Origin of the sequence: Pseudoalteromonas shioyasakiensis, from assembly GCF_024518675.1 — a bacterium.
GTDB lineage: Bacteria > Pseudomonadota > Gammaproteobacteria > Enterobacterales > Alteromonadaceae > Pseudoalteromonas > Pseudoalteromonas shioyasakiensis_B.
On sequence record NZ_JANIGL010000001.1, the window covers coordinates 980415 to 1038085 of the forward strand.

The 57671-nt window shown below is 41.0% G+C and carries 48 protein-coding genes, 5 tRNA genes and 1 pseudogene (2 of these 54 cut by a window edge); 19 read left to right on the top strand and 35 right to left on the bottom strand.

Annotation, left to right across the window (positions count from 1 at the left end; genetic code table 11):
* Nucleotides 1-2752 carry the 5' portion of a bifunctional diguanylate cyclase/phosphodiesterase gene (locus NQT69_RS04235; RefSeq protein ID WP_256826451.1) on the bottom strand. The gene continues 245 nt to the left of window position 1, outside the view, so only the first 2752 of its 2997 coding nucleotides appear in the window; its start codon is at nucleotides 2750-2752; the stop codon falls past the left edge of the window.
* A gap of 365 nt (nucleotides 2753-3117) precedes the next feature.
* Here NQT69_RS04235 and NQT69_RS04240 point away from each other — a divergent pair, with 365 nt between their 5' ends.
* On the top strand, nucleotides 3118-4275 hold the full coding sequence (locus NQT69_RS04240) for a chorismate mutase (protein WP_256826452.1): 1158 nt from the start codon (nucleotides 3118-3120) through the stop codon (nucleotides 4273-4275).
* A gap of 110 nt (nucleotides 4276-4385) precedes the next feature.
* Here the strand turns inward: NQT69_RS04240 and tyrA are convergent, their stop codons facing one another.
* The 3 genes from tyrA to NQT69_RS04255 all read right to left on the bottom strand — a co-directional run bounded on the left by tyrA (nucleotide 4386) and on the right by NQT69_RS04255 (nucleotide 7392).
* A complete protein-coding gene (gene tyrA / locus NQT69_RS04245; RefSeq protein ID WP_256826453.1) occupies nucleotides 4386-5519 on the bottom strand; it encodes a bifunctional chorismate mutase/prephenate dehydrogenase in 1134 nt (377 codons plus the stop codon).
* 239 nt (nucleotides 5520-5758) lie between these two features.
* Complete coding sequence (locus tag NQT69_RS04250) at nucleotides 5759-6628, bottom strand: MYG1 family protein (protein WP_256826454.1); 870 nt, start codon at nucleotides 6626-6628, stop codon at nucleotides 5759-5761.
* 53 nt (nucleotides 6629-6681) lie between these two features.
* Nucleotides 6682-7392, bottom strand: coding sequence for a M48 family metallopeptidase (locus NQT69_RS04255; RefSeq protein ID WP_256826455.1), 711 nt, complete (start codon nucleotides 7390-7392; stop codon nucleotides 6682-6684).
* 112 nt (nucleotides 7393-7504) lie between these two features.
* Between NQT69_RS04255 and NQT69_RS04260 the strand changes: the two are divergent.
* The 3 genes and pseudogenes from NQT69_RS04260 to NQT69_RS04270 all read left to right on the top strand — a co-directional run bounded on the left by NQT69_RS04260 (nucleotide 7505) and on the right by NQT69_RS04270 (nucleotide 13055).
* Nucleotides 7505-8484 (top strand): annotated as a pseudogene (locus NQT69_RS04260) (ion channel).
* 237 nt (nucleotides 8485-8721) lie between these two features.
* The gene (locus NQT69_RS04265; protein ID WP_256826456.1) at nucleotides 8722-12066 is read left to right on the top strand and encodes an MHYT domain-containing protein; all 3345 of its coding nucleotides are present in this window, start codon (nucleotides 8722-8724) and stop codon (nucleotides 12064-12066) included.
* The gene (locus tag NQT69_RS04270; RefSeq protein WP_256826457.1) at nucleotides 12066-13055 is read left to right on the top strand and encodes a response regulator; all 990 of its coding nucleotides are present in this window, start codon (nucleotides 12066-12068) and stop codon (nucleotides 13053-13055) included. The genes NQT69_RS04265 and NQT69_RS04270 overlap by 1 nt, the downstream gene beginning before the upstream one ends.
* On the opposite strand, the gene NQT69_RS04275 is transcribed toward NQT69_RS04270, so the two are convergent.
* Together NQT69_RS04275 and NQT69_RS04280 are read right to left on the bottom strand one after the other, a co-directional pair.
* Nucleotides 13038-13448, bottom strand: coding sequence for a VOC family protein (locus NQT69_RS04275; RefSeq protein ID WP_256826458.1), 411 nt, complete (start codon nucleotides 13446-13448; stop codon nucleotides 13038-13040). The two genes, NQT69_RS04270 and NQT69_RS04275, sit on opposite strands and share 18 nt — an antisense overlap.
* A gap of 1 nt (nucleotide 13449) precedes the next feature.
* Nucleotides 13450-14109 carry an HD domain-containing protein gene (locus NQT69_RS04280; protein WP_256826459.1) on the bottom strand — a complete coding sequence of 220 codons (660 nt, stop codon included), beginning with the start codon at nucleotides 14107-14109 and terminating at the stop codon, nucleotides 13450-13452.
* A 137-nt stretch (nucleotides 14110-14246) separates the two neighbouring features.
* On the opposite strand from NQT69_RS04280, the gene NQT69_RS04285 reads away from it, so the two are divergent.
* Entirely contained in the window at nucleotides 14247-15437 is a 1191-nt protein-coding gene (locus NQT69_RS04285) for a class I SAM-dependent methyltransferase (protein ID WP_256826460.1), read from the top strand.
* Nucleotides 15438-15446: 9 nt separating this feature from the next.
* Here NQT69_RS04285 and NQT69_RS04290 read toward each other — a convergent pair whose 3' ends face one another.
* Genes NQT69_RS04290 through hrpA form a run of 3 tightly spaced genes read right to left on the bottom strand, consistent with a single transcriptional unit; the run spans nucleotide 15447 to nucleotide 20055 of the window.
* Nucleotides 15447-15743, bottom strand: coding sequence for a PilZ domain-containing protein (locus tag NQT69_RS04290; RefSeq protein WP_256826461.1), 297 nt, complete (start codon nucleotides 15741-15743; stop codon nucleotides 15447-15449).
* Nucleotides 15744-15751: 8 nt separating this feature from the next.
* Nucleotides 15752-16129: a response regulator gene (locus tag NQT69_RS04295; RefSeq protein ID WP_256826732.1), complete on the bottom strand. Its 378-nt coding sequence runs from the start codon at nucleotides 16127-16129 to the stop codon at nucleotides 15752-15754.
* A 38-nt stretch (nucleotides 16130-16167) separates the two neighbouring features.
* A complete protein-coding gene (hrpA, locus tag NQT69_RS04300; RefSeq protein WP_256826462.1) occupies nucleotides 16168-20055 on the bottom strand; it encodes an ATP-dependent RNA helicase HrpA in 3888 nt (1295 codons plus the stop codon).
* Nucleotides 20056-20202: 147 nt separating this feature from the next.
* Between hrpA and NQT69_RS04305 the strand changes: the two genes are divergently transcribed.
* Nucleotides 20203-21108, top strand: coding sequence for a DMT family transporter (locus tag NQT69_RS04305; RefSeq protein ID WP_256826463.1), 906 nt, complete (start codon nucleotides 20203-20205; stop codon nucleotides 21106-21108).
* A 52-nt stretch (nucleotides 21109-21160) separates the two neighbouring features.
* On the opposite strand, the gene NQT69_RS04310 is transcribed toward NQT69_RS04305, so the two are convergent.
* The 8 genes from NQT69_RS04310 to pspA form a co-directional block, all read right to left on the bottom strand.
* Entirely contained in the window at nucleotides 21161-21505 is a 345-nt protein-coding gene (locus NQT69_RS04310) for a 4a-hydroxytetrahydrobiopterin dehydratase (protein ID WP_087530773.1), read from the bottom strand.
* Between the two features lie 9 nt (nucleotides 21506-21514).
* Complete coding sequence (gene phhA, locus NQT69_RS04315; RefSeq protein WP_256826733.1) at nucleotides 21515-22315, bottom strand: phenylalanine 4-monooxygenase; 801 nt, start codon at nucleotides 22313-22315, stop codon at nucleotides 21515-21517.
* A gap of 210 nt (nucleotides 22316-22525) precedes the next feature.
* Nucleotides 22526-23707 (bottom strand): methionine gamma-lyase, encoded by a 1182-nt coding sequence (gene megL, locus NQT69_RS04320; protein ID WP_256826464.1) that lies wholly within the window; start codon nucleotides 23705-23707, stop codon nucleotides 22526-22528.
* 128 nt (nucleotides 23708-23835) lie between these two features.
* Entirely contained in the window at nucleotides 23836-24870 is a 1035-nt protein-coding gene (locus NQT69_RS04325) for a YcjF family protein (RefSeq protein ID WP_256826465.1), read from the bottom strand.
* Nucleotides 24867-26282: a YcjX family protein gene (locus NQT69_RS04330; RefSeq protein ID WP_256826466.1), complete on the bottom strand. Its 1416-nt coding sequence runs from the start codon at nucleotides 26280-26282 to the stop codon at nucleotides 24867-24869. The genes NQT69_RS04325 and NQT69_RS04330 overlap by 4 nt, the downstream gene beginning before the upstream one ends.
* A 58-nt stretch (nucleotides 26283-26340) precedes the next feature.
* Nucleotides 26341-26742 carry an envelope stress response membrane protein PspC gene (gene pspC / locus NQT69_RS04335; RefSeq protein WP_256826467.1) on the bottom strand — a complete coding sequence of 134 codons (402 nt, stop codon included), beginning with the start codon at nucleotides 26740-26742 and terminating at the stop codon, nucleotides 26341-26343.
* Nucleotides 26739-26972: an envelope stress response membrane protein PspB gene (gene pspB / locus NQT69_RS04340; protein WP_099296101.1), complete on the bottom strand. Its 234-nt coding sequence runs from the start codon at nucleotides 26970-26972 to the stop codon at nucleotides 26739-26741. The genes pspC and pspB overlap by 4 nt, the downstream gene beginning before the upstream one ends.
* 69 nt (nucleotides 26973-27041) lie before the next feature.
* Entirely contained in the window at nucleotides 27042-27701 is a 660-nt protein-coding gene (pspA, locus tag NQT69_RS04345; RefSeq protein ID WP_256826468.1) for a phage shock protein PspA, read from the bottom strand.
* A 187-nt stretch (nucleotides 27702-27888) separates the two neighbouring features.
* Here pspA and pspF point away from each other — a divergent pair, with 187 nt between their 5' ends.
* The 8 genes from pspF (at nucleotide 27889) to NQT69_RS04385 (ending at nucleotide 36428) form a co-directional block, all read left to right on the top strand.
* A complete protein-coding gene (gene pspF / locus NQT69_RS04350; protein WP_256826469.1) occupies nucleotides 27889-28947 on the top strand; it encodes a phage shock protein operon transcriptional activator in 1059 nt (352 codons plus the stop codon).
* A gap of 15 nt (nucleotides 28948-28962) precedes the next feature.
* Nucleotides 28963-30570 carry an ABC transporter substrate-binding protein gene (locus NQT69_RS04355; protein WP_256826470.1) on the top strand — a complete coding sequence of 536 codons (1608 nt, stop codon included), beginning with the start codon at nucleotides 28963-28965 and terminating at the stop codon, nucleotides 30568-30570.
* Nucleotides 30570-31604 (top strand): ABC transporter permease, encoded by a 1035-nt coding sequence (locus NQT69_RS04360; RefSeq protein WP_256826471.1) that lies wholly within the window; start codon nucleotides 30570-30572, stop codon nucleotides 31602-31604. Before NQT69_RS04355 ends, NQT69_RS04360 begins: the two co-directional genes overlap by 1 nt.
* On the top strand, nucleotides 31591-32484 hold the full coding sequence (locus tag NQT69_RS04365) for an ABC transporter permease subunit (RefSeq protein ID WP_087530783.1): 894 nt from the start codon (nucleotides 31591-31593) through the stop codon (nucleotides 32482-32484). The genes NQT69_RS04360 and NQT69_RS04365 overlap by 14 nt, the downstream gene beginning before the upstream one ends.
* Nucleotides 32485-33477, top strand: coding sequence for a peptide ABC transporter ATP-binding protein (locus NQT69_RS04370; protein WP_256826472.1), 993 nt, complete (start codon nucleotides 32485-32487; stop codon nucleotides 33475-33477).
* Complete coding sequence (locus NQT69_RS04375) at nucleotides 33477-34238, top strand: ATP-binding cassette domain-containing protein (protein ID WP_256826473.1); 762 nt, start codon at nucleotides 33477-33479, stop codon at nucleotides 34236-34238. Before NQT69_RS04370 ends, NQT69_RS04375 begins: the two co-directional genes overlap by 1 nt.
* A 454-nt stretch (nucleotides 34239-34692) precedes the next feature.
* Nucleotides 34693-35400: a helix-turn-helix domain-containing protein gene (locus NQT69_RS04380; protein WP_256826474.1), complete on the top strand. Its 708-nt coding sequence runs from the start codon at nucleotides 34693-34695 to the stop codon at nucleotides 35398-35400.
* Between the two features lie 134 nt (nucleotides 35401-35534).
* Complete coding sequence (locus NQT69_RS04385; RefSeq protein ID WP_256826734.1) at nucleotides 35535-36428, top strand: DMT family transporter; 894 nt, start codon at nucleotides 35535-35537, stop codon at nucleotides 36426-36428.
* A gap of 534 nt (nucleotides 36429-36962) precedes the next feature.
* On the opposite strand, the gene ppiD is transcribed toward NQT69_RS04385, so the two are convergent.
* The 11 genes from ppiD to NQT69_RS04440 all read right to left on the bottom strand — a co-directional run bounded on the left by ppiD (nucleotide 36963) and on the right by NQT69_RS04440 (nucleotide 46550).
* The gene (gene ppiD, locus NQT69_RS04390; RefSeq protein ID WP_256826475.1) at nucleotides 36963-38867 is read right to left on the bottom strand and encodes a peptidylprolyl isomerase; all 1905 of its coding nucleotides are present in this window, start codon (nucleotides 38865-38867) and stop codon (nucleotides 36963-36965) included.
* A gap of 169 nt (nucleotides 38868-39036) precedes the next feature.
* Nucleotides 39037-39339 carry an HU family DNA-binding protein gene (locus NQT69_RS04395; RefSeq protein ID WP_372822933.1) on the bottom strand — a complete coding sequence of 101 codons (303 nt, stop codon included), beginning with the start codon at nucleotides 39337-39339 and terminating at the stop codon, nucleotides 39037-39039.
* A 184-nt stretch (nucleotides 39340-39523) separates the two neighbouring features.
* On the bottom strand, nucleotides 39524-41884 hold the full coding sequence (gene lon / locus NQT69_RS04400; protein WP_256826476.1) for an endopeptidase La: 2361 nt from the start codon (nucleotides 41882-41884) through the stop codon (nucleotides 39524-39526).
* A gap of 150 nt (nucleotides 41885-42034) precedes the next feature.
* Nucleotides 42035-43318, bottom strand: coding sequence for an ATP-dependent protease ATP-binding subunit ClpX (gene clpX, locus NQT69_RS04405; RefSeq protein WP_087530792.1), 1284 nt, complete (start codon nucleotides 43316-43318; stop codon nucleotides 42035-42037).
* Nucleotides 43319-43452: 134 nt separating this feature from the next.
* Nucleotides 43453-44073, bottom strand: a complete 621-nt coding sequence (gene clpP / locus NQT69_RS04410) for an ATP-dependent Clp endopeptidase proteolytic subunit ClpP (RefSeq protein WP_087530793.1) — start codon at nucleotides 44071-44073, stop codon at nucleotides 43453-43455.
* Between the two features lie 166 nt (nucleotides 44074-44239).
* Nucleotides 44240-45544 (bottom strand): trigger factor, encoded by a 1305-nt coding sequence (gene tig, locus NQT69_RS04415; RefSeq protein ID WP_256826477.1) that lies wholly within the window; start codon nucleotides 45542-45544, stop codon nucleotides 44240-44242.
* Nucleotides 45545-45928: 384 nt separating this feature from the next.
* A tRNA-Pro gene (locus NQT69_RS04420) sits at nucleotides 45929-46005 on the bottom strand.
* 71 nt (nucleotides 46006-46076) lie between these two features.
* Nucleotides 46077-46153, bottom strand: a tRNA-Pro gene (locus tag NQT69_RS04425).
* Nucleotides 46154-46169: 16 nt separating this feature from the next.
* Nucleotides 46170-46245 (bottom strand) — tRNA-His (locus tag NQT69_RS04430).
* A gap of 24 nt (nucleotides 46246-46269) precedes the next feature.
* Nucleotides 46270-46346: transfer RNA gene (locus NQT69_RS04435), tRNA-Arg, on the bottom strand.
* Nucleotides 46347-46473: 127 nt separating this feature from the next.
* Nucleotides 46474-46550 (bottom strand) — tRNA-Pro (locus tag NQT69_RS04440).
* 346 nt (nucleotides 46551-46896) lie between these two features.
* On the opposite strand from NQT69_RS04440, the gene folD reads away from it, so the two are divergent.
* A complete protein-coding gene (gene folD / locus NQT69_RS04445; RefSeq protein WP_256826478.1) occupies nucleotides 46897-47751 on the top strand; it encodes a bifunctional methylenetetrahydrofolate dehydrogenase/methenyltetrahydrofolate cyclohydrolase FolD in 855 nt (284 codons plus the stop codon).
* Nucleotides 47752-47839: 88 nt separating this feature from the next.
* Here folD and NQT69_RS04450 read toward each other — a convergent pair whose 3' ends face one another.
* The 4 genes from NQT69_RS04450 to NQT69_RS04465 all read right to left on the bottom strand — a co-directional run bounded on the left by NQT69_RS04450 (nucleotide 47840) and on the right by NQT69_RS04465 (nucleotide 51790).
* Nucleotides 47840-49030 carry an amino acid aminotransferase gene (locus NQT69_RS04450; protein ID WP_256826479.1) on the bottom strand — a complete coding sequence of 397 codons (1191 nt, stop codon included), beginning with the start codon at nucleotides 49028-49030 and terminating at the stop codon, nucleotides 47840-47842.
* A gap of 80 nt (nucleotides 49031-49110) precedes the next feature.
* The gene (locus NQT69_RS04455) at nucleotides 49111-49770 is read right to left on the bottom strand and encodes a GAF domain-containing protein (RefSeq protein ID WP_256826480.1); all 660 of its coding nucleotides are present in this window, start codon (nucleotides 49768-49770) and stop codon (nucleotides 49111-49113) included.
* A 68-nt stretch (nucleotides 49771-49838) separates the two neighbouring features.
* Nucleotides 49839-51485 (bottom strand): fused response regulator/phosphatase, encoded by a 1647-nt coding sequence (locus tag NQT69_RS04460; protein ID WP_256826481.1) that lies wholly within the window; start codon nucleotides 51483-51485, stop codon nucleotides 49839-49841.
* Nucleotides 51485-51790 (bottom strand): STAS domain-containing protein, encoded by a 306-nt coding sequence (locus NQT69_RS04465; protein ID WP_087530799.1) that lies wholly within the window; start codon nucleotides 51788-51790, stop codon nucleotides 51485-51487. The genes NQT69_RS04460 and NQT69_RS04465 overlap by 1 nt, the downstream gene beginning before the upstream one ends.
* A 144-nt stretch (nucleotides 51791-51934) precedes the next feature.
* Between NQT69_RS04465 and NQT69_RS04470 the strand changes: the two genes are divergently transcribed.
* Complete coding sequence (locus tag NQT69_RS04470) at nucleotides 51935-52264, top strand: stress response translation initiation inhibitor YciH (protein WP_087530800.1); 330 nt, start codon at nucleotides 51935-51937, stop codon at nucleotides 52262-52264.
* A gap of 340 nt (nucleotides 52265-52604) precedes the next feature.
* Here the strand turns inward: NQT69_RS04470 and ggt are convergent, their stop codons facing one another.
* On the bottom strand, nucleotides 52605-54233 hold the full coding sequence (ggt, locus tag NQT69_RS04475; RefSeq protein ID WP_256826736.1) for a gamma-glutamyltransferase: 1629 nt from the start codon (nucleotides 54231-54233) through the stop codon (nucleotides 52605-52607).
* A 121-nt stretch (nucleotides 54234-54354) separates the two neighbouring features.
* The gene (locus NQT69_RS04480) at nucleotides 54355-54891 is read right to left on the bottom strand and encodes a GNAT family N-acetyltransferase (RefSeq protein WP_256826482.1); all 537 of its coding nucleotides are present in this window, start codon (nucleotides 54889-54891) and stop codon (nucleotides 54355-54357) included.
* 98 nt (nucleotides 54892-54989) lie between these two features.
* On the opposite strand from NQT69_RS04480, the gene NQT69_RS04485 reads away from it, so the two are divergent.
* A complete protein-coding gene (locus NQT69_RS04485) occupies nucleotides 54990-55349 on the top strand; it encodes a hypothetical protein (protein WP_256826483.1) in 360 nt (119 codons plus the stop codon).
* A gap of 26 nt (nucleotides 55350-55375) precedes the next feature.
* Here the strand turns inward: NQT69_RS04485 and NQT69_RS04490 are convergent, their stop codons facing one another.
* Nucleotides 55376-56035: a hypothetical protein gene (locus tag NQT69_RS04490; protein ID WP_256826484.1), complete on the bottom strand. Its 660-nt coding sequence runs from the start codon at nucleotides 56033-56035 to the stop codon at nucleotides 55376-55378.
* Nucleotides 56036-56201: 166 nt separating this feature from the next.
* On the opposite strand from NQT69_RS04490, the gene NQT69_RS04495 reads away from it, so the two are divergent.
* Nucleotides 56202-57209 (top strand): alpha/beta hydrolase family protein, encoded by a 1008-nt coding sequence (locus NQT69_RS04495; protein ID WP_256826485.1) that lies wholly within the window; start codon nucleotides 56202-56204, stop codon nucleotides 57207-57209.
* Nucleotides 57210-57378: 169 nt separating this feature from the next.
* On the top strand, nucleotides 57379-57671 hold the 5' portion of the coding sequence (locus NQT69_RS04500) for a hypothetical protein (RefSeq protein ID WP_256826486.1). It continues 10 nt past the right edge of the window; 293 of the gene's 303 nt are visible here — the first part of the coding sequence; it begins with the start codon at nucleotides 57379-57381; its stop codon lies beyond the right edge, outside the window.

Below are 57671 nucleotides of genomic sequence, written 5' to 3' on the forward strand. Positions count from 1 at the left end.
TTAAAATATCAACCGGGAATCGCTTTAAATAACTTAACGAGGAATAGCCGGTACCAAAGTCATCAATTGATATCGATATACCCAAGGCTTTTAATTGATGCAGCTGAGAAATTGCGGCCTCAACATTACCCATTAACATACTCTCAGTGAGCTCTAAGTGTAAACGTTTTGCCGGTACTTGTGTCTGCTCTATAATAGAGGCAAGCAATGGCACTAAATTGGCATCTTTAAATTGTCTTGCAGACAGATTAATAGAAATATTATTTTCTCGCCCTTGTTTAGCTAACCGTGCAGCAAATTCACACGCTTCTTGTAACACCCAAGCGCCTAATTCAACAATAAGCCCCGTCGCTTCCGCTATCGGAATAAACTTAGTGGGTGGGATCATGCCTTCAGATGGGTGGAACCAACGAATAAGTGCCTCGTAACCTGTTACTTGTTGTGTACGACAATCAACCTGCGGCTGGTAGTAAAGCTCAAACTGACGTTCTTTAATCGCTAAACGCAGCTCATTTTCAATAAACAAGCGTTCATTTGCAGCAGCATTGAGCTCTTGGCTGTAGAAGTGAAAAGTATTACGTCCTTTCGCTTTTGCTTCATACATAGCTAAGTCTGCGTGCTTTAATAACTGGTCTTCTTCTTGGCTATCACAGGGTGCCATTGTAATACCAATACTGGCACTGATGATAACTTCGTTGTTGCCCAACATAATAGGTTGGTTTAGCGTGTTTTGAATTGTATTTGCTACTTCACTTGCATGCTCTTGGCGCTCGATACCACTGAGCAATACGGCAAATTCATCACCACCTAAACGTGCAATGGTGTCTTCAGCACGTAAGCGTTTTTTCAAGCGATTTGCGACTTCAACAAGCAGCTGATCACCCGCATCGTGCCCTAAGGTATCGTTGATACGCTTAAATTCATCTAAATCAAAATAAAACAGAGCAAAGGCATAATGCCCGCGCTCAGCGAGCGCCATGGATTTACGTAATTGCATTCTAAAGAAAGTACGGTTTGCAAGCCCTGTCAAAGTATCAAAGTATGCCAGTTGCTCCATCTTACGCTGACTTTCTTTTACGAACGAAATATCCTGAGCGGATGCCACATAACTGGTGATCTCCCCACCCTCTTCACGAATAGGCGAAATACTCAAAGATACCCATATTGGGGCTTTATCTAACCCTTGTAATAATGTATCACCCCGCCAGTAATTTCGGCTGCGCAGGTCTATGTCTATATCATCGACCAGAATAGCCATTTCATCAGCTATAATGCTTAACAGCGGCGATTGCATAAAATGCTTTTCAGTAAAACTGGTCATTTCAAGCATCTTGGGGTTTACATATTCGATAACAAAATTATGATCGGTTATCACCACTCCAGTACCCGAAAACGCAACTGCTTTAGATAAACGATTGGCAGCCTTTTCAGCAATTTCTTTTTCCGTAATACGTTGATTTAAACCATCGATAAGCTTACGAATTTCAACCGCCATATCACGAAATGAACCATTCAGGGTGCCTATTTCATCTTTGTTTTCTTTTGGAAACTCAATCTGCAAATGCCCTTTACCAAAGCTGGTTACAGCATGTACCAATGAATGAATACGACGTAAAACAAGCTGATACAAAGCTTGATGTAATAATAAGGCGACTAAGATTGCGTACAGAATAAACAAACCAAAAAACTTAACTTTAAGTTCTTGTAATGCAGATAACGCAGAGGAGCGTTTTTTATATATACCGATATACCAGTCAAGATGCTCGACTTTACGGATATTTATAATATGGGTTTCACCATCTTGAATAAATGAATCAGCATTTTTTGGCAGTTTCATTCTAATTGTTTGGTTTATAAGTGTTTGTAAATCATCATTGACGAAGTCACTACTGCGTAAAGGTTTTCCTTCTTGACCATAGTGTTCATACTTATTTTTTGTCAATTTAGGGTGCGCAAGTAAATGGCCTCTGCTATCAAATACAAATAAGTGCTGATCGTTATCGCCCATCGGCAACTGCGATATCAAGGTTTCTAAAGCTAAATCGCTGCCAGTAACGCCAAAAAATTCATTATTGATATAAATTGGCACCAACACACTAATCACCCATTTGTGCCAAATTTCATCATAATACACTTTCGACCACACCGCTTCGCGGGTTGGGTTGAGCGCTTCTTGTGCGTAATTAAAACTGTCGCTTTTAGTAAATTGATACTCACCCGCCACATTTAGAGCCCAATTAGGGGGCGCAATGCGGATAAAGTTATCTTTTGAAATGAGGTAAAAATTAAAAAAGTCTTGGATCAAGGTAGGTGAAACTATTTTCCATAATGATTCAGAGTCATTAATTAGTTTTTTATAAAAAGGAGTAAATGCTTGTTGCGGTAAAAAAGCCGCCGATAAACCGTCTTCTGAGGCACTGCGAATGCTGCCGTCGGCATCAAAACTCAGTTCAGCGTTTTGGCTGTTTGCCAATTGTGATGAGTTATAAAATAGCTGACTCGATGCTACAGTATTTGCTTGTTCAGCAATATTCACTTTGGTTTTCACCAAGTTATTAAATTGCTGACTTAAACGTTCACTGGAGAGCTTTAACACTTCGTGCTCTTCAAACACCAGCTGTTTTTCTTCTGATTTAAGCATCAGTGCTGCAGCACAAATACCAGCGATCAAACAAATCGCTGAAATTAGCAGCGACAGTTTCATACTTAATGAATTAACACCAAAACGCGATGGTGGGCGTCTATACACCACAAGCCAACCTTATTTATTAATAATTGTTATTATTTGAATCCACACTAAGAAATATACCAGATCCCTATTTAGTTTTATAAATTTTTTGTGAATATTGATAAAAAAACTCAGTTTTAAGCATAATCTCCAGCAATTGCCTGATTAAAGACAATAGAGTGTTGACTTTATAGCCTAGTCTCCATACATTTAAGCAATGAATATAAAATTCTCGCTTTTCAAATTCTCTTTTTTTAGCTTCTTTTTCTTTATTAACTAGAAGAGGCTTACCTGTTTGCGAGATTAAATCAACCGAATAGCAAAGCCTCCCAAGTGGGAGGCTTTTTTGTTTTTACCTTTACAGGTAACTTTTGGAATGAGGAACCCAAATGACAAATGATGTACTAAATTCACTTCGACATGATATCAATGAAATTGATTCAGACCTGTTAGTGTTACTAGCTAAACGCCGACGTATTAGCCATGGCGTAGTCGAATATAAAATAGCTAATAACAAGCCTATTCGTGATGAAGCACGTGAGCAAGCTTTACTTGAGAAGCTCATTGGTTACGGTAAGTCTTTGGGTTTAGATGCGTATTATGTCAATAACGTGTTCCAAACAATTTTAGAAGATTCAGTGCTAAACCAACAAGCCATGCTGCAAAAAAACTTGAACCCTGATGCAATGAGCGAAACCCATCGCGTTGCTTATTTAGGGGGTCAAGGCACCTACAGTCAGTTAGCGTGTCATAAGTATTTTAGCCGTCGCCCAGGAAAATTAGTCGAGTTAGGCTGTGTCAGCTTTGAACAAATCACCGGCAGTGTAGAAAGTGGTCAGGCGGATTTTGGTTTATTACCTATCGAAAATACCAGCTCAGGTAGTATTAATGAAGTATTTGATTTACTACAACATGCGCAGGTATCGATTGTTGGTGAAGTTACACATAGCGTTGAGCATTGTTTATTAGCCACGCCAGATACTGAGCTTAGCCAATTAACTAAAATTTTTGCTCACCCACAACCTTTTGCTCAATGTAGCCGTTTTTTACAAGGCTTAGGCGACATCCACCACGAAACCTGCGATTCAACTGCAAGCGCTTTACAATCAGCCCTTGATACGCCTAATAGCGCTGCTATCGGCTCTGCGCAAGCGGGTAAATATGTCGGGTTAGAAGTACTAAAATCAGGCCTTGCCAACCAGCGTGAAAATCACAGTCGATTCATAGTCGTCGCTCGTCAACCACTTCAAGTGTCAAAACAAATTCCAACAAAAACCAGTTTGATTATGGCCACTAAGCAACAAGCCGGTTCATTGGCCGACGCACTAATGATTTTCAAAGAACATAACATCAATTTAGTTAAATTAGAGTCTCGCCCAGTGCCAGGTAATCCTTGGGAAGAAGTATTCTATGTTGATTTAGAGGCGAACTTGGTTGATAACCATGTACAACATGCCTTAGAACAACTTAAAGAACACACACAATATGTGCGTGTGCTTGGTTGCTACCAAAGCGAATCTTTACAAGCAGTGAGTGTCGAAGGGTAAATAACCGTAGAATCTAAAATTCACTAAAACATGCTCGCTCAATGAAAAGTTAAAAGCCTTAGAGCGAGCATATCGTGTTCAGCGATAAATATTGCTGATGTTCAAGAACCCTAATCTAATACTTTTGCGTCATTGGCTTTATTAAGCAAGCTGCGACTTTGGGTTAAAAAGTGTGCTGTTGAATCTGAAAAATACGCTTTTGCTTGTGCGAATGCACTCATTAAAGCGTCTTTATCACCTGCTTTTAACTTTTCTAAAGTCTGTGCAAAAGTGTCTTGATATTGCGCTAATAACTCCTCCACATTATCAAATTGTGCCAGCATGATGTCTGAATAAAGCTCAGGTGACTGCGCAAATAAACGCCCTACCATCATTAACTCTAATTGATAAATGGGTGATGAGCAGCTTCGTAACTCTGCCAATGTATGACTCTGCTTCGCTAAAAACTGGCCGTATACAAAGGTGGTCAAGTGGCGCATAACTTGAATTATTTGCATGGCTTCATCGTGCTTTTTCGCATCAAGCTCAACCAACTGACAGCCCCAAACTTGTAACTGTTGCAGTAAGCCTTGAGCAACATGATGATCACGACCTTCACAGACAACCACGGTTTGTTTTACCCAATGCGAGATATCTGGGCCAAACATGGGATGCAGCCCGACAACCGGTCCATTATGCACAGCTTTTAATACCGCAAGGGGGGCTTGTTTAACTGAAGTAATGTCCACTAATAAACAATCATCATCAAGTTTAGGTAATGATTTCACTACGCTTTCTAGAGCATTAATTGGCACACTGACCATAACCAATTTAGCCCCGCGCAAGATCTCAGTCGCGTTATGTTGCTGTGACTTGTCGAGTATTTTCACTTCATAGCCAGAGCGCTGAAATTGTTTTGCAAACAATTGCCCCATCGCCCCTTCACCACCCACAATCACGATCGGTGATAAATTAGCTGCAGCGCAAGCAAGTTTAGCCTGCTGGTTTTGATAAGCTTCGCGCATCATGCGCCTTAATATATCTTCGACTAATTCAGGGTTCACACCTTGGCTGATTGCCTCTTCGCGACGTGCAGCAAGGAGTGCAGCTTCACGGTCAGGCGCGTGTAAAGGCGCACCAGTTTGCTGCTTAATTGCGCCGATCTGCCCAGTTATACTGTTACGTTTAGCCAGTAATGCTACTAACTGTGCATCACATTCATCAATCCCTGCTCTTAATTGATCTAAGTCATTTATATCTGCCACGTACTTTACCACCTAAAAAACACTAAAACGTACACTCAAGCTTACACAAAAGTAAACTAATCAATACGATAAATACTAACAGGATCACTTAGCCGTTAAAAGCGAAAGAAGTAAAAATAACAGCGGGTATGAAGAAGAGGTTTATAACTGCAAGGTTAACCAAATAAAAGTTAAGAAGTTAACCTTGGCCACGCGGACTCACGCAACAAGCGTCTGGGCTAAGTTAATGCCCAGATAAATTAATTTTGGAGTGCAAGTGATGCCATAACCATAACACTTGCAAATGATTCAGCACCTGCGATAAATAAACCATTATGGCAAAAGGTTGCATCATCTAAGCCTGTAACAGCTTGAAATTCATCTCCAGATAAACCAGCCCACTGCTGTGGTAGCGGTTTTCTATCTTCGAACGATCCAGGCTCTACAGGCACGGTTTGAATAATCCATTTCCCCGAGTGAGAGGGGTAAATCATATACAGAGCTTGCTCTGATAAACTATGAACTGTTTTTTTCCAAGGCGTATATTGCTCAAGCACAATAACACGCGGATCATCTGCATCAGCGATAGCTTTAGTAACTATTTTTTTAGCGTCGGCACTACCACTTGCAGCAGCAATAAAACGTTTAAGTAACCGCACTGCAAATTCAACGGCTTCATTAAAGCAACTATCGAAGTCACTGTCTTCTTGCCAGGTAGGGTTAAACATTGAAATGGTTTGGCTCAAACTGATACCCTGCTCCAGAGCTTCAACATAACCACAGTCAATTGCATCAATAGTAGAAACCAATCGAGCATCCACTGAGTCAGCAACGGTTTGATCGCCTTGGCATAGCTCTAAACCGTATTTTTGCCAAATTAAACCAAATGATGAATAAGGAATGCCATTTTCACGTGCCCCTGCACCACCACGTTGATGATGATCAAAGCGACCTGCAGCTGGATCATATTCGTTGCCAACATCAATAACAATATCAGCTTGCGCTATTGTTTGCGTATCGCGAGTACGAATTAATTCAAACGCAGGGAGTATAATTTTAAGGGCCGCAACGCTAAATACATCATCTGCGTGAAAATTACCGTCGTGAGTAACTACTGTTATATCTGTCATTAATTCATCATTTTAGAAAGGAAAAAGAATTTTACTTATTTAAGCAAACGGACTTAGACAGTATACCCAAATACCCACTGCAAACCACCACCATGTTGCTTTAACCATTGCGTTGCGTGTTTATAATCAGGATAAAATTCACTAACACGTTGCCAAAACAAAGCGCTATGGTTCAAATATTTCATATGGGCAAGTTCATGCACCACGACGTAATCAATTACCCAGTGCGGCGCACTTGCCAGTAATAGATTAAATGTAAGCTCGCGACGTTGATTACAACTGCCCCAACGGCGCTTATAAGTGGTAATTTTTAAATTATTGGGTAACGCCTCCCCCATCACTGAGCAATATTGCTGAATACGCATTTCAATATAATGCTCTAATTGCTCACGCATGAAATCTTCAAGCTGTGTTTGATACATTGCGTATATATTTTTCACTCGCCCAGAGCAACTTATATGTAAAAGTGCAGGGCTCTGCGTCGAAAAAAACTGCCATCGGCTGGTTTTACCGATATCAAATTGCACTGAAAGTGGGGTGTCAAACAATTGGATTTGCGAACTCTGTAGAGGCCGCTGACGTGTATCTAGTTGCTGACTTTGTTTACTGATCTGGTGCGCAATCCAATCTTGCTTAGTGGCTAGCCATTGTTCAATATATTGCTTCGCTACACCATAAGGGGCGTACACGGTTAATGTTTGTTGCTGCACCTTAATAGCCACTGTTTTACGGCGGCGGCTGCGCTTTAATGTGTACTCTAACAATATTAACTCTTTAACTGATTACCACAACAAATTTACTGCATCTTATAATACCTCGCTCAATAGCTGCTAATCTATAAGTAAGTAAGTAGAATTTAATAATGCTGTATCAACTATGCCTGATAAGCCTTGTTGTCGCTATACCTTACCTGGTGGCCTGCAATGCCAAGAGTCCGATATGGGCACTGGTTTTTGTTTTTGGCATGATAAAAAGTTTGATAATTCTGGCCTTGAGCTGACGCAAAAGCTAGAACGCGATGCTAAAAAAGGAGGCTTACTCCAAGGCTTAGAATTAAAAAGAGCCAACTTAGCTGGTTTGAATTTGATAAAGCAGGATAATGAAGAAGGCTTTGATCTTTCATACAGTAATTTTTATCGTGCTAACTTAACTGGTGCACATTTATTTAATAATAAAATAGCTCATGCCTCCATGATGAAAGCTAATCTATACGAAGCCAGCTTACATTGTTGTAATTTACAGCACACAAACCTGCTAGGTATAAAACTCAATAATACCCGTATTGACAACATCGACATTGGCGACCAGCTGTTGCAAGAGCAGCTCGCTAAATCTGCCAGCTCAAACCATGACCATGAAGCTGCACATGCTTTATATCAAGAGTCAGAAGAAATCTATCGCAACCTTCGTAAAGCTTCTGAGCAGCAGGGCTTATTTGAGTTAGCTGGTAACTTTACCTTTAAAGAGTTGCGAATGCGCCACCAGTAATACCCTAAGGGCTCATTAAAACGCTTTACTTCAAGTTTTATTAATATGTTATGCAGTTACGGAGAAAAACCACAAAACGTGATCCGCTTTAGTCTTTCATTAATTATCGGTTGTGCACTGTGTTATTTTATCTTTGGTGTGAGCCATAACGACATACTTTTACGTTTTGATTTATCTGCAAGCTTTGATACTAATTTATCCGCCTTATTAAATAGTTTTTATTTTAGTGTAGTGACGTTTACTACCCTTGGTTATGGCGATATTACTCCCACAGGCTTTTCGCGAGTCGTAGCAGCCATAGAAGCGTTTTTGGCAGCTTTTCACTCGCTCTGTTCGTGGTTGTTTTTGTCAAACGGATGACAAGATGATTGTATATAAAAATAAAATGATTATTAAAGAACAAACTGTCGTTTTTGTTATTAATAGTGCTACAATTATAACCAATAAAACTTAGTAACCTGATTTTATTGATGTTTTATATTTGTTAACGGTAAGTTATTCAAAAGATAACTTAAAAACATACGAAATTGTAATTAATTATTCCTAAGAATTTCGCTTCACCGTTATTGCCGATAATGTTTGTAAAGTATTAAGATTGAGTCGCTATGCTGTCAGCTTTTTTTATCACAGATCAAGATCCAAGCCTCATAATTAATGGGGTATATGATCCATTTCTCGTTACATTATCAATATTAACGGCTATTTTTGCTGCTTATTTTGCTGCCTTATTAATTGATCTCGCTAAAGTTACTCGATTTCAAAATTATCAAAAACTCGCAAACTCCACAGCCGCATTAGTATTGTCTGGTGGTATTTGGAGTATGCACTTTATTGGTATGTTAGCATTCTCGCTTTGCACAAATATTAGTTATGATCCCGCACTAACCTTCTTATCTTTTATTCCTGCATTTTTAGCATGCCTAACTGCAACAACAATGCTAGTTAATAGTAATAAAACAAACTTACAATTAATTGTACCTGCTATCTTACTGGGTGCAGGAATTGGCACAATGCATTATAGCGGCATGGCAGCGATGGAACTAAGCCCATTACTTAGATATGACCCACTAACATTCAGTTTATCTATTGTTGTTGCTGTTGTACTTGCTTATATCTCTCTTTATGCCCGTTTTAATATAAACCGCTTCTTCCCTATTTTAAACTTAACTCAAACCCGCTTAATTAGCGCTATTATCTTAGGCTTTGCCGTTGCTGGCATGCACTATATGGGCATGGCCGCAACTCGCTTCGTTGCTCTATCGCCGATCCTTAATGATGGCCAAGAGTCCGAACTCACCCTAATTGCAATAAGTGTCGTATTTTCCACCATCATTCTTACCGCCGTTGTTGCAATTATCAATGGCATGGTTCGTTATCGCATGCTGTTAGAAGATAAAACCAGTAATGAGTCTCGTCTACAAGCTATTCTTTCAACTGCTATAGATGGCATTATAACAATTGATCACCAAGGTCTGATTTTAAGCTTTAACAATGCTGCAGAGAAAATTTTCGGCTGGCAAGAACATCAAGTTAAAGGCAATAATGTAAAAATATTAATGGCTGATGAAATAGCGGCTGAACACGATGAATATTTATCTTCAGCAAATCAAGTTGATTTTGGTACCGTCATTGGTGTTAACCGGGATGTATTGGCAAAACATAAAGATGGGCACCTTTTTCCTATCCGCTTAGGCGTTGGTGAAGTAGACCAGCCGGACCAAGAGCCTTTATACGTTGGCTTTATTACCGATTTAACAGAGCAACGTAAGCTACAACAAGACTTAGTAAAAAAAGAGCAGCAATACCGCTCACTCATGGATAATATGCCAGGTGTTGTTTTTCGTTGTGAAGTTAATGAAAAGTGGAGCATGATCTTCATAAGCCCTAGCATCAATGAGGTAACAGGCTATGTGCCATCAGAGTTCGTTAACAAACACATTGAATTTGGCGATTTAATCTACAAAGAAGATGTGCCTCATGTCAATGTGGCTATTGATCAAGCCATTGCTAACAAAGAACAATACTCCATTGAATATCGAGTTCGTCACCGTAACGGTAAACTCGTATGGATACTTGAAAAAGGCAGCTTTGAATTTAACAAACACGATGAAGCTATTTGGATAGATGGTGTCTTGGTCGATATAAGTGAGCGACGAGAGTACGAAGACAAACTAAAACTAGCTAAAGTTGCAGCAGAAGACGCTGCGCAAGCGAAACAATCTTTTATGGCGAATATGAGCCATGAGATTCGTACACCTATGAATTCAATAATAGGTTTCAGTGACTTATTAATGGATACTCCACTGAGTCAAGAGCAGCAAAAACACCTGATCACTGTAAACAACGCCGCCCGCTCCTTACTTAGGTTATTAAACGAAATCCTCGACTCGGCCAAGCTTGAAAAAGGCAAACTCACTATAGAGCCTGTTCACTTTAACTTGCAATCAGTACTAGATAGCATTATTTCTACCTTTTGGTTAGAGGCAAAGAAAAAAGACTTAGCGCTCACATTAGACATTAAAAAATCGGTTCATAAAGTTTATTTCGGTGACCCTGATAGAATTCGCCAAGTATTAACAAACCTAATTGGGAATGCAATTAAGTTTACTGAGCAAGGGACTGTTCATGTCACCGTTAGTACCACGCAAAATAGTTACTTATTTTTTGAAGTTCAAGATACAGGGATTGGAATTGCCCCAGATAGGGTTAAAGCTGTGTTCCAACCATTCGAACAAGCTGATGGCACCACAACTCGACGTTTTGGTGGTACAGGCTTAGGAACGACTATCAGTAAACAGCTGGTTGAGCTAATGGGTGGCACTATCAGTCTTGTAAGTGAAGTTAACAAAGGCAGCTGCTTCTTTTTCTCTTTACCGTTAGAAGAAGGTGATGAAAAGCTGATAGATTACTTCGACGGGCTACAAACCCAGCTCCCTAAGTTACGAATTTTAGTTGTTGATGATATCGAGCAAAATGTAGAGCTATTAAGCCTGTTGTTATCTCGAGATCAGCATACCATAACGACCGCACGTAATGGCTTTGAAGCATTAGAAGTTTTTGAACAACAAGATTTTGACGTAATTTTAATGGATATTCATATGCCGGAGTGCGATGGCATTAGTGCAACTCAAAAAATTCGCGAGATTGAACAGCATAGACAATTAAAAAACACCCCAATCATTGCACTAACAGCAAGTGTGCTACAGCAGGATAAGCTAACCGCTAAAAAAGCTGGAATGAACGGTTTTGCAAATAAGCCCGTAGACATCAATCAATTAAACCAAGAGATTTCTCAAGTACTGGGGTATGGTTTAAAGCAAGAAGTACTGATTGAACAGAGTGATCCGAAAGCTCAACACATTGACTTTAAAAAAGGTAAACAGCTTTGGGGTAGTAAGTGTAAACAAATAAACGAAATACAACGTTTTATTGATGAACAACAAACACTATGTGCGGCACTCTTTACTGAAGGTCTTAACGCCCTAGCGGATGCCCAAAGTAAACTACACACATTAAAAGGACTTGCGGGTAATTTAGGTTTACCAACAATGATGACACTGTTTTCTGAACTTGAAAAAGCTAACACAAAACAGCAGCAAGAGAAAATAATTGCCAAGCTCGAAGTTGAATTAACAGCTGTTACCTTGTTACTAGCAGAAAAAACATTGAGCTGTGTACCTAAAGAAACTAGTAACGAAACACAAGCGACTAACGCCTTATCAATATCAGAATTTAAACAGCTGTGTGAGCAGCTAAACACAGATGCAGAAAATGCCGAATTGAATGACCAATTACTGGCTGAAATTGTGGCCCATGCACCAACAACTTATAAGAGTGATATTGATAGTATTGTTGAATGTTTTGATCAGTTTGATTTTGACAGTGCCCAATCAAGCCTCGAGTCGTTAATAGCACTACTCGAACAAGCACAAAAAATGGAGGCCAACTAATGGATTTAAGCATCGAACGCCCACGTGTATTAGTTGTAGATGATGAGCCTGCTAACCTAAAAGTTATGCGTGAGGTATTAGCTAACCAGTACCGTTTATCTTTCGCCAAATCAGGCGAGGCGGCGCTTGCTTTAGTTGAAAAAGAGCCACCAAAACTCATTTTACTCGATATTATGATGCCCGACATGAATGGCTTTGAAGTATGCCAGCGGTTAAAAGAAAATCCACACACACAGCATATTCCGATTATTTTTGTCACCGCGCTTGCTGATGAAAGTGATGAGTTTAAAGGGTTTGAAATTGGTGCTGTAGATTATATTACTAAACCCATCAGCCCAGCGATTGTCCGTGCTCGAGTTAAAACTCATTTATCTTTAGTACAAGCAGAACAGTTAAAATTAGCGCACGTCGATTTAGTGCATAGGCTTGGTCGAGCTGCTGAATATAAAGACACAGATACCGGTGAACACATTGTTCGCATGAGTAAGTACAGTAAAATTCTCGCACTCGCCTACGGTATGGATGAACATCATGCTGAGCTTCTAAAGCAGGCTGCTCCCATGCACGACATAGGAAAAATTGGTATTCCTGATGCAATTTTATTGAAACCAGGCAAACTCACACATGAAGAGTTTGACTACATGAAGCAACACGCGATAATCGGTGCACAAATCTTAGAGAACTCGTCATCCCCCTTATTACAGCTTGCCCATGTGCTCGCGATGGAGCATCATGAAAAGTGGGACGGTTCTGGTTACCCTAATGGTGTTAAAGGTGAAGAGATTTCCATTGAAGGGCGTATTGTTGCCATTGCTGATGTGTTTGATGCATTAACTTCTAAGCGCCCTTATAAAAAGGCTTGGAGTGTGGATGAAGCACTGACTCATATGCGTGAGCAAGCTGGTAAACACTTTGACCCACAACTTATCGACCTTTTCGAAGGCCAGCTTGATGCCATTATGAAAGTCTATTCAACTTACCAAGATTGATTTATCGATAGTCGCGCTGATATAGCTGTAATCGTGGGAGGTGATCTCATGATTATTACCACTGTTATCTTTAAAATACACAGAGTATGTCACGGTATGATCGGCAATAATGGTTTTAATATTATGCTGTGCAAAGTGTGCCAACCAAGCCATAAATTGCTCTCCCGTTGCAGCAAACGCAATCCCATTGCTTATTCCTTGGCGTTCAAAAAGCGCTAAACGCATTGTTGCAGCAGAATCTTCAAGTGTTAGTGGTCCCTTTCCTTCATCCCAAAATGCAAGTTCTGGCACAATATTAAAACCAAGGATGTTTTTATACCATTCAGCTGCCTGCGCCAAATTATCAACATTTAGGTGGCAGTGATCTATGCCTGAAAATAAAGGCCGTGCCATATTACTCCCCTATTTCTGACTTTAATTGCTCGATAAATGCAAGCATATACTCAGTGCGGCGCTGAGCTTCTGCCTTGGCTGATGGTGTATTCATACCTTCAGCGACGTGCAGTAGCTTGATAAAGAAATGATCGAGGGTATACAGCTTGTCATTAGCTTCACGGTCATGACAAAAAGGGTCTTGTGGATGATATAAATGGCGGCTTATTGAGCCCCCCACTTTCATACACCGGCTAACTCCAATTGCCCCAAGTGCATCCATTCTATCGGCATCTTGAACAATCTGTGCTTCAACCGATTGCACTTCGATATTGGCACTGAAACTATGAGCTGCAATAGCATGATGAATTGCATCAAAGTAGCTATCGTCATAACCAATTGAGGCTAAAAAGGTAATCGCTTTATCTGCGGCCATGGTTGAAGCTTTTGCACGATCAGGGTGGTTTTTAGCAACGGCAACACAATCATGTAGCCAGGCTGCCGGCAATACCACAGCCATCTGGGCTTGCTCTGCAATGCACAATTGTTTAGCAACCCGCACCACCCGCTCAATGTGAGTAATATCATGGGCCACGTCGGCGCAAATAAGTGACGAAATAAATACTCGGCATTCATTCTCTAATTGTTGTAACGGCGCTGATAACGCTATTTGCTGTTCCATAAATTTCGCGGTTTCAATGTAAAACAATAAATTAGGACTACTTTACCGCGGTTATAGGCTGTTGTGCAAAACATTCATTGTATGTTCGACCCTGCTTTACTAAAATAGCCGCTAATTTATCTGTCATGAGTATTCCAATGTCATCTGCTATTTACCTGCAAGCTGGTCGCGAAAAATCGTTAAAAAGAAAACATCCGTGGTTATTTTCTAAAGCTATAAAAAAAATGAAAGGTAAACCAGGTCTTGGTGACACTGTAACTATTCATGATAGCGAAGGTAAATTTTTAGCAACGGCGGCTTATAGCCCACACTCGCAAATTCGTGCCCGTGTTTGGAGCTTTGATGAAAAAGAAGTTATCGATCAACATTTTTTTGAACGTCGTTTACGCCGTGCCTTACAGGCCCGCGCACAAGTCATTGAAGAAGGTGGTTTAACAGGGTTTCGTTTATGTGCCGCTGAGTCTGACTTTTTACCGGGTGTGACAATCGACAAATTCGACAATGTCTTAGTTTGCCAGCTATTAAGTGCCGGTGCTGAACGCCATAAAGGTGAAATTGTCGCTGCACTTATTACGATTTTCCCCGGATGTGATGTGTATGAACGCTCTGACGTTGATGTACGAAATAAAGAAGGGCTAGAGCCAACAACCGGTGTACTGTGGGGCAATAAGCCACAGCAGCCAGTCTTAATAGAAGAAAATGGCTTAAAGCTTGAAGTTGATATTATCGAAGGCCACAAAACCGGCTTTTACTTAGATCAACGTGATAGCCGTGCCGCGTTAGAGCGTTTCTCTAAAGATAAAAAAGTGCTTAACTGCTTTAGCTATACTGGTACTTTTTCACTTTATGCATTGCGCGGTGGCTGTGAGCATGTTACCAACGTGGATGTATCACAACCTGCTCTTGATACCGCAAAACGCAATGTTGAACATAATAATCTGGATTTGAACAAAGTCGACTTTGTAAAACAAGATGTGTTCAAGCTGTTGCGCCAATACCGAGAAGACGGCGTACTATTTGATACGATAGTGATGGATCCCCCTAAATTTGCTGACAACAAGGCGCAATTAACAGGAGCATGCCGCGGCTATAAAGATATCAACATGATTGCCATGCAAATACTTAAACCTGGTGGCACATTACTTACTTTCTCTTGCTCAGGCTTAATGGAACAAAACCTATTTCAAAAAGTTGTCGCCGATGCCGCCCTTGATGCAGGTAAAGATCTATTAATAATGGAGCGTTTAAACCAAGCGGCTGATCACCCTATTGCAGGTAGCTATCCAGAAGGGTTTTATCTTAAAGGACTAATTTGTAAAGTTTATTAAGTTTAAAGCCTAATTAAACTGCATAATTTCAAGCCCTGCGCTTATCGTGCCATCGCTTTCTTTACTGGCACGTATTACCTTGGCGGTAGCATCTAACGGTGCAATCGCAGAGCTTGTTGAATCAATATTGACTTTTACGACTGTACCAACCTCTAAAAACTCATCTAAATGCAGCGACAATCCTGTTGCACTTAAATCAACACACAGTGCTTCAAATTGCTGATTTGCAACTGGCTCAAGAGTAATTAACCTTGCTTTTGCATTAATTTGCATCCGTCTAAAACTGCGTTGGTCTTCATTAAACATAGTTGCTCCTAGACAACGGTATTTATTTTATCAACTAACTCAACCACTGAAAACGGCTTGATCACATAGGCATTGCACCCTGCTTCAAATCCAGCTTGCTGTTCTTGTTCTGATTCTAACCCCGACACCATAACAACAGGAATATTATTTGTTTCTGGGGTATTTTTTAGCATTCTACATGTATCGTAACCATCTAACCCAGGCATACAGACATCTAACAAAATCACATCGGGTGGATTGGCAATGGCCGATGCCAAACAGCTTTGCCCTGAATCAGCGTAGCTTAACTCAAAACATCCCGATAAAGCCGCTTTAAGCATTTCAAAATTAAAGTACTCATCGTCTACAACAAGTAGACGCAATTGTGTATTTGCGGTAGTACGCATAGTGTGTTTCAGTTCCTTCTTCTCTTGATCCAATGTCATTAATCACATTCTTTTAAGGCATTTAAAACCCGTTTAGCTGAAATTGGATAAGGTGTGCCTAATGTTTGAGCAAAAAGCGATACTCTAAGCTCTTGTTGCATCCAAAAAATATCGACCAGTGATTGAGGTTTTGGCAGTCCTGGCGGGACTTTTTTCAGCTGTTTCTGGTACTCTTGTGCGACCTTATCTAATTCTAGTACACATAATCTGTCACGATTTGGGTCAACTGGCAACTTTTCTAAGCGTTTTTCTATCGCTTTTAAATAACGAATTAAGTCGCTCAGTTTTTCAGCGCCATGAGAGGAAACAAAACCTTTAAAAACTAATGACTCAAGCTGGCTTTTAATATCACCATGAGCGGTGATCATGGTCAAATCAACTCGGCCTTTCATTTTTTTATGTAAAGCGTGAGCAATACTTAATACTTGCTCCACTTGCGTAGCAATGGCGACAACCGTATCGCCAAGTTCACCACGCACTTGCTCTTTTACTTGTTCGAATGCCTGCTCGGTTCTCACATCGCCTAAGTTATTCAGTAGACTATCGACTCCAGCGGCAATGCAATCATCAATTAAATCAGCCACTTTGCCAAATGGGTTAAAGTATAGGCCGAGTTTGGCTTTATTAGGCAAATTTTGTTGTAAATATTTTATTGGCGAAGGTACATTTAATAACACCAAACGGCGTAGCCCCTGCTGGTGTGCCGCTTGCGCTTTTATTTCATTATCAAACAACTCAACGGCTGTGGAAGATTTTTTATCCACTAAAGCCGGGTACGCTTTAATTTCGTATTGGCCTTGTTTTTTCACATAAGAAGCCGGGAGCTTACCAAAATCCCACTGTGTTAAGTCGGCCTTTTCTATTCCTTTATCGGCTACTTTTGATAGCGTTTGCGTTACTTTACCTTGTAGCTGAGCTTTTAGCTTAGCTAAGTCCATACCACGCGCAAGTAAAGTGTTTTTATCATCACGCACTTCAAACTGAAACCGTAAATGAGTCGCGAGAGTTGATAAATCCCATGCATCAGGCTCAACGCGTACCCCCGTCATACGTAACAACTGATGACTGAGCGCCTCAATAAAGTTACCTTGCATTGGCGTAATGGCTGCAAGTACAGCATCGGCGTAATTTGGCGCTGGAACAAAGTTACGACGTAACGATTTAGGCAATGATTTAATTAAACCCGTAATGAGTTCATGGCGAAATGCCGGAATATGCCAATCAAAACCGGTTCCTTCAACCTGGTTTAGTAAAGCGACGGGTATTTGCACAGCAACGCCATCGACAGCTTGGCCAGGATCAAAATGATAACTCAGCGGCAGCATTAAATTATTTTGTTGCCACACATCTGGGTAATCAAACTCGGTAACACTATCAGCACCATGTTGCATTAAGTCTTCGCGACTCATGTGCAAATAACGTTTATCTTGCTGCTTTTTGGTTTTGTACCACTTAGCGAATGCCGCACGGTTATTTATATCGTGCGGGATTTTTTTATCGTAGAACTCATAAAGCGTTTGCTCATCGACAAGAATATCGCGGCGGCGGCTTTTATTTTCCAGTGTTTGAATATCTTCGATCAGCTCACGATTAAACTGTAAAAACCCTTCATTTTGACCCAACTCTTGTTCAACCAAAGCACTACGAATAAATAGCTCACGACTCACTTTGGGGTCAATATTGCTATACACACAACGGCGCTTAGAAACAATAATAAGCCCGTAAAGCACTTGCTGTTCAAACGCGATGACAGCGCCCGGCTTTTTCTCCCAATGGGGTTCACTGTAGCTACGTTTAACTAAATGCTGAGCAAATGGTTCAACCCAATCAAGACTTATTTTTGCGTTGATACGCGCATATAACTTACTGGTTTCAACCAGCTCAGCTGACATAATCCATTTAGGGCTCTTTTTAAATAAACCTGAACCTGGAAAAATATGAAACTGGCTATTGCGCGCACCTTTGTACAATTGCTTTTCATCTTTAAAACCAATATGACTTAGCATACCGCTCAACAATGCTTGGTGAATTTTATCGCCATCCGCTACATTGGTAGTGGCTTTCATGCCCATTTCATTGCATACAGTACTTAGTTGATAAACAATATCTTGCCACTCACGAATACGCATATACGCCAGCATGTCTTTTTGGCAAAGCTTTCTAAATTGGCTGTTGCTGAGCTCGCTTTGCTGCTCCTCTAAGTAATTCCATAGATTCAAAAACGCAATAAAATCTGAATCTGGGTCGTCAAAACGCCCATGTTTTTCATTGGCTGCGGCACGTTTTTCTTGCGGGCGCTCGCGAGGATCTTGAATCGACAGCGCTGCCACGATAACAATAACTTCGCGCAGCGCCCCCAGCTTTTGCGCAGTCAGTACCATTTTTGCTAAACGGGGGTCGACGGGCAAGCGACTTAAATCCATGCCCGATTTAGTTAATCGTGTTTCTTGATTGCGCTTGCTAGGTTTAACCGCTTCAAGTTCTTCGAGTAGAGTTAAACCATCATTAATATTACGGCTATCCGGTGCTTGTACAAACGGAAACTTAGCCATATCGCCCAAGCCAAGACCCAGCATTTTTAAAATAACCGAGGCCAAGTTAGTACGCAGTATTTCAGGATCGGTAAACTCTGGCCGTGAATTAAAATCATCTTCGCTATATAACCGAATGCAAATCCCCGCTTCAACACGGCCACAACGCCCTTTACGCTGGTTCGCGCTGGCTTGTGAAATCGGTTCAATCGGCAAACGTTGCACTTTGGTACGGTAGCTGTAGCGACTGATACGCGCAGTACCCGGGTCAATAACATAACGAATGCCCTGCACCGTTAAAGACGTTTCAGCCACGTTGGTCGATAATATGATATGGCGGCGACTATGCGGGGCAAAAATGCGGTTTTGCTCTGCATTTGATAGTCGCGAATACAGCGGCAGTACGTCAGTACCTTTTAAGTTACGTTTACTAAGTGCATCGGCGGTGTCGCGAATTTCCCGTTCACCGTTTAGAAAGATCAAAATATCGCCAGGGCCTTCTTGGCATAATTCATCTACGGCATCAAAAATGCCTTGTAGTTGATCGCCTTCGGCTTCCATGTCGTCTTTATCAATTTCAACTAATGGTCTGTAACGTACATCCACTGGGAAAGTACGCCCTGACACCTCAATAATCGGTGCATCATTAAAATGTTTTGAAAAACGCTCAGGATCAATCGTCGCCGAGGTAATAATGACTTTTAAATCGGGGCGCTTTGGTAATAGGTTTTTTAAATAACCTAAAATAAAGTCGATATTAAGGCTACGTTCGTGAGCTTCATCAATAATGATGGTGTCGTATTGATTTAAAAAACGGTCTTGCTGAATTTCAGCTAACAAAATACCATCAGTCATCAATTTGATGTAACTATTGTTTGATACTTGGTCACTAAAGCGAATTTTAAAACCTACCTGCTGGCCAAGCTCGCATTGCATTTCACTGGCTATACGATCAGCGACGCTGCGCGCTGCTAAACGCCGAGGTTGGGTGTGACCAATGTAACCATCAACCCCACGACCAAGCTCTAAACACATTTTCGGTATTTGCGTGGTTTTACCTGAGCCTGTTTCACCAGCAATGATCACCACTTGGTTATTCGCAATCGCTTCTTTTATGTCGTCTTTTTTCTGGCTAACCGGAAGTTGCTCTGGGTACGTTACCTTTGGTAACTGGGCTAAGCGAACCTCACGTAACTGTTGGCTACGTGTTATATCAGCGGTTATTTTTTCTATAACAGCCGCTTGTTTTGCTTCATCGGATATTTTTTTTATGCCATGAAGGCGCTTTTTAAAGATGAATTGATCTTTTCTTAAACACGTTTTGAGCTCACCAAACAATTGACCTAGGTTTACCACCCGCGACTTCCTTAATAATTTTGAATAAAGACACCCAATTGTATCAAACTTTACAGCAATATAAATTTTATCTGCGAGTGCCGATTTTGGCTGAGCCGCTAAACAGACAATGCTATGCTTGGCGCTTACTTATTCAAGGTATTAACTATGAGCTTAAGAAGTTTAATCCAATTGTTTGCGCTTGCGGCTATTTGGGGCGCATCATTTTTATTTATGCGAATGGCAGCAGCCAGTTTAGGCCCAGCAGTACTGATTGAATTTAGAGTCGGCTTTGCAGCCCTGACATTGTTTTTAGTGGCGTTGTACTTTAAACGCCAATCTGTTTTTACGAGCTTAGCGTTTAAAGCCCATCGTAAACATTTTTTTATTATTGGCGCACTTAATTCCGCACTGCCCTTTTTACTCTTTGCGTATGCAGCCCAAACAATCAGCGCATCAACGTTATCCATATTAAATTCAACAACCCCTATTTGGGCAGCAGTAGTGGGTATAATATGGGCTAAAACAAAACCAACAAAGAGTATGGTTTGTGGTTTAGTGCTTGGCTTAGCTGGCGTCGTACTGCTTGTCGGGCAAGATAACTTTAGCCCAGATTCAGACTCACTGATAGCTATTATTGCAGCGCTTTGCGCATCATTAAGCTACGCCATTGCATCTCATTACACTAAGCATGCACCTAAGTTAACACCTTTTAATAATGCACATGGCTCGATGTGGGCAGCAAGCATATTGGTACTGCCGCTCGTTTTTTTCATGCCGATTCGAGAAGTCCCAACCACAGACATTATATTAGGGGTTGTTGCTTTAGGCGTGATTTGTACTGGCATTGCCTATATTTTGTTTTTTAATTTAATTGAAGAAATAGGCCCAACGTCGGCACTAACCGTTACGTTTTTAATTCCACTTTTTGGTATTTTTTGGGGCCATATAGTACTTGATGAACAGATTGGTTCAAACACCCTGCTTGGTGCATTGTGTGTTATTAGTGGCACTATGTTAGTCACTGGTTTTTTACCTAAAAAACTGGCAGTGGGCTCGCCAAAAAATACATAAAAAAAGGTGCATTTATAATGCACCTTTTATCCTATGGGTAGAACAGGATTAGTTATAGCGCAGCAAAAACCTCGTCAGTTTTTGCAGCACAGATAAAGTCATTTTTATGCAGACCTTTAATTGAATGACTCCACCAAGTAACCGTCACTTTGCCCCATTCAGTTAATAAACCAGGGTGATGTCCTTCGTCTTCAGCCATATCGCCAACTTTGTTGGTAAAGGCAATAGCTTGTTTAAAATTTTTGAATTTATACACTCGCTCTAACTGCATAATGCCATCGCGTACTTCTGGCACCCAGTCAGGGATCATTTTAATTAGTTCTGCTAGCTCTTCGTCTGACACTTTTGGAGCATCAACATGACAGGCTTCACACTTTTGTGCGCTTAGTGATGACATTTTAAATCCTTAACTTGCTAATTTTTCTTTAGGAGGAAACTTTGGGTCATGTAACCCTAATTCTTTTGCTTGCTCAACTATCGCCATAATATCCAACTGTGAAATATCAAATAAATCATGGATAGAGTTAATGGTGTAGTACAAAGGCTGCATTATATCAATGCGATAAGGGGTACGTAATACATCAAGCACATTCATTGGCTTTATTTCTGGCGTATCAGAGTACACGTATTGTGTCTCACCGGGGCTTGATAAAATCCCTCCACCATAAATACGTAAGCCGTCTTGTGTTTGCATTAAACCAAACTCAACAGTAAACCAATACATACGCGCTAGATATACACGGTCTTTCTTTTGCGCTGCATAGCCTAGTTGGCCATATTTATGTGTAAACTCTGCAAAGTCGGGGTTAGTGAGCATGGCGCAATGGCCAAATATTTCATGGAAAATATCTGGCTCTTGTAAATAGTCAAACTCTTCTCGGGTACGAATAAAAGTAGCAACTGGAAATTGCTTATTCGCCAATAAACGAAAGAACTCATCAAAATCAATCAATGCAGGCACTGGGGCTACTTGCCAACCCGTCGTTGCGAGCAGCACTTCGTTTAACTCGCTTAGCTGCGGGATACGATCATGAGGAAGGTTTATTTTTTTTAGTCCTTCCATGTATTCATTACACGCTTTGCCTTCGATGTATTTTAATTGACGGGCAACGAGTTCTGACCATATTTTATTTTCTTCATCGCTCCAATGAATCACCCCATTTTCATCGGGTGTCCTGGAGGTGTACTTACTTGCTTTAGCCATAATTACCTTCTTGGTGTTAAACCGAAAATCGGTATCAACCTGTTACCCAGATACTAAGCAAATGTAAGACAAAGTTTAATAGCTGGGCTCATATCAGCCAATGGCTACAACACTCAAGTCGTAAAGATAACATTACGGATCTAAATCGAAATATTTACAGCCCAGTATTTAAAGGATTTACACGCCATAAAAACGTAAAAATAAAATTACACCTCACATAATTTGAGTGAACGCATGGTTAAGGTCGTTAATAATATCGTTAACATCTTCAAGACCAACAGAAAGGCGAATTAAGCCATCGCTTATACCCGCAGCGGCTCTTTCCTCTGCCGTATAGGGCGAATGAGTCATCGATGCAGGATGTTGTATCAATGTTTCAGCATCACCTAAACTCACCGCTAATGTGCACAGCTTGGTACTATTAATAAACTGCTCGCCATCTTTTAAGCTGCCTTTTAACTCAAATGCGATAACCCCCCCAGCAGCTTTCATTTGCGTGCCAATAAACTTATTACCCGGGTGAGACTTCAAACCGGGGTAATAAACGGTGTTGACATGAGAGTGTTGCTCTAAAAATTCAGCAACAGTTTGCGCACTTTCACAATGGCGCTGCATTCGTATTGCTAATGTTTTTAGACCACGGTTTATTAGCCAGGCGTCATGAGGGCTGATGGTTGCACCAATATCTTTAAGTACTGTCATTTTAATTAAGTTTATATGCTCATCGCAGCCACACACTAAACCTGCCACCACATCACCATGGCCGTTTAAATACTTGGTCGCGCTGTGCACAATTAAATCGATGCCATAATCGGTTGGTTTTTGCAGCAGTGGCGTTAAAAAAGTATTGTCGATAACGCTAATAAGCTGATGCTGTTTTGCAACGTCACTAATCAAATTTAAATCCAGCACCGCCATCGTCGGGTTGATTGGGGTTTCAGCAAAAATCATTTTTGAATTTGGCTTTATAGCATCACGTAATGCTTGCTCACTGGTCATATCAACAAAGCTTACCTCAACTCCCCAGCGCGGTAGCATATGAGCAAAAAAGGCAAATGTGCAGCCATAAAGTGCGCTTGATACAACAAGATGATCGCCTTGTGATAAAAAGCTCAACACCGATGCTGACACTGCCCCCATGCCAGTTGCAGTGGCGGCAGCGGCTTCACAGTTTTCAAGTTGAGCAACCTTTTGCTCAAGCTCTGTAGTCGTTGGGTTACCTAAACGGGTATAAATATAACCGGGCTCTTCCCCTGCAAACCGAGCTGCACCTTGTGCTGCGTCAGTAAAATGAAAAGTAGAAGTTTGGTATAAAGGCGATGTTAAAGCGCCATGAGGGTCGTTCGCTTTTTCGGGGCCATGAATACATTGACTGTCGATGTGGAGTTTGTTCATTGTTTGATCTTTTTTGATTATTATTAATATGATAATCAAAGCGTATCAGCTGATAGATAACAAGCATGCCGGATGCACAGATGGCTATTCAATGCTAAGCACCTAATAACCACTGTACAGATATCTTGTCAGTCTGTTTTGTCGTTTTGCTCTGGGCTGGCTTTTTTTCGTGACATTATTTTGCTGGCAATAAGCTGTGCTGTGCCTTTAAGTAAACTACGCTTATGCTCTAAGCGCGGTAACGGGCGGCTTAATTCCATGGCTTTATAACCTATACGTGCGGTAAATATGCCGGCACTTAAGCCTTGCGCTGCACGACCTGAAAGCTTACCGAGTAGCTCAGCGCTAAGTGCGGTTGCCGCTAAATCTGACACCAGCTCTGCGCTGCCAACAAACATTACTTGCCTTATTAACATTTTATAAAGCTTGATACGACTTGCATAACCAAAGCCAATGCCATAAATACGACCAATCTGTTCTATCAGTTTAGTGCCGCGCCAAAGTACCGCCATCATATCAACGAGTGCAAGAGGGCTAAGTGCCACCAGCAAACCGGACTCTGTCGCAAAACGGTTAATTAGTTTTTTGGCTTGCGTGTCTTGTGCAACAAGTAAGCTATCAGCGTACAAGGTCATGATTTCTTTATCTGTGTGATGGGTCGCGACGCTTGCTTTAAACTCATCAAAGCCCGTTAATTGCTGATGTCTATTAAGCTTTTCAAGCCAAGGTAATGCACCACCCACTTGCTCTGAATTAAGTAACCTATCTGCTTCGTGGCGATGTAATTGATTGCGCTTTAAACTGCGTAACATGCGGTATTCACGCCACAGCAAGCGACCAATTAACAGCACTCCTGTAAATACGGCCGTTGCATAGACCGAGCCTAAAATAATTGATTGTTGGAATGTGACCACAAGTGAAAATGCAAACTCAAGCAACACCAAGGTTAAAAAGCTAACAACGAATAAGCCCTTTAATGTTTGCCATTTTGACTTTTTATAAACCGGTGCTAGGTCAATATCGTCTTCTAACTCAGGCTCTTCCTGAGGTTCAAACTCACCCTGCTCAACCACTTTTGCTGTGACTAAATTTAATTCAGGGTCCGCTATCGGCTGCTCTGACTCAATACGCCTTCCCGCTTGAAATGAAGTTGATTCGCTCATGTAAGTTTATCTCCTAATAGGTACTGCATAACATGATCTAACCGAATATGCTTTAACTGTTTATCAGGGCTTGGCATAGGTGCAAATGATAAAAACTCAAACCCTTGTGTTGGCCACTCTGTTTTAGTCAACATGCGTGATGGCGGCTGTGGAGGTAAATAAGTAAGCCATTGCTGTTCATTTAATGGTTTGCCATAAATACAATTAAGGGGTTTGCCCTGCTCTGTAACTTGCCGTGGTTGGGTTGCCGCAATCGATGACATAGCGATAGTCTCTATTTTAACGCCATCAAATTTAAGATGGTTTGCTTGCTCATGCACCAATGAATCGAGTAATAAAGCTAAATCTTTATGGTGTTCACCACTGATATGATCTGACTTATTAGCCGCAAATAATAATTTATCTATATTGGGTTTGAACAAACGCTTGATGAAGCTATTTTCACCATAATTAAAATGCGCTAGTAGTTGCTGAATAACAGCGCTTTGCTCATGCAGCGTCTCAGGCCCTTCATTTAATGCGCTCAGTACATCCACCAGCACAATCTGACGGTCAAAATGACGAAAATGCTGGATATAAAATGGTTTTACCACCTCTTTTACATAGGCATTAAAACGCTTTTGTAGATGTGCCAAGTTTGAACCCGGTATTACTTCAGAGTCATATTCGGCCACAGGAAAAAACAACAAAAGTGGTGCCCCTTGCAATTCACCGGGCATCAACATGCGTCCAGGCTGGAGCATGGCAAGCTTAGTGTCTTTTTTTAATCCTACTAACAAGCTTTGGTAAAGTTTGGCAAGTTCACTCAAGGCGTGCTCATCGACGGGCGCATTTAGATCTAGACCATTTAATGCCGATAAAAAGTTTTGTGCCTTATCAACACGAGGCGGCTGCACTAGTAAAGCGTATTGTTGCTCACACCACTGCTGGTAGCTTTGCTCAAGCATAGGTAAATCGAGTAGCCATTCACCCGGGTAGTCAATAATATCAAGGTACATTGTTGATTGTGGCGCAATATGCGAGCGCAAACCCGAGCCACTTTGATATTTAATAGCCAAGCGTAAAGTATTTATGCGCTCAGTTGAGGCTGGCCACATAGGTTCGCCATCATGAGGCAGTAATGCCCCTAACGCATTTTGATAAGAAAACGTTGGAATAGTAAGCGCTTGCTGCGGCACTACCTTAGTGGCGATATGGCGCTTTTGCTGCATCACATCAAAAAAAGGTAAGTTTTTATCGTCGGCTTGGCTGGTTAAATGTTTTACTAAAGCGGTAATAAAGGCGGTTTTACCGCTACCACTTAAACCTGTTACGGCAAGCTTTACGTGTTGATCTAAACTGCGATGGACCGCTTTTTCAGCTTTCCCTTTGAGTTTATTAAAGGCTTTTCTAGCAGATGAAGTGTTTATCATAATGAGTGAGCACTTTATCTACTTACTTTACGAGTTTGATAAAGTGCTATTGAATCCTTTAAAGCTTATTGATTTCACGGCTAACCGTAAATTCAGTTGAAGTAACGTAGCGTTCCATCTCTTGCAAACGTGAATCAACACGGCCTAAACGATCTTTAAGATCTTGTAATGCGCGACGTGGTGGCTCGCCTTTTTGCCATACTTTAAATTTTACTTCAAGTGGGTCTTCATGCTGTGTTGCATAGGAGCTGGCTTGTGAATTTGCAGGCTTTTTATCTAAAATAAACCACGCTGCAATATAGGCCACCACAAATAAAGGACCGCCGGCTAATAAAACTGCGGTGACAAAAATAATTCTGACTAACCACAACTCCATATTAAAATAATCACTGAGTCCTGCACAGACACCGGCAATTTTGCCTCGTACTGGGTCTCTTAACAGTTCGCGTTTAGTATTCATACCTTACGTCTCCACTGTGGGGCCTCTTGATCAAGTAGTGCTTCTAATGTTTCTACTCGGTCTGCCATTTTATCTGCTTTTTGCGCAAGCTCTAATAACTGGCGGTGTTCATGTTCACTCAAGCCTTGGCTTACCTGCTTTTTGCTACGATAATGTAAAATTAACCAAAGTGGCGCCACCACAATCATGAAAATGATAATTGGGGCAACCAACACATCTGCGTCAATCATAACCTTCTCCTGCACAATCCGTTTATTTGTTTAAGCATAGGGGGAATGCTCCCCCTTAATTATTATGTTTTATTTATCTGCAAGCTTCTTTTTAAGCGCTGCTAGCTCGTCGTCAATCTTCTCATTTTGCTGTAAATCAGCAATTTCATCAGATAATGACTTTTTACCTAAGTCGTACGATTCTACTTGAGATTCTAGACCATCAATTTTAGTTTCGTAACGTTCAAAGCGATTTAATGCATCTTCAACTTTTGAGCTATCGAGTGCTTTTTTCACTTCAAGGCGCGACTCAGCCGAGCGCTGACGTAAGATAATCGCTTTTTGACGTGCTTTCGCGTCAGCTAATTTATCTTGTAATGTGCTCACTTCTTGTTGCAGTTTCTCTATGTGAGACTCTACATGGCTAAGCTCGTCTTCAACGGCAGCAACCGCTTCAGCTGACTTTTGCTTTTCAAGCAATGCGGCACGTGCTAGGTCGTCACGATCTTTACTCAGTGCCAGCTCTGCTTTGTCTTGCCACTCTGACACTTGTGCTTTTAAAGTATCTACACGACGTACTAACTCTTTTTTCTCAGCGAGTGTTTTAGCTGATGTTGAACGAACTTCAACTAACGTGTCTTCCATTTCTTGAATGATAAGACGAACCATTTTTTCAGGATCTTCTGCTTTATCCAAAATGGCATTGATATTAGAATTAACAATGTCTGCAAAACGTGAAAAAATTCCCATAACATTTACCTCTGTGATGTTTAACTTAATTGGTCTGCACTCACTGTTACAATATGCTTGCCAACTTTATAAAACATAAAATACAGTAATATTTTCATAAAGTTAAACTAAAAATACAAATTCCTTTAGTTCTCCCGAATAATGAAATACACTAACTGTTAGTAAAAATGACTAAGAGTTAGGGAATATGAGCCAATTTCGTCAACAGGATAACTTACTCGGCCAATCAGACAGCTTTTTAGCAGTACTGGATCAGGTATCTCAACTGGCAAGTTTAGATAAACCGGTATTAATTATTGGTGAGCGTGGTACGGGTAAAGAGCTGATTGCAGCCCGCTTACATTTCTTGTCTAAGCGGTGGGAGCAAAATTATGTGAAGCTCAACTGTGCTGCATTAAACGAGAACCTCCTCGAAAGCGAATTATTTGGTCATGAAAGCGGTGCATTTACTGGCGCAAGTAAACGCCATGAAGGCCGATTTGAACGCGCCAATAGCGGTACTCTATTCTTAGATGAATTAGCAAATACTTCAGCCATGGTGCAAGAGAAACTGTTACGGGTTATTGAATACGGCGAGTTTGAGCGTGTCGGGGGGAAACAAACGGTAAAAGTTGATACCCGCTTAGTCTGCGCCACCAATGAAGATTTACCGTATTTAGCCGAGCAAGGCGAGTTTCGCAGTGATTTACTCGATCGCCTAGCGTTTGATGTGATCACCCTGCCTCCGCTGCGAGAACGCCAAGAAGATATTATGTTATTGGCCGAACAGTTTGCCATTAATATGGCTCGCGATTTAGAGTGGGAACTGTTTAGCGGCTTTACCCGAAGCGCCGTTGAAATACTGCAAAGCTATGATTGGCCAGGTAATATCCGAGAACTAAAAAATGTCGTGGAGCGTAGTTTATATCGCCACGGCAATGAACATATCCCCGTTCACCAGATTATTTTAGACCCATTTGAAAGTAAATTTAGACCCAAGCAGCGAATTAAAGCACCACTGAAATCAGAGCAAACGGTGATAGAGGCCCCGAGCACAGTCGAAGTTGCCCCTGTGAATGAGCCTGCGCAACACAGCTTTCCATGTAGTTTAAAAGATCTCTCTAACGAGTTTGAAATTGATTTAATAAAAAAAGCACTCGAATTCAGCCAATTTAATCAAAAGAAGACTGCAGAAGTACTTGGTTTGACGTATCATCAACTTAGAGGCTATTTGAAAAAATATAATTTACTAGATCAACAACAATAGTCAGAGGTTGAACCGGTGTATAAATTATTACTTGGGCTATTTTCGCTGAGCTTAACAGGCTGCTTAGATACGAAAGAACCAACGCTAGAAGAAAAAAACCAAGGCTTAGTTTATTGTGCTGAGGCGAACCCTGTGTCGTTTAACCCACAAGTAACGACCACAGGTTCAACAATCGATATCATTGCTAATCAGCTTTATGATCGTTTGATCAGTATTGACCCTATTACGGCAGAGTTTCAAAGCGAGCTGGCAACCGATTGGAAAATCAGCCCTGACGGAAAAGCCGTCACCTTTACTCTGCGTAAAGGGGTTAAATTTCATAATACCAACTACTTTACACCCACTCGTGATTTTAATGCCGACGACGTTATTTTTACCTTCAGTCGTTTATTTGATGTCTACAACCCTTACCACTTTGTTGGTGATGCCAACTACCCTTATTTTCAAAGTGTGGGGATTGACCAACTTATTCGCCGCATAGTGCGGGTATCTGACTACCAAGTTCGGTTTGAGTTATTTAATGCTGAGAGCAGTTTTTTAGCCAATATGGCAACAGACTTTGCGGTGGTATTATCCCGCGAATACGCGATGCAATTAAAAGCCCAAGAGCAACTCGATTTATTTGATCAATACCCAATTGGCACCGGCCCCTATATTTATAAAGAATACCGCCGTGACCATTTAGTACGTTATTACCGCAATAACGACTACTGGAAACACAAAGTCGTGCTTGAGCAATTAGTTTACGATATCACCCCTAATGGCACCACGCGTATTGCCAAAATGCTAACCAAAGAGTGTGATGTTACCGCACACCCAAGCAGTGCCCAGTTAAGTATTTTAGCGCGCCGGGCCGATATAAACGTGCAAAAAGAAACCAATCTTAACGTAGGCTATTGGGCGTTTAATACCGAGCGCCCACCATTTGATGATATTAGAGTACGCCAAGCCCTTGCCCATGCCATTGATATTGAAAAAATTATGCAAGCGGTGTTTTATGGTAACGGTATTCGTGCACAGTCTATTTTGCCGCCCACATCGTGGGCTTATCAATCACAAGCAAGTATGCCTGGGTTCAACCCTGAGTTAGCAAAACAATTACTTAAAGAAGCAGGTATCGAAAACGGCTTTGATATGACCATTTGGGCCATGCCAGTCAGCCGTATCTATAACCCTAATGCGCGTAAAATGGCAGAGCTAATGCAAAGTGACTTACGTAAAGTCGGGGTCAATGTCAGCATTGTTGAGTATGAATGGAATACCTTTATTCAACGCATTGGCGAGCATCGCCACGACAGCGTACTACTGGGCTGGGCAGCCGATACGCCTGATCCTGACAACTTTTTTAGTCCATTATTAAGTTGCTCGGCCACATTTAGCGGTAAAAACCCAGCAAATTGGTGCGATCCCGGGTTTGATCTACTCTTAACCCAAGCTCTCGACACCACAGATTTAGAACAACGCAAAGATTTTTACCAACAAGCGCAAGCAATGTTAATCAAAGAGCTGCCATTATTACCACTGGCCCACGGTATGCGCTTTCAAGCTAGTAGCAGTGATGTAGAAGGTATTCCCCTTGGCCCATTTGGGGCAATATCACTGGCTAATGCGAGGAAAAAATAATGGTATTAGATTATTTTTTACGCCGCCTAGGCTTGTTATTGTTTATGATGCTCACATTGAGTATTTTTACCTTTTCATTAAGTTATTTGTTCCCCGGTGATGCCCTAAGTAATTTAAGCGGTATCACCAATACCAGCTTTTCGCAAACCAGTGAACTACAAGAAAAATATCACTTTAACGACAATTACATCACCCAATATTTTGCGTTTTTAGGCCGTATTGTGGTCGGAGATTGGGGCTTGTCTTTTGCCTCAGGGGAAAATGTGTTTAACCACATTGTTGATTTATTCCCAGCCACACTCGAATTAAGCGTCTACGCTTTGATCATCTCAGTTGTCATTGGTGTACCAGCTGGTATTTTAGCCGCAGCATATTACAAAAAACTACCAGATAAATTAATCAACTCGACAACATTAGCGGGTTATTCAATTCCCGTTTTTTGGCTCGCTTTATTACTAATCATGGTGTTCTCACTGCAACTAGGCTGGTTTCCTATGTCGGGTCGTATGGGCTTGTTGTATGAAATTCCTGCGCAAACTGGGTTTATTTTAATTGATATAGCTTTAGCTGGTTTTCCTTACTCGGGTATGGCTATGATCGATGCCCTGCACCACCTTACATTGCCAACCATAGTACTGGCCATGTACCCAACCACGGTTTTAATTCGCTTTACCCGTGAGTCCATGCTGCATGTGCTGGAGCAAAACTTTATTAAAACGGCGCGAGCTAAAGGCCTTAACCGCGCGCAATTAATTGTGCACCATGCACTGCGTAATGCCTTATTACCGGTGATCAAACAAATCGGTTTACAGTTTAGTACCTTGATCACTCTTGCTATGATCACCGAGGTTATTTTTTCATGGCCAGGCATTGGTCGTTGGCTGATAGACAGTATTTATCAGCGCGATTACCCTGCCATTCAAGGTGGTTTACTAGCGGTCTCAATGTTTGTTATTTTGGCCACCATTATCGCCGAGCTCACTTACACCTTGTTCGATCCGCTTTCTCGGAACCAAGCACATGGCAAAGTTTAATTTATTTTCTGAAGAGTCAAACAAAGCGCCTTTAGCGCGGTTTTGGCGCAAGTTTAAATCAAATCACCCCGCTTTAGTCGGTCTGTGGGTGTTTATTGCATTTGCGATATTAGCTGCGGCTGCGCCTTTTATTGCACCTTATGGTGTGAATCAGCAACACAGCGATGCTCTTCTCATTCCCCCATCATGGCATGAAATGGGCGATGTGCGATTTTTACTCGGGACTGATGATCTCGGCCGTGATGTGTTATCACGATTAATGAATGGTGCAACATATACCTTTGGTTTATCTGTTATTGCTGCCCTAATAACCACAGTGATTGGTGTATTAGTGGGTACTTTTGCAGGTATTAGCCGCGGCTTGCGTTCAAGCTTTTTAAATCACCTACTTGATATCACTTTATCCATCCCCTCTTTGCTGCTGGCAATTATAATCATCGCAATTTTAGGCCCTGGGCTAATGAATACAGTATGGGCTATTATTTTAGCGCTATTACCACAATTTATTCACTCAGTACGTAATTTAATCGTAACCGAGCTGGGCAAAGATTACATCACCGCTTTTAAGCTGGATGGTGCCTCTAATTGGCATATTCTTTCTCGTGGTATTTTCCCCAACATTTATGAACATATTGTGGTTATTTTTACCATGGCACTGTCAACCGCTATATTAGATATATCAGCCCTTGGCTTTTTGAAGTTAGGTGCGCAACCACCAACCACAGAATGGGGAGCCATTTTGGCCGAGAACCTAGGCTTGATATACTTAGCTCCGTGGACAGTAGGTTTACCTGGGGTATTACTCTTTTTAGCCGTGCTATCAACCAACTTAGTTGGCGATGGTCTTCGCCAAGTGTTAAAAGCACGTAAGGCAGATTAAATGCAATTACTCGACATTCGCAACTTAACGATAGAGCTACGCACCTCTGACACAGTTATTCGTGCTGTAGATAGAGTGAGTTTAAGCTTAAAAGAAGGGGAAGTGCACGCCTTGGTTGGTGAGTCTGGCTCTGGTAAAAGCCTTATCGCCAAAGCCATTGTTGGGGTATTAAATAAACGCTGGCATATTACAGCCGATCGCATGCATTGGCGTGGTGTTGACTTAATGCGTTTATCAAACGAACAACGCCGTAAAATCGTTGGCCAAGATATCGCGATGATTTATCAAGACCCTAGCCGGTGCTTAGATCCCACGGCGAAAATCTTTGATCAAATTGCCGAAACCTTACCGGCAATCCAAAGCAAAGGATTTTTCTTAAAACGTAACCGCCAACGTAAAGACCGAGTAAAAGCCCTGATCCATAAAGTGGGTATTAAAGATCACGAAAAGGTTTTAACCAGCTACCCTCACGAACTCTCAGAAGGGGTGTGTCAAAAAGTGATGATAGCCATGGCCATTGCCCGTACGCCAAAGCTATTAATTGCCGATGAGCCAACCACAGCCCTAGAAAGCACCACCCGCGCGCAAGTATTTAGGTTACTAAAAAGCTTAAACCAGCTAAAAAACATGTCGATATTAATGATCTCTCACGAACTAGAAGAAATTGTTAACTGGTCCCATGGCATGCACGTTTTGTATTGCGGACAAATGGTAGAAGCAGGCCCTACAGCTAAAATATTCAGCCAGCCGCGTCACCCGTACACTCAAGCACTACTGAAAAGCTTACCCGATTACGAACAAGGCCTAGCCCATAAAGAACCATTTTATGCATTAAAGGGCACAATTCCCACCTTGCAGCACTTGCCAATAGGTTGCCGATTAGGGCCACGTTGCCCACAAGCACAAAAAGCCTGTGTAGTCACCCCAGCATTAACTAAACATCACGGCCACAGTTACGCGTGCCACTTTCCATTAATTAAGGCGATGAAATAATGCAACCATTACTCAAAGTGCAAGCCTTATCAAAAAGCTTTAATCTACGTTCAGGCCTGTTCTCACGTAAACGCTTTGAAGTACTAAAAGACATTTCTTTTTGTTTAAGCCAAGGCGAAACCCTTGCAATCATTGGCGAAACCGGCTCAGGAAAAAGCACCCTAGCCAAATTATTAGCAGGCGCAGATAGCGCCGACACCGGGCAAATCCTGCTTGATGGCAACATCATCGAAGATAAAGGCATTCGCGACCAACAATGTCGTCATATCCGGATGATCTTTCAAGACTCAGAGGCCTCGTTAAACCCAGGCCTGACTATTGGTGACATGCTCGACGACTGCCTGCAATATAATACCTCATTAGATAAACAAACTCGCGGCGAAAAAATTACCGCCACCTTATCTAAGGTTGGTTTGCTGAACGACCATCAACATTATTACCCACACATGTTCAGCGGCGGTCAATTACAGCGCGTCGCCCTCGCCCGTGCATTAATTCTTGATCCAAAAGTAGTGGTACTCGACGAAGCGCTATCATCACTAGATCCATCAGTACGCGCACAAACAGTAAACTTATTACTCAAACTTCAACAAGACACTGGCCTAAGTTATATCTTGATCACCCACCACTTAAGCCTAGTGCGTCACATCAGCGACCAACTCGTGGTACTCGATCACGGTGAAATAGTCGAGTACGGCAAAACCGAAGATATTTTCCAAGATCCACAATCTAACGTCACCCAGAAGTTGTTGAGTTGTTGAAGATCTAGCTGTTAGCTGTTAGCTGTCAGCTATCAGTTTTAGAGCAGCCCGGCGTTAAATTTATCACCGTAGGTTGTGATTGAGAGCAACGAAGCCCAACATTTAGTGTGAGCTCTGAGCGATGTTCTAGAGCGAAAAGTTGGCGGTCGGGTAAACTCGTTTTTGGACAAAAACGATTTAGAACTAAGGCGTGCTTTGTGCCAATAGCGAAAACTGGCCACTTAATTCAAAAAAACAGCAATGATACGATAGCAGACTTTCCTAAGTAGATAAAAGCACTGGTGTTTTTATCATAACGTTTGTCGATTTCCTTTTAAGGCTGTATGTAAACTAAGCCACCATAGAGACTTTAATTTAAAGCCCCAGTAGAAACTAAGACTTCACTTTAGAATTCATTACTCTAAGATATATAACCCTAATCATGATGAAATAAGGCAATACGTTTTCTATTATTATGAAAAATCTATTATCCATCCGCTCCTATAGCACAAAGCCAGTTCGTCACTCACATCAATTTAATCAGTTGGTTCTACCTTTACGTGGTGTCATAAATATATGTGTTGGTGATTTCAATGGAAAAGTTGCACCAAGTGAATGTGTTGTAGTTAAAGCCAACGAAGAGCACCTGTTCACTGCAAACACTGAAGCTAGGTTTGTAGTCGCAGATATGAAAAATCTTCCGCTAAATATTTCATCTTCACAATGTATTGTTTTTGCAATTAACTCATCTCTTAGAAGTTACTTAACTTTTATCGAAAACCAACTAGAAAACAAAGTTAATGCTCAATTAGAACAGGCGATGTTCGAAATGTTCAGCTTACTGCTGGCAGAGCAAACTTTATTACCAAAGGTAGATAGTCGCATTGGTACAGCAATATCCTTCATGGAGCAAAATATTGCAGAGCAGCTTCAAATTAAATGTTTAGCTGAATCTGCTTTCCTGAGTGAAACACAGTTTAAGAAACTATTTAAAATACAAACAGGTATGACCGTGATGAAGTACGTAACAAAACTTCGAATGGAAAAAGCCCAAGCATTACTTACGCATACAGATTATCCGTTACCAATTATTGGTGAAAAAGTAGGTTATAAAGAACCCTCAGCCTTTAGCCGAAAATTCTCACAATACTTTGGTCTATCACCAACTAAATTCAAAAAGTAAACTTAGTCGGAATTGTTAACGATTGCGTCTTAATTGTTAAAAACACCCTACATAATTAGCATACTATTTCTATATTGAAGTTATTACAAATAGGTCTCATTGTGAAAAATCATCACGGAAGTTTTAAAGGTGTTATGGCGATTATTGTTGCTAGTTTCTTGTGGGGGACAACTGGTACTGCTGCAAGCTACTCCCCAAATGTAAGCTCTTTGGCTATTGGTGCATTCTCTATGGGGATAGGAGGAGTGTTACTTGTAATCACAGCTCGAAAAAAGCTACTTATGGATTATAAGCTGATGCTCGAACAGCCTAAAACACTTCTTTTAGGTGCCGCTTCTGTCGCTATTTACCCATTAGCGTTCTATACCTCAATGCGTTTATCAGGTGTTGCCATTGGTACTGTAGTATCTATAGCGACTGCACCTTTTTTTGCCGCAATCCTTGAACGTCTTATTAGTAAAAAGGACATTTCATTGCAATGGATGTTGAGCTTTGTCATTGGTGCTATAGGTATTGCTCTGTTAACTTTAGGTAAAGACCAGAGTAATAATAATGCTTACAGTATCAATCAACAGGGTTTGGGGATTATTTTAGGTTGTATTGCTGGTTTAACTTATGCAGGTTATTCATGGGCAGCAAGGCGTTTAATTGAAAGCGGCGTTCAATCAAAATCGTCCATGTCTGGGCTATTCGGTTGTGCTGCACTATTGTTACTCCCCTCATTATGGTTTACGGGTGATAACTTATTTTCAAGCTCAACTAATGCTTTGGTATCTTTGTATATGGCAATAATTCCAATGTTTTTAGGATATTTACTATTTGGTTTTGGCTTGAATTATATAGATGCAAGTAAAGCAACATTAATCACCTTAATTGAACCATTAGTTGCAACTGTTTTAGCTATAGTCATTATTGGGGAAAAATTTAAAGTAATAGGTTGGGCAGGCGTAGCTTTAGTATCACTATGCCTATTGATGCAAACAATCAAACCTCAAAAAAAAATTAAGATTAGCCATCAAAAAATATAGTTATACAGCACTAAATATTCTCTTGAATTTGCAAATGCCTAATGTCCGCAATTGGCTAGCCGCTGTCGCTAAAACCTTAACAGCCAACGTCCGTAGTTTGCTCTTTTGCGGCATTCGTCTAAACACGTTTTGGGGCAGAAACAGGTTATCCCTAAATGATTAAAATCGGCACTTTGCGGTCTAATTCCCACCTTTATTATTGATGTTTTTTATGTTTCCTCATAAGCACAGCGTCTCTTAACCTCTTTGTGAATAATTCACTTAAATGGCTTTGCCAAAATTCAGAATACATCAAAGAAAAAACACTCGATAATGCCTGGTTTTGATTGCAGACTGACAGGGTATTTTTTCGTTGGGTTTCGTTTCACTCTACCCAACCTACGCGTGTTACATAAAAGTACTTCAAAGTAAACTCGAGCCTACAAGCCACACTCCCCTAGAACCTAGTTACCTAGCACCTTTAACTTTTAACCTTTATCTCCCACCCACAAAAAAAGCGCCAATTGGCGCTTTTTTAGCTTTGCTTAATTAAGCTTACTCAGCAGCTGTTGCTTGTGCTGGTAGGTTTAACTCTGCTTTAGCTTTTAGTGCATCAATGAACACCATGTAGTTTTTATTTACTTGGGCCATAGTGATGTTTTGCTTTTGCTGTGCTTCAAGCTCACCTTCAACTGATGCGTTTGTAACAGACTTAAGTGCTACGATTGCTGCATCACCATTGCTAAGCTCTACTTTATCAACCACAGGGGTGTCAGTAGGGTGAGCCATCTTAAACACCTGCTGTACAATGGCAGGTGATACTGCATATGCTTGGCGTGTTAAAGCAGCTTCTTGACGTAGCTCTAGGCCTTGTTCAGTTGCAAGCTCAGTTAAGCTCTTACCCGCTGAGATTTCAGCAAATAATGTTGTTGCTTTCTCTTTTGCCAGCTCAGATGCTTTTTGGCTTACTAGGCGCGTTTTGATTTCACCTGATACATCCGCAAGTGGTTTCGTGCTCGCAGGCTTGTGCTCGCTGATACGTACAATCACAACGTGCTCATCACCTACTTCAACAACTTCTGAGTTCATGCCATCTTCAAGTACATCTGGTGAGAAGATTGCGCTGACAACAGCGGGGGTGTTTAAAGGTGCAGGTAACTCATTACGAGCAACTAGTGGAGTCGTTGTTACTTCAACACCTACCGTTTCAGCTGCATCTACTAAGTTATCTGACATTTCAAACGCGACTTCGCTCATTTGTGTTTGCTTTTCATAGAAGGCATTTACTTTTTCAGTACGTTCAAGTTCAGCACGTAAGTCAGCTTTAACATCATCATACGGTTTTGTTTGCTGGCTTTGAATATCGGTAAGTTGAATGATGTGATAGCCAAATTCAGACTCAACAACGTCAGAAAAGTCACCTTTTGCATTAAGTGCAAATGCGGCTTCTTCAAAAGCTGGATCCATCATGTCGCGTTCAATCCAATCTAAATCACCGCCCATTTCAGCACTGACGATATCATCTGATGATGATTCAGCTAATGCTGCAAAGTCGCTACCTTGTTGCAGCTGTGCTAATAAGTCTTCAGCTTTGCTTCTTGCGGCATCGTCGTCTTCACTATTATCGATTAAGATATGCGATACACGGCGTTTCTCAGGCTCTACATATTGGGCACTGTTTTGCTCGTAGTAAGCTTTAACTTCTTCTTCGCTTACTGTGCTTTGTAAATCTAAGTTTGCTGCATTTAAATCAATGTAGCTCACTGAAACTTGCTCTGGAGCCAAGAATTGTGATGTATTTAGATCGTAGTAATCCGCAATTTCTTGCTCAGTTACTTCAATACCTTCTTGTAGTGACTCTTTACTTACAACGACGTAATCAATGCTACGTGTTTGCTGTTGTAATGCCACTGCATTGGTCAATTCGTTGTCGAGTGCAAAATCAGTTCCTGCAACAGCTGAAATAAGCTGACTGCGAGTCATTTCTTCACGTAAGTATTCACGAAATGCATCAGGTTGGAAGTTCATTTGACGAATAACTTGTAGGTAACGGTCGTTATTAAATTGGCCGCCAATCTGGAAGTATGGTAACTCTAAAATTGCTTGTTTTACACTTTCATCGCTGACGCGTAAACCAAGTTCGTGTGCTAGTTGAGTTTGCAATTCTTGTTGTACTAAACGGTCAACAACACCTTGGCGAATTTGTGCCATATAGTTTGGATCGGCAGCGATTTGCGCAAAGTATTCACCAAACTGTTGTTCTAAGCGGTTACGCTCATTTTGGTACGCACGGTTAAATTCGGTTTGGCTAATTTTAACTCCATTTACTTCAGCAACAGGCTGCTCTGTGGTTTGACCTAAGTAACCACCGATCCCTGCTAAAGCAAAAGATAAAATCACCGCGCCTAAAATAACTTTGGCTACCGGTCCTTGCGAACCTTCTCTGATTTTCTCAAGCATTTATTTATCTCTATTCTATTCTAGGCAGAAATCGCCTTGCTAATGTAAAAAAAGCGTATCTTACCAGATACGCTTTTTTTGTTGAAGCAATTGGCGATAAAGATAGCTATTTGTGCTAAAAAGCAACCAGCTTCTTACACTGCCAAAACTAACTCACATAAAACAGTGATTAGCTATTACATGCATCTTTAAGCGCTTTACCCGCTTTAAAAGCAGGGATGTTCGCTGCAGCGATTTGAATTGTTTCGCCAGTTTGTGGGTTACGGCCTGAACGTGCAGCACGCTCACGTACTGAGAAAGTACCAAAACCAACGAGTGCTACTGAATCGCCATCTTTAAGAGCGCCCGATACAGATTCGATGAATGAATCTAGTGCACGACCTGCAGCCGCTTTAGAAATGTCAGCGTCAGCTGCGATTTGATCGATTAATTGAGATTTATTCACAATATCATCCTCTTTCATTGTTATTATCAAGAGCGATTGTTTTTTAAACTAACATCACTATTTTGAAAATTTTAGAGCAAACTATTTCATGCTCGTACGATTGTAATTTTTCTTCAGCCTAGGCCACATAAGGCCTAGGCTTGAAAACCAGTGCTTAACTTATCATACCATCTAGATTTGAAAAGCCCTTTAAAGCACTTTTTTCGATTTTTTAGTGCTTTTTAGCCGTTTCGACTGAAAAACTCTCTACAGGATGTACTAATGCCAGTTCTAAAACTTCATCAATCCATGTAACTGGGTGAATATCAAGGCCTGCCAATACATTGTCAGGGATCTCTTTTAAGTCACGTTCGTTAATTTTTGGAATAATAACCGTTTTAATGCCACCACGATGTGCAGCTAATAGCTTTTCTTTTAAGCCACCAATTGGCAATACTTCACCACGTAACGTAATTTCACCTGTCATAGCAACATCTGCACGCACAGGGTTACCCGTTAAGCTAGAGACTAAACCTGTGACCATGGCCGCACCGGCACTTGGGCCATCTTTTGGTGTCGCGCCTTCTGGTACGTGTACATGAATATCACGTTTTTCGTAAAAGTCGTTATTAATACGGAAGGTGTCAGCGCGGTTGCGTACTACAGTCATCGCCGCTTGAATCGACTCTTGCATTACATCACCTAGAGAACCTGTGTAGCTTAATTTGCCTTTACCTGGCACAGCGGCACATTCGATTGTTAATAAATCGCCGCCCACTTCGGTCCACGCTAAACCAGTTACCTGACCGATACGGTCACCATCTTCTGCTTTGCCGTAATCAAATCGCTGCACACCTAAGAACTCTTCTAGGTTTTGCTCATTGATAGTGACTACTTTGATTTCTTTCTCAAGCAAGATGTTTTTCACCGCTTTACGACATAACTTAGACACTTCGCGCTCTAAATTACGCACACCGGCTTCACGGGTGTAGTAACGAATAATACCAACAATGGCACTGTCTTCGATAACTACTTCGCCTTCTTTTAAGCCGTTACGCTTAACTTGCTTTGGAATTAAATGCTGCTTAGCAATGTTAAGCTTTTCATCTTCGGTGTAACCTGATAAACGAATTACTTCCATCCGGTCTAATAATGGACCTGGAATATTAAAGCTATTTGATGTTGCAACAAACATAACATCAGATAAGTCGTAATCAACTTCTAAGTAGTGGTCCGCAAAATGGCTGTTTTGCTCAGGATCAAGTACTTCAAGTAATGCGGATGCTGGATCGCCACGCATATCTGATGACATTTTATCGATTTCATCTAACAAGAATAATGGGTTTTTAACCCCCACTTTACTCATGTTTTGAATCAGCTTACCTGGCATAGAGCCAATGTAAGTACGACGATGACCACGGATTTCTGCTTCATCACGTACACCACCGAGTGCCATACGAATATACTTACGACCCGTTGAGCGAGCAATCGATTGCCCTAATGAAGTTTTACCAACACCAGGAGGACCTACAAGGCATAAGATTGGGCCTTTAAGTTTATTGGTACGTTGCTGAACTGCGAGATACTCAATAATGCGCTCTTTCACTTTATCTAAGCCATGGTGATCGCTATCTAAAATCTTTTGCGCGCCTGCTAGGTCTTTTTTCACCTTAGAGCGCTTTTTCCACGGTACATTGATCAGCGTATCTATGTATGAGCGAACAACGGTGGCTTCAGCCGACATTGGCGACATCATTTTTAATTTAGCTAATTCTGAATTGGCTTTTTCTTGTGCATCGCTGCTCATGCCAGATTCTTCAATGCGTTTTTTCAACGCTTCAAATTCATCAGGCACATCGTCAAGTTCGCCTAATTCTTTTTGAATGGCTTTCATTTGCTCGTTGAGGTAGTACTCACGCTGCGATTTTTCCATCTGCTTTTTAACGCGGGTACGAATCTTTTTCTCAACTTGCAGTAAGTCAATTTCGCCTTCCATTAACGCCATTAAGTATTCAAGGCGTTCGGTCACGTTTGCGATCTCAAGTACTTTTTGTTTCTCTGGCACTTTTAATGGCATGTGAGCTGCCATAGTATCAGCAAGGCGCGGGGCTTCATCAATTCCACTAACCGAAGTCAGTACTTCAGGAGGAATTTTTTTATTAAGCTTTACATAGCCTTCAAACTGGCTAACAGCACTGCGGATAAAAATATCTTGCTCTTGTTCGTCAATTTCTTCAGAACTAATAAACTGGGCATTAGCAACAAAAAAGTCATCGTTATCAACAAAGCTTTCAAGTTTTGCGCGTTGAATACCTTCAACTAATACTTTTACCGTGCCATCAGGGAGCTTAAGTAGCTGTAATACAGTGGCGATAGTACCTACACGGTAAATATCGTCTTGCTCTGGCTCATCGACTGTTGCGTCTTTTTGCGCAACAAGAAAAATTTGTTTGTCTTTATCCATTGCCGCTTCAAGGCATTTAATAGATTTTTCGCGGCCTACAAAAAGCGGGATCACCATGTGCGGATACACCACCACATCGCGCAATGCCAGCACCGGGATTTCGACTCGATCTGTTCTCTCAAGCGTCATTATATTTCTCTTCGCTCTTCATTTATTTTAAAGATTACTCAAGTATATGGGGATAACCTAAGTAAAGTTCAACAATTTATGTCATTTGTAAGAAATAAATTATAAAAAAAGGAGCCATTGGCTCCTCTTTGTAATATCAGTGATTAAAATTTATTCTGATGCCGCTTTATCTTGGCTGGCACTTTGATAAATCAAAATTGGGTCTGATTCACCTTTGATCACTGTTTCATCGATAACCACTTTGCTGACTTCTTCCATTGATGGAAGTTCATACATGGTATCAAGTAATACGGCTTCAACAATTGAACGTAGGCCACGTGCACCTGTTTTACGCTCCATTGCTTTGTGGGCAATTGCACGTAATGCATCTTCACGGAATTCAAGCTCAACGTCTTCCATACCAAATAATGCGCTGTACTGCTTAGTCAGTGCGTTTTTAGGCTCATCTAAGATTTGCACTAACGCAGCTTCGTCTAGCTCAGTTAACGTAGCAACAACGGGTAAACGACCAATAAACTCAGGGATCAGGCCGTATTTTACTAAATCTTCTGGCTCTACATCTTTAAATGTTTCACTTAAAGAGCGGCTTGATGCAGATTCTTTAACGCTAACACCAAAACCAATACCGGTATTTTTATGGCTGCGTTGCTCAATCACTTTATCAAGCCCTGCGAATGCACCACCACAGATAAATAAGATTTTAGAGGTATCAACCTGTAAAAACTCTTGTTGTGGATGCTTTCGGCCACCTTGCGGTGGTACTGATGCAACAGTGCCTTCAATCAGTTTAAGTAAGGCTTGTTGTACACCTTCACCTGATACGTCACGGGTGATCGATGGATTGTCAGATTTACGTGAAATTTTATCAATTTCATCAATATAAACGATACCACGTTGCGCTTTTTCTACGTCGTAGTCACATTTTTGCAGTAGTTTTTGAATGATGTTTTCAACATCTTCACCTACATAACCAGCTTCGGTTAATGTGGTGGCATCGGCCATTGTAAATGGAACATCAAGTAAACGTGCTAATGTCTCTGCTAGTAATGTTTTACCACTACCTGTTGGACCAATCAGCAAGATATTACTCTTACCAAGTTCAATATCTACTTTAGTGCTTTGATTACGTAAACGCTTGTAGTGGTTATAAACCGCTACAGAAAGTACTTTTTTAGCGTGGTCTTGACCAATAACATAATCATCTAAGTGATTACGAATTTCTTTCGGTGCAGGCAGTTTATCAGACGTATTGTGCTTCGGCGCAATGTCTTTGATTTCTTCCCTGATAATGTCGTTACACAGCTCAACACATTCATCACAAATGTATACTGAAGGCCCTGCTATAAGTTTGCGAACTTCATGCTGGCTTTTGCCACAAAAAGAGCAGTATAACAATTTATTACTTTTGTCGCCGTCTGTAGGAGTGTCAGACATTCAGCTACCTCATCTTATACGTTGGCTGCCAAACTTCTTAGCAGCTATTTCAATACGCTTAACTATACCAAAAATTATTGGTTTTCACAGTGTAAACAATTCAAGCAAGTACCGTTAGTACTCGCTTGACCTATTTACTTGCTGTCGCGATTAGTAAATACCGAATCAACTAGGCCATAATCAACGGCTTGGCTTGCGCTCATAAAGTTGTCGCGGTCAGTATCGCGTGAAATCACATCTAACGGCTGGCCAGTGTGCTCTGCCATTAAACGGTTAAGCTTGTCTTTAATAGACAGGATTTCTTTAGCATGTATTTCAAAGTCAGACGCTTGACCTTGGAAACCACCTAAAGGTTGGTGAATCATCACACGAGAATTAGGCAAACAATAACGTTTCCCCTTAGCACCAGCTGTTAGTAAGAATGCGCCCATGCTAGCCGCTTGGCCAACACAAATAGTGCTTACATCTGGTTTAATAAAATTCATGGTATCGTAAATTGCCATACCCGCAGTCACAGAACCACCTGGTGAGTTAATATACAAGAAGATATCTTTTTCTGGGTTCTCTGATTCTAAAAATAGCATTTGCGCTAAAATTAGATTTGCCATGTTGTCTTCAACTTGACCAGTTAAAAAAATGATTCTCTCTTTTAATAGTCTCGAATATATATCATACGAGCGCTCGCCTTTCGCTGTTTGTTCAACAACCATTGGGACTAATGCATTTAGAGGATCTGTCATACCAGTGTTGTTCATACTTATTTTATTCCTTATGCGCTTATACTTATCCTGAATATAAGAAAAGCATAGTTATCTTTTTGGCAAAATTGAAGGCCACAAACTAAAATGGCTCGGGCACACTGCAAAATACAGAGTAACACGAGCCATTTAATCGTTAGCGAGGGCTTAAGTCAATGACTTATTAAGCACCTTGCTGTGGATTCATGATGTCATCAAATGCTTTTTCAACATCAGAAACGTCTGCTTTAGCTAAAATAGCTTCTACAGCTTGCTCTTCCATTGCAACATTACGCATTTGCTGCATAAGTTGATCATTTGCTTTGTAGTATTCTACTACTTCAGTTGGATCTTCATATGCAGAAGCCACTGTAGCAATTAATGCTTCAACTTTAGCGTCATCAACTTTGATCTCGTTCGCTTTAATTACTTCACCTAGTAATAGGCCAGTTTTAACGCGAGTTACTGCTTGCTCGTGGAACAATTCAGCAGGAAGTTCAGGCATGTTTTTAGCGTCGCCACCAAAACGTTGTGCAGCTTGTTGACGTAGTGCATCAATTTCTTGATCTACTAGCGCTTTAGGCACGTCGATTTCGTTATTAGCTAAAAGACCTTTGATTGCTTGGTCTTTCACGTTCGCTTTAACCGCTTGGTCAAGCTCACGAGTCATGTTCTTTTTAACTTCTTCTTTAAGTGCGTCAACGCCGCCTTCAGTTACACCGAACTTAGTTGCAAACTCTTCGCTTAGTTCAGGTAGTTCTTGCGCTTCAACTTTCTTCACAGTGATAGTGAACTGTGCAGCTTTACCTTTTAGGTTTTCAGCGTGGTAGTCTTCAGGGAAAGTTACATCAGCAACAACTTCTTCGCCTGCTTTTTTACCAACGATGTTATCTTCAAAACCTGGGATCATACGACCTTGGCCAAGTTCTAATGGGAAGTCTTCAGCTTTACCGCCTTCAAATACTTCACCGTCGATAGTGCCTTCGAAGTCAACTGTTACGCGATCGTTCTCGCCAGCAGCTGCATCTACTTCAGCCCATGATGCATGTTGCTTACGAAGCGTTTCTAGCATGTTTGCTAAATCTTCGTCAGTTACTGTTACAGCAGGCTTTTCTACAGTGATCTTGTCTAAACCTTGAACTTCAACTTCAGGGTAAACTTCAAATGTTGCAGAGAATTCTAAATCTTTACCAGCTTCAAGCGCTTTAGGTGCGAAAGTTGGTGTACCCGCTGGGTTGATTTTTTCAGCTACGATTGCTTCGTAGAAGTTACGTTGCATTAATTCACCAGCAACTTCTTGACGAACTGCGCCACCGTAACGCTTGTTGATTACAGACGTTGGTACTTTACCAGGACGGAAACCATCAATACGCTGGGTTTTTGACAGTTGTTGTAAGCGTTTTTTTACTTCGGTCTCAACGTTCTCTGCAGGAACGGTGATAGTCAGACGGCGCTCAAGGCCTTGAGTCGTCTCAACAGAAACTTGCATGATATACCTCAATCTTCAATTTTGGCGACTGTTCGCCTTCCTTACAAACACGGTGATCACTATGCGCTTGATACGTTAAAAGCCATTTATAAGACTTTCAATCTCCATCTTCACTATAAGATACCAATGCTGCTCTGCCCTACGGGCACTATGTTAAACAATAGACGCGGCATTATAACCTAATATTTATGATAGTCGAGTCATGGGAGCAATTATTTGATTAGAACACGGATTATCGAAGACGAATGGATAAAAAGTAGACGGTTCAACTGCAAGTTAGCAAGTTAGCAAGTTAGCAAGTTAGCAAGTTAGCAAGTTAGCAATATTTTAGTTTTAGAATTAAGTTATGCAATATGAATTGGAAGTTTTTATAAATTAAGAAAGTGGTCGGCGATGCAGGATTTGAACCTGCGACCCCTTGGACCCAAACCAAGTGCGCTACCAAACTGCGCTAATCGCCGATATTGAAGTGTGAAACTTCGAATTTATTTTGAATACTTAAACGGTGAGATTAAGACCACTTTAAAGAAAGTGGTCGGCGATGCAGGATTTGAACCTGCGACCCCTTGGACCCAAACCAAGTGCGCTACCAAACTGCGCTAATCGCCGATATTCTGTTGTAAATTGGGGTGACTGATGGGGCTCGAACCCACGACAACCGGAATCACAATCCGGGGCTCTACCAACTGAGCTACAATCACCACAGCATTTACATGTCTTCGAAATGGCGCACCCAGAAGGATTCGAACCTTCGACCGACGCCTTAGAAGGGCGTTGCTCTATCCAGCTGAGCTATGGGCGCATCGAAAACTTCATAGCGAACCAATAAGCTACTTTATTTAAAAAGTGGTCAACGATGCAAGGTTTTAACCTGCGGCTGAATTTGATATACCCAAACCAACTTTGTGACACTTCAAACTTTAAAAAAGTGGTCGGCGATGCAGGATTTGAACCTGCGACCCCTTGGACCCAAACCAAGTGCGCTACCAAACTGCGCTAATCGCCGATGCTTACTATTGTCTGCGAGTGACCTCGTTGACAACGGGGTGCATAATAGTGATTTGACCGGATTAGGTCAAACCTTTTTTTAAGAAAATAAATCAATCGGTCATTTTTAGTTCACAATGCCTAAATATTGTAAATATAAGCTAAAATTTCGACCGTTTTTTATAATAGTGCGGTTTATATAAAAAAAGCAACTTGGCGCTTTGACGCTTTTCTGCGAAAATAGCTTAACTATATAGCAAGGCAAAACCAAGCTGATTAAAACCAGTTCCGTTTACCCCTTTTAAAACGATAGTGTCTTGCTAAGTATCAGTTTCAAGTTAACTAACCCCAATTAAAGGTCACCCATGACGGCAAACATCATCGATGGTAAGGCAATAGCTAAACAAGTACGAAGTGCAGTAGCAGAAAAAGTAAGTGAACGCGTAGCCAATGGCTTACGTGCGCCAGGGCTTGCAGTTGTGCTCGTAGGACAAGATCCTGCAAGCCAAGTATATGTTGGCTCTAAGCGTAAAGCCTGTGAAGAAGTTGGATTTGTATCAAAGTCATTTGATTTACCAGCAGATACATCTGAACAAGCACTACTGGATTTAGTCGATGAGCTTAATAACGACAACACAGTGGACGGTATTTTAGTTCAATTACCATTACCACAAGGTCTCGATGCTGAAAAAATCCTTGAGCGCATTACGCCATTAAAAGATGTTGATGGTTTCCACCCTTATAATATCGGCCGCTTGGCGCAGCGTATGCCTGCTTTACGCCCTTGTACTCCTAAAGGGATTATCACGCTACTTAATTCAACTGGCGTTAAATACAAAGGTATGCATGCCGTTGTCGTTGGTGCATCTAATATTGTTGGCCGTCCAATGGCATTAGAGTTATTGCTTGCCGGTTGCACAACAACGGTTTGTCATAAATTCACTCAAGATTTAGAAACCCATGTACGCCGTGCTGATTTACTCGTTGTTGCAGTGGGTAAACCTGAATTTATTCCGGGTGACTGGGTAAAAGAAGGCGCGATAGTCATCGATGTGGGCATTAACCGTTTAGATACGGGGAAATTAGTGGGCGATGTACAGTATGACGTTGCTGAGCAAAAAGCACATTTCATCACCCCTGTACCAGGCGGTGTTGGCCCAATGACGGTAGCAAGCTTAATTGAAAACACCCTAGAAGCGTGCGAGAAATACCACAGTTAATCACTGTATTCTCAAAGTATTAAAGTTACAAAAAAACCGCACAACTGATGTTAGTGCGGTTTTTTATTGTTTACTTTTAACTGCCTAATTACTTACAAACATCTGCCACAGCGTTTGCAAAGTAGTCAATATTCGCTTGGCTAATACCGGCAACATTCACGCGGCTAGAGCCAACAATATAAATACCATATTCTTTTTGTAAGCGTGCGATTTGCTCTTTATTAATGCCAAGGAATGAGAACATACCATTTTGACGGTCAATAAATGAGAAGTCTTGTGCTATGCCTTTCGCTGCTAAGCTGTCTTTGATTAACGTACGAAGACCGTTAATACGATTACGCATTTCATCTAATTCATTGTGCCATTCTTGGGTAAGCTCTGTGCTACCTAGAATTGTGTTTACAATATCAGCGCCATGAGCGGGCGGCATAGAGTAAATACTACGTACCACGCTTAACATCACTGAGTTAGAAATGTCTGCAGTCGCGCTATCTTTAGCTATGATTGAACATGCACCAATACGCTCGCGGTATAAACCAAAGTTTTTAGAGCATGAAGAACAAATGATAAGCTCTTCAACTGCGTTTGCTAAAATGCGCAGGCCATTAGCGTCTTGCTCAAGGCTTGAACCAAAACCTTGGTAAGCAATATCAACAAGTGGTGTAAAGCCAACTTCTTTAGCAAGCTCTGCTACTGTGTTCCACTGTGTTTCGTTTAAGTCCATACCACTTGGGTTATGACAACATGCATGCACTAGCACAACATCGCCCTTTGGCACTTGCTTAAGGGTGTTGATCATGTCATCAAATAAAAGATCTTTGTTTTCATAATCGTAATACGGATATTCTTTAACTGTTAAGCCTGCCGCTTCAAATAAGCTAATGTGGTTAGCCCATGTAGGGTTAGTTACCCAAATAGTAGCGCTTGGGTTGCAACGGGCAATAAATTCAGCTGCAACACGAAGTGCACCAGTGCCGCCTGGCGCTTGTGCTGTACGAACGCGATTAGCTAGAAGTGCCTGATGCTCACCTAATAATAGGTTTTCCATTTTTTGGCAAAAATCTAAGTTACCTGCCAAGCCAATGTATGATTTGCTGATTTCATTTTCTAGGCGGAATGCTTCTGCTTTTTTAACGGCGTTTAATACCGGCGTATTACCCTGCTCATCTTTATAAACACCAACCCCTAAGTCAATCTTATTTGGGTTAGTATCTTGCTTATAGGCCGCCATTAGGCCAAGAATAGGATCTGTTGGTAATGGTTTTAATTCTGAGAACATTGACTATCTCTTATCATTATTTAGGGGTTAGCTGTTACACTTAGCTTAACATAAAAGGTGACTAGCATGGCTAGTGTTATTTACACTAAAAAGTGAGGAATTTTAATACAGCATGCAATTAGCAGCGCCAATGTGTGTTGATCAAAAAAGTCGTTGTTAAACGCCTCTCCATCGACAATACCAACGCAATTATTTTGCTGATCGAACAGCGGTAAACATGCCTCTGATTTTACTTTTGGATCGCAGGTGTAATATTCACCACCAGCAGCAAGATACTGCTCAACATTATTAATCACTCGGCCTTTAGCACTCAGTGCCACTTGCACATTATTACTGCCTGCAGCAAACTCTTGAGTTAATGGAAACAATGGTCTGCTAGGTGCACCAAAATAAGCCAGTTTTAGTAGCTGCTCACCTTCATTGGTTGCCGTATTTTGATAGATGCCGAACCAATCCACTCCCGTTTTCTCAACCACATAGTCAACAATGCGCTGAAGCTGAGCCAGACTTTCTGTAGTGTCTGGGTCTTGAGTTAAATATTCAGTCAGTTTGAAAGGTTCATCTTGTAAGTAACCAAATAAGCTACACGCACCGCCTTCACCTAATTCTGGAATTTGGTATTCCCAGCACACTGCTGGACGTTCGCTGCTTAATAAATAATGTTCAAGCTTGGTGAGCTCTGAAGACACTAATTGCTGAGGCACATCAAGTTGTGCAAGTGATAAATAAGAAGAAACCATCTAGCCGTCCAAACATCTAAATAAAGCAAAATAATAACATGCCCTTTCTCACGCGACTAGTGTAGAAACTAAATTAACTTATAACACATTTCAATTTGATTGCCTGAAGCGTTATAACTTACTTGTTCTGCTATTTCTTCGAGCAAAGAAAGGCCTCTGCCGTGTTCTCGGGCTAAGTTTTCGCTATTGCTATTCATCGCGGTAAACCCGTTTCCAGAATCACAAATTGTAAAGTATAAACAAAAGGATTCAGGGCAATAGCGTATATCAATAATGATCATGGCACCTTGTAAGTTAGCCAAGGCAGCTTCTCTTTGTTGATAGAACTCAAAAAAGCCATCATCTTTATTTTTTATATCAGAATCTAGGCCTAATAAGCCGTGGTCAACCGCATTATTGTAGGCTTCTGATAAAAGCAAAAATATATCAGAACGATGCGCTTTTAATCCGCTTACACGTGTTATAACGTCAACGACCTCAAGTACAGGGTCTGTTTGCTTAATTTGCGCGGAGTTTAAGCTAAGTGAAAAATTGAACGGAAGCGGTGAGTAACTTTCTACCTCAGTGTGGCTCGCAGGCACAGGTAAACAATTAAAAAGTACTAAGCTTAAGTCATCTTGTTGTTTCGAGCCTTTGGCAAATGCCGCCACTTGTTCAAGCACATCGTGACAATCAACTTTTGTTTTGCTGCCTAAGGCTTGAATAAATCGCTGCTCACCAAAGTAATCTCCTTCTTCATTGGTGGTTTCAATTATGCCGTCTGTTGCCAGCACAATTCGCATTGTACTATCGACTTCAAAATGGATCAGCGCTCTTTCAAACTCATCAGCTTCTAAAATACCAAGAGCCATATGTTGTGACTCAAGCGTTTTTAGCACCTTCCCCTGTTGATCAATTACATAAGCATCAGGTAGACCACCGAGCCAAGCCGAAATACTTTTACTTGAACTACTTAATTCAATAATAGTTGCCGCACAAAACATATGACCAGGTAAGAGTTGCGCTAATACCGTATTAACTTCATGGGCAATATCATTAACCGCCATGCCTTTATTGACCATGGTATAAAACACTTTAGAGGCAGGTAAGGCCCCTACTGCCGCAGCCAGACCATGGCCGGTAAAATCCCCAAGCATACAATACAAACTACCAATTGGACTTTGTGCAACAAGCAGCATATCGCCATTAAACATAGAAGCAGGCGAGAGGTGAAAGTCGATGTTGTTACTAAATTCATTTTGGTTTTCTAACGCATTATTAAAAATGTGCTCAACAATTTCGTGTTCACGCTCGGTTTGATTGTAATGATATTCTAGCTGTGCATTTTGTTCGTGGGCTTTTAGACTAAGCTGGCGAGTACGACTGTGGGCTTTTATTTTTGCGGTTAAAATAACTTTATCAAACGGTTTATGAATAAAATCATCGCCGCCAACGGCTAAGCAATGCTCTAAACTATCTTTGTCTTCTAACGAGGTGATAAAAATAATCGGTAAGTAAACATCTTCACTACGCTGTTTTATTTTTGGCGCCGTTTCGAAACCATCCATTTCTGGCATTAATACATCAAGTAGCACGATATCAATCGACTGGCTATCAATTACGGCTAATGCCTCAATACCATTGTTTGCTGTTGTTACTTGATACCCTTGTTGCTTTAGCATCACGCTAAGCAATGAGCGGTTTAGAGCCTGATCATCAACAACGAGTACATGCATCAGTCGATATCAAACTTTTTGTCAAAACGTGAGATTTGTAATATTTTTTTTAATTGCGGCTGGCAATTACTTATATGAATTGCATCCACTGAGGTACCTAATGTTTTTTTCATATTAAGTAACATGCCCAAAGCAGAGCTATCCATGTAATCTGTTTCGCGAAGGTCGATAACAACTTTCGCTGTTTTATCCCCTATTTCTGCATAAGCTTGTCGAAATGACTGCACCAAATTAAAATCAAACTTGCCTTTAATTTGGATGGTTAATGTTGTGCCATCTGCTGAGGCTGTTTTACTTAAACTCATACTTAATTCCTGTTCAGATTATCCATTCTTATAGTTGTTAATATAACCTTTTAAGGCTAATTTCGCCAAAAATAAAAGCACCTTAGTGTAAATTTGTTATTATAGAAGTCATTGTTTATATAACTTTTTCATTGCAGGTTTAGTATGAGTGACAATAATCTCGTTTATTCGACAGAAACTGGCCGTATTAGCCAACCAAAAGCAACAAAGGAAGTAGCTGGCAAAGTCTTTAAAGACGGTGCTTTGCGAATTGAACGCCAGACAAAAGGCCGTAAGGGTAAAGGCGTGATGTTAGTAACCGGTATTGATAGCGAACAACATGACCTAAAAAAACTCGCCAAAACCATAAAAAGTAAAATGGGCCAAGGCGGCGCAGTAAAAGACGGCATCATAGAAGTGCAAGGCGACGACCGTGATAAACTCAAAGCCATACTTGAAGCACTTAAATTCAAAGTTAAAATTGCCGGGGGCTAAACCCTCGGTTTTTATAATCTGATAACTCTTATTTTTTCAGGAAGAGCCGTTAGCTTTCATACTTTTGCGTAATGTTCAAACAATTAAAATTAGGCTGTGTTATTGGTAATGAATCCTCGCTTCTCTTTAGGGTCTGCGGCTTGAGCTAATATGCGAAATATCATATCAAGCTTGGCAAGAATACCTAAAGCGCAAGATAAACTCGCGCTTACAGTACACTCCCTAGCACCTTATACCTGCCTGTAGTTAGGCCTCGTTACCTCACCCAACACTATATCTACAGCCTTTAATTTAACACCGCGCAAGCTTACAGCTTACGGCTAACCACTTACAGCTAGAATCAAAACACCATGGCTTTGCCACGGCCCGATGCTTCTGATCCTGCATCGAGCTTGCCATTACGCTCGATGATCACATGCATATCACCAAAGCGGCGTTCATCTAAGGTATAGCCCATTTTCTCAAGTGCTTTAACAACGCCGGCATCTAAACCTGAATGGTGGCGAATTACATTTTTAGGCCATAGTTGATGATGAAAACGCGGGCTATTCACCACTTCTTCGGCGCTCATATTAAATTCAACCGCGTTTAAAATCGATTCATACACAGAGCTGATAATCGTCGTACCGCCAGGTGAGCCGGTGACCATTTTTACTTTATTGTTTTTGAGTAAGATAGTTGGTGTCATTGAGCTGAGCATACGTTTATGTGGCTGTATTTCATTAGCTTTGCCACCAAGCGCGCCAAAAACGTTCATCACCCCTGGTTTTGCACTAAAGTCATCCATCTCGTCATTAAGTAAAAAGCCTGCGCCTGCGACAACGACGCCACTGCCGTAACCTAAGTTAATTGTTGTGGTGTTCGAAACTGCGTTCCCCCACTTATCTACAATTGAAAAGTGCGTCGTTTGTTCGCTTTCATACAAACCTGGTTTAATGTTTTCGGTGGTTGATATTTTATCTAGGGTAATGGCGCTACTGCGCTTTTTAAGGTATTCACTGGCAATCAGCTCTGTTTGTGGCACGTCAAAAAAGTCAGGGTCGCCTAAGTACTCTGCTCTATCGGCAAAAACACGTTTACCTATTTCAGATAGTAAATGAATATAGGCAGTTGAATTATGCTCAAAACCAGCGCTTGGCTTAGTTAACTCATACATTCTTAACCACTGTAAAATAGCAATGCCGCCTGAGCTTGGAGGCGGTGAGGTTAAAACCTCATAACCGTTCCAACTGGCTTTAATAGGAGTGCGTGATTTTGCTTGATAGCCTTTTAAATCGGCTTGAGTGATTATCCCGCCATGTTGCGTCATAAAATCAGCGATAATTTTAGCAGTTTCACCTTCATAAAACCCTGCTTTACCTTGATCGCGAATTCGTTTTAATGTGGCGGCAAGTTCTGGCTGCTTAAAGTTTTTATTAGCTTTTGCACTAGCGAAGTAATCAGCAAAATTAATCGAGACATCTTTTTTAGCCATACGAGCTATGTAACGCTCAATGCTGCTGGCAAGTTTTGGATGCACAATAAAGCCATGTTCAGCTAGTTTTACTGCGGGTTCAACTAAAGCTTTCCAAGCAAGTGTGCCATGCTTTTTATGAGCAAGCCACATACCTGCAACACTGCCAGGCACACCGCTGGCATGAATACCATACACAGAACGATTCTTAATAACATTGCCTTGCTCATCTAAATACATATCGCGATGTGCCGCACTCGGTGCTGTTTCACGATAATCAATAAAGTCACTTTTGCCGTCTTTTTGGATCAGCATAAAGCCACCGCCGCCAATATTCCCAGCTTCAGGCAGAGTTACAGCCAATACAAATTGTGCCGCGATAGCAGCATCAATGGCATTACCGCCTTGTTCTAAAATAGCCCTTGCGGTATCACTACTATAGCTGTCAGGCATGGCAACCGCAGCTTGACTCGTTTTTTCTGCAGCACTCAGCATTAGATTTAGCTGAATTACCATAAAGCTCAATAAAAGCAAAATTTTGCCACGAGAAAACATAGTTCATTCCTTTTTAATTTTATTTTTTAACTAAATTATTTCACCATTAATGCATACTGTACCGCACTAGGTCAAACGGCAATTAAACTAACTTTCGATATAGCACAGCAGGTAGTTCACCTTCCTCATCTATATGAGTGTAATTTTTAATAAATTTCATGGCTAATTTTTCCATGACTTTAATTGAAGCTAAATTGTTTTTTAATGCTGTCGCACTAATAGCATGAACTTGTGGCTGTTGGGCAATAAAGTCAGCTATTGCTGTGGCCGCTTCACTAGCAAACCCTTTGCCCCAGCTCGATCGTTTAAAGCGCCAACCAATCTCAATGTCATTATAGTTTGGCGATTCGGTAAAAAAGTCCATTGGCCTGATGAGCACCCAGCCTATAAACTCATTTGTGTGCGTAATATTCACCTGCCATAATCCCCAGCCCTTTTCAGCATTACGATACGCCTGCATACGCGGAATAAATACCTCTTGAATTGCCTGCATGCTACTCACTTTCCCTCGTGTTAGGTACTGCATAACCTGCGGATCATTATCTAATTCATACAATAGTGACGCATCGTGTTCATCCATTAACCGAAAACTAAGTCGAGTTGTTCTAGGTACGTTCATATGTTTTGCTCTATATTGCATGTTTTTAAATTATTACTAAAATTACTTTACCTAAGAACGACCCTCTTAGGAACACCATCTTTTAATAGAGAACAAATATGAAAAAATTAGCGAGTGTAGTTTTATTAGGCAGCGTACTACTAACTGGATGTGAAGACGCCAATGAGATAAAAGAAGATGCCGCAAAAGCAAAAGCAGAAATGCAAAAAACGCTTGGGGATGCGTGGGATGAAGTCAAAGACACCACCACTGAGTTTAAAGGCGAATCACTTGACGAACTGTTAGCTGAGAGTAAAAAGCTTGGCTTAGATATGTACGATGATGGTAAAGAAGTTGCCCTTGATGCATGGATTGAAAGTAAAGAAGCAGCAGGTGAATTAACTGAAAAAACCAAGCAAAAAGCGCAAGAGCTCGCAGAAGAATTACGTGAGGCCCGCGAGCAAGATAAAGATAATTAAAACCTAAATAAGGTAACCAGCCTGTTTTACAACCGCGCCTGTAAAGCAAACAAATAAGCTTTGCGGGCGATCAACTCTTCCAGTTTGCCTTGGTATGAATACACTTGACTGATATTAGCAAATGTTAGACGCCGTTTTATCAAAGACATTGAACAACTTATGTTTATCCAGTTAAAGTATAAAAGTAACTTCTGTAAGCCATCTGTTTGCACCTGGTTAAAGCCAACTTTGCGTGCCGTTTGAGGATTAATAATATAGCTGGTCGCCTTTATGGTTATATTTTTATCTTGTTGATGCTCATAGTGTTCAATTAGCTTAATTAACCCCGCAACATAAGCGCTTAAAACCTGTTTTTTCCGTTGTTGAGCGTTTTGACTTGAATCTAGAACAAAGTAGTAATCGAATAAACTCCCACCATGTAAAGCCAAATAGTTATTTTTTACTTTTTCAGCAATTAGTAAAGGTGAGTAATAAATTAAGTTCCCAGCTTTTATGCCACTTGGTACATCAATAAAAGGGGCTAAAACAGACAAACTTACTGACAGCACAAATAAAGCAACAAAAGGAACTCCAAGAAAAGTAAACACACTTCCTAGCAGAATATTTAAAAGAAGATACAAGCCTATTAACTTTAGTTGAAAGCGCCGTTGCTGCTTATCACTGAGCACATAAAACCTATGTTCCACTGTGGCTACCCTCAATTGTTATTTTCATACGGTATGGTACTGTTAAAACACCAATAAGTAACCACAATATTACTGCCACTATAACTGCTCAAGTTCTTATTTTTAAAAAATATAACACCATACAAAGTGTTTTTTTGAGCAGTCACATAACCTAAAAGGAATTACAATGAAAAAAAATCTCATAATTTTATTCTTATTGATTAACTCACTCTCATCACACGCGGTGAATTTAATAGACAACGAGCACGTTAACGCTCAAAAAGATTGTTTCAGCTGGATTTTTACCAGTTATGACTCATGGCGCAGTGCAATGGAGAAAAAATATAAAAAGAACGTTAAATCCGATGAGCAGCTGGCAAAAAGAATGTCTTGGTTTGATGCCAATTTTGGTGAAGAAAAGTTTAACAAGTATAAAGCAAACCTTTCATGCCAGACATTTGACTACGATGTAGATGGTACATTAGTGAAAGGTTATGTGATTAAACCCAAACAGGCGGATGAAAAGCTGCCAGTATTAGTTTACAACCGTGGCGGAAATGGCAATTTTGGTGGTGTTGTTTTTGGCTCAATGATGCACAATTTGTTTCCAATCGCCAATGAAGGCTTTGTGATCGTGGGTAGTCAGTATCGAGGTACATTTACTAAGGACAATTCACTGGATGAGTTTGGTGGTAAAGATATTGATGATGTATTGACACTGTTAACGTTTATACCAGATATAACTGGTGCAGACGACAAACGAATTGGGATGTATGGCGCAAGCAGGGGTGGCATGCAAACACACCTAGCGTTAAAGCAAACCCAGCAAGTAAAAGCGATTGCAACCATTGCAGGCGCCACAGATTTACTTAAGGAACTTGAATTTCGCCCTGCGATGGAAAAAGTATACAAGCATAGGATCCCCGAATACAGTGCTAACAAAGTTGCCGAATTAGAAAAGCGCTCTGTATTAAGTTGGGTCAAGGAACTCTCACCTGAAGTACCTATTTTACTGATACATGGAGAAAATGATAAACGGGTTTCTGTGAATAACTCAATTGAGTTTGCAAAAGCGCTTGATAGCACCAAGATCCCCCATAAACTTGTTATATACCCTGGTGATAACCACGCTCTACAGAACAACCAATCAGCCGCAAACCAAGAAATTATCAACTGGTTTAATAAATACTTATAAATAGAAGCTACAGCCTATTGTTATGCTATGGGCCAGCCATGAAGCTGGCCCTTACATTGATAAAAGTTAAAGTCAAAACGTACTAGTTTAAGATTAACTATAAAAAACGCTTTTAATTAATGCTCGCTTAGAATAATCTAAATGAGAATTATTTGTAACGGTCGTTTTTATGTTTAAGCAACTCTGGCAACGTCAATGTCCTTGCTGTAAAAAACCTGTCAATTTATCTGATCGACTGTGCTTATTACAGCGGGAACTAGTCACCTGTAAATATTGCGCTAAGCCATTACAGCCTAATTTTAAAACTATGCTGTTTAACGCGTTTTGGCTCAGTATGAGTGCATCTTGGGTAATAAAGCTAAATACTCAGCTAACTTATGAGTGGGCACTCATTGTCGCTTTATTCTGTTTAGCGTCTATCCTCCCTGCATTAGATTTACTATTTGGCCTAGAAGAACATAA

What these genes read in the sequence shown, in the direction of transcription:
- NQT69_RS04250 (WP_256826454.1), bottom strand. Translation starts at nt 6,628, where the DNA reads ATGACAGATATAACAGTAGTTACTCACGACGGTAATTTTCACGCAGAT.
- NQT69_RS04450 (WP_256826479.1), bottom strand. Translation starts at nt 49,030, where the DNA reads ATGTTCTCAGAATTAAAACCATTACCAACAGATCCTATTCTTGGCCTA.
- clpX (WP_087530792.1), bottom strand. Translation starts at nt 43,318, where the DNA reads ATGTCTGACACTCCTACAGACGGCGACAAAAGTAATAAATTGTTATAC.
- NQT69_RS04460 (WP_256826481.1), bottom strand. Translation starts at nt 51,485, where the DNA reads ATGCATGTACTCGTTGTTGATGATCAGGCTCTAAACCGCTCATTGCTT.
- NQT69_RS04265 (WP_256826456.1), top strand. Translation starts at nt 8,722, where the DNA reads ATGCTGTCAGCTTTTTTTATCACAGATCAAGATCCAAGCCTCATAATT.
- NQT69_RS04380 (WP_256826474.1), top strand. Translation starts at nt 34,693, where the DNA reads ATGAAAAATCTATTATCCATCCGCTCCTATAGCACAAAGCCAGTTCGT.
- NQT69_RS04325 (WP_256826465.1), bottom strand. Translation starts at nt 24,870, where the DNA reads ATGAGCGAATCAACTTCATTTCAAGCGGGAAGGCGTATTGAGTCAGAG.
- NQT69_RS04310 (WP_087530773.1), bottom strand. Translation starts at nt 21,505, where the DNA reads ATGTCATCACTAAGCGCACAAAAGTGTGAAGCCTGTCATGTTGATGCT.
- NQT69_RS04370 (WP_256826472.1), top strand. Translation starts at nt 32,485, where the DNA reads ATGCAATTACTCGACATTCGCAACTTAACGATAGAGCTACGCACCTCT.
- pspC (WP_256826467.1), bottom strand. Translation starts at nt 26,742, where the DNA reads ATGAATACTAAACGCGAACTGTTAAGAGACCCAGTACGAGGCAAAATT.
- pspF (WP_256826469.1), top strand. Translation starts at nt 27,889, where the DNA reads ATGAGCCAATTTCGTCAACAGGATAACTTACTCGGCCAATCAGACAGC.
- folD (WP_256826478.1), top strand. Translation starts at nt 46,897, where the DNA reads ATGACGGCAAACATCATCGATGGTAAGGCAATAGCTAAACAAGTACGA.
- pspA (WP_256826468.1), bottom strand. Translation starts at nt 27,701, where the DNA reads ATGGGAATTTTTTCACGTTTTGCAGACATTGTTAATTCTAATATCAAT.
- ggt (WP_256826736.1), bottom strand. Translation starts at nt 54,233, where the DNA reads ATGGTAATTCAGCTAAATCTAATGCTGAGTGCTGCAGAAAAAACGAGT.
- NQT69_RS04385 (WP_256826734.1), top strand. Translation starts at nt 35,535, where the DNA reads ATGGCGATTATTGTTGCTAGTTTCTTGTGGGGGACAACTGGTACTGCT.
- NQT69_RS04330 (WP_256826466.1), bottom strand. Translation starts at nt 26,282, where the DNA reads ATGATAAACACTTCATCTGCTAGAAAAGCCTTTAATAAACTCAAAGGG.
- NQT69_RS04295 (WP_256826732.1), bottom strand. Translation starts at nt 16,129, where the DNA reads ATGCGTACTACCGCAAATACACAATTGCGTCTACTTGTTGTAGACGAT.
- NQT69_RS04280 (WP_256826459.1), bottom strand. Translation starts at nt 14,109, where the DNA reads ATGGAACAGCAAATAGCGTTATCAGCGCCGTTACAACAATTAGAGAAT.
- NQT69_RS04365 (WP_087530783.1), top strand. Translation starts at nt 31,591, where the DNA reads ATGGCAAAGTTTAATTTATTTTCTGAAGAGTCAAACAAAGCGCCTTTA.
- NQT69_RS04480 (WP_256826482.1), bottom strand. Translation starts at nt 54,891, where the DNA reads ATGAACGTACCTAGAACAACTCGACTTAGTTTTCGGTTAATGGATGAA.
- NQT69_RS04290 (WP_256826461.1), bottom strand. Translation starts at nt 15,743, where the DNA reads ATGTTTAATGAAGACCAACGCAGTTTTAGACGGATGCAAATTAATGCA.
- NQT69_RS04275 (WP_256826458.1), bottom strand. Translation starts at nt 13,448, where the DNA reads ATGGCACGGCCTTTATTTTCAGGCATAGATCACTGCCACCTAAATGTT.
- NQT69_RS04305 (WP_256826463.1), top strand. Translation starts at nt 20,203, where the DNA reads ATGAGCTTAAGAAGTTTAATCCAATTGTTTGCGCTTGCGGCTATTTGG.
- megL (WP_256826464.1), bottom strand. Translation starts at nt 23,707, where the DNA reads ATGAACAAACTCCACATCGACAGTCAATGTATTCATGGCCCCGAAAAA.
- tig (WP_256826477.1), bottom strand. Translation starts at nt 45,544, where the DNA reads ATGCAAGTTTCTGTTGAGACGACTCAAGGCCTTGAGCGCCGTCTGACT.
- clpP (WP_087530793.1), bottom strand. Translation starts at nt 44,073, where the DNA reads ATGAACAACACTGGTATGACAGATCCTCTAAATGCATTAGTCCCAATG.
- NQT69_RS04470 (WP_087530800.1), top strand. Translation starts at nt 51,935, where the DNA reads ATGAGTGACAATAATCTCGTTTATTCGACAGAAACTGGCCGTATTAGC.
- lon (WP_256826476.1), bottom strand. Translation starts at nt 41,884, where the DNA reads ATGACGCTTGAGAGAACAGATCGAGTCGAAATCCCGGTGCTGGCATTG.
- NQT69_RS04375 (WP_256826473.1), top strand. Translation starts at nt 33,477, where the DNA reads ATGCAACCATTACTCAAAGTGCAAGCCTTATCAAAAAGCTTTAATCTA.
- NQT69_RS04285 (WP_256826460.1), top strand. Translation starts at nt 14,247, where the DNA reads ATGTCATCTGCTATTTACCTGCAAGCTGGTCGCGAAAAATCGTTAAAA.
- pspB (WP_099296101.1), bottom strand. Translation starts at nt 26,972, where the DNA reads ATGATTGACGCAGATGTGTTGGTTGCCCCAATTATCATTTTCATGATT.
- ppiD (WP_256826475.1), bottom strand. Translation starts at nt 38,867, where the DNA reads ATGCTTGAGAAAATCAGAGAAGGTTCGCAAGGACCGGTAGCCAAAGTT.
- NQT69_RS04465 (WP_087530799.1), bottom strand. Translation starts at nt 51,790, where the DNA reads ATGAGTTTAAGTAAAACAGCCTCAGCAGATGGCACAACATTAACCATC.
- NQT69_RS04455 (WP_256826480.1), bottom strand. Translation starts at nt 49,770, where the DNA reads ATGGTTTCTTCTTATTTATCACTTGCACAACTTGATGTGCCTCAGCAA.
- NQT69_RS04495 (WP_256826485.1), top strand. Translation starts at nt 56,202, where the DNA reads ATGAAAAAAAATCTCATAATTTTATTCTTATTGATTAACTCACTCTCA.
- NQT69_RS04270 (WP_256826457.1), top strand. Translation starts at nt 12,066, where the DNA reads ATGGATTTAAGCATCGAACGCCCACGTGTATTAGTTGTAGATGATGAG.
- NQT69_RS04240 (WP_256826452.1), top strand. Translation starts at nt 3,118, where the DNA reads ATGACAAATGATGTACTAAATTCACTTCGACATGATATCAATGAAATT.
- NQT69_RS04485 (WP_256826483.1), top strand. Translation starts at nt 54,990, where the DNA reads ATGAAAAAATTAGCGAGTGTAGTTTTATTAGGCAGCGTACTACTAACT.
- NQT69_RS04360 (WP_256826471.1), top strand. Translation starts at nt 30,570, where the DNA reads ATGGTATTAGATTATTTTTTACGCCGCCTAGGCTTGTTATTGTTTATG.